46 protein-coding genes and 1 pseudogene (2 of these 47 running past the window's edge) are annotated in these 57,671 nt (G+C 68.6%); 26 read left to right on the top strand and 21 right to left on the bottom strand.

The window, feature by feature from the left end; genetic code table 11:
• Positions 1 to 836, top strand: the 3' portion of a protein-coding gene (locus tag AB0B64_RS13890; protein WP_358177288.1) for an ABC transporter substrate-binding protein. It extends 175 nt beyond the left edge of the window; 836 of the gene's 1,011 nt are visible here — the last part of the coding sequence; the start codon falls outside the window, past its left edge; its stop codon occupies positions 834 to 836.
• Here the strand turns inward: AB0B64_RS13890 and AB0B64_RS13885 are convergent.
• Positions 833 to 1,633 carry a transporter substrate-binding domain-containing protein gene (locus AB0B64_RS13885; RefSeq protein WP_358177285.1) on the bottom strand — a complete coding sequence of 267 codons (801 nt, stop codon included), beginning with the start codon at positions 1,631 to 1,633 and terminating at the stop codon, positions 833 to 835. The genes AB0B64_RS13890 and AB0B64_RS13885 overlap by 4 nt on opposite strands.
• Positions 1,630 to 2,958, bottom strand: coding sequence for a hypothetical protein (locus tag AB0B64_RS13880; RefSeq protein ID WP_358177282.1), 1,329 nt, complete (start codon positions 2,956 to 2,958; stop codon positions 1,630 to 1,632). The genes AB0B64_RS13885 and AB0B64_RS13880 overlap by 4 nt, the downstream gene beginning before the upstream one ends.
• 142 nt (positions 2,959 to 3,100) lie before the next feature.
• On the opposite strand from AB0B64_RS13880, the gene AB0B64_RS13875 reads away from it, so the two are divergent.
• Together AB0B64_RS13875 and AB0B64_RS13870 are read left to right on the top strand one after the other, a co-directional pair.
• The gene (locus tag AB0B64_RS13875) at positions 3,101 to 3,934 is read left to right on the top strand and encodes an FAD-binding oxidoreductase (RefSeq protein WP_358177279.1); all 834 of its coding nucleotides are present in this window, start codon (positions 3,101 to 3,103) and stop codon (positions 3,932 to 3,934) included.
• A 127-nt stretch (positions 3,935 to 4,061) separates the two neighbouring features.
• Positions 4,062 to 5,324 (top strand): hypothetical protein, encoded by a 1,263-nt coding sequence (locus AB0B64_RS13870; RefSeq protein ID WP_358177277.1) that lies wholly within the window; start codon positions 4,062 to 4,064, stop codon positions 5,322 to 5,324.
• An 80-nt stretch (positions 5,325 to 5,404) separates the two neighbouring features.
• On the opposite strand, the gene AB0B64_RS13865 is transcribed toward AB0B64_RS13870, so the two are convergent.
• From AB0B64_RS13865 to AB0B64_RS13845, 5 genes are all read right to left on the bottom strand, one after another.
• On the bottom strand, positions 5,405 to 7,078 hold the full coding sequence (locus AB0B64_RS13865) for a DUF4434 domain-containing protein (RefSeq protein ID WP_358177275.1): 1,674 nt from the start codon (positions 7,076 to 7,078) through the stop codon (positions 5,405 to 5,407).
• Positions 7,079 to 7,204: 126 nt separating this feature from the next.
• Positions 7,205 to 9,787 carry a glycoside hydrolase family 78 protein gene (locus AB0B64_RS13860; RefSeq protein WP_358177272.1) on the bottom strand — a complete coding sequence of 861 codons (2,583 nt, stop codon included), beginning with the start codon at positions 9,785 to 9,787 and terminating at the stop codon, positions 7,205 to 7,207.
• A 16-nt stretch (positions 9,788 to 9,803) separates the two neighbouring features.
• Positions 9,804 to 10,631 (bottom strand): carbohydrate ABC transporter permease, encoded by an 828-nt coding sequence (locus tag AB0B64_RS13855; RefSeq protein WP_357941970.1) that lies wholly within the window; start codon positions 10,629 to 10,631, stop codon positions 9,804 to 9,806.
• Complete coding sequence (locus AB0B64_RS13850; protein WP_357941968.1) at positions 10,628 to 11,578, bottom strand: sugar ABC transporter permease; 951 nt, start codon at positions 11,576 to 11,578, stop codon at positions 10,628 to 10,630. The genes AB0B64_RS13855 and AB0B64_RS13850 overlap by 4 nt, the downstream gene beginning before the upstream one ends.
• Positions 11,575 to 12,882 carry an extracellular solute-binding protein gene (locus AB0B64_RS13845; RefSeq protein WP_357941966.1) on the bottom strand — a complete coding sequence of 436 codons (1,308 nt, stop codon included), beginning with the start codon at positions 12,880 to 12,882 and terminating at the stop codon, positions 11,575 to 11,577. The genes AB0B64_RS13850 and AB0B64_RS13845 overlap by 4 nt, the downstream gene beginning before the upstream one ends.
• 249 nt (positions 12,883 to 13,131) lie before the next feature.
• Between AB0B64_RS13845 and AB0B64_RS13840 the strand changes: the two genes are divergently transcribed.
• Positions 13,132 to 14,022 (top strand): NAD(P)-dependent oxidoreductase, encoded by an 891-nt coding sequence (locus AB0B64_RS13840; protein WP_358177269.1) that lies wholly within the window; start codon positions 13,132 to 13,134, stop codon positions 14,020 to 14,022.
• Here AB0B64_RS13840 and AB0B64_RS13835 read toward each other — a convergent pair.
• On the bottom strand, positions 14,012 to 15,979 hold the full coding sequence (locus AB0B64_RS13835) for a family 10 glycosylhydrolase (RefSeq protein ID WP_358177266.1): 1,968 nt from the start codon (positions 15,977 to 15,979) through the stop codon (positions 14,012 to 14,014). The two genes, AB0B64_RS13840 and AB0B64_RS13835, sit on opposite strands and share 11 nt — an antisense overlap.
• A gap of 189 nt (positions 15,980 to 16,168) precedes the next feature.
• Here AB0B64_RS13835 and AB0B64_RS13830 point away from each other — a divergent pair, with 189 nt between their 5' ends.
• The 9 genes from AB0B64_RS13830 to AB0B64_RS13790 all read left to right on the top strand — a co-directional run bounded on the left by AB0B64_RS13830 (position 16,169) and on the right by AB0B64_RS13790 (position 27,513).
• Positions 16,169 to 17,680 carry an N-acetylmuramoyl-L-alanine amidase gene (locus AB0B64_RS13830; protein WP_358177263.1) on the top strand — a complete coding sequence of 504 codons (1,512 nt, stop codon included), beginning with the start codon at positions 16,169 to 16,171 and terminating at the stop codon, positions 17,678 to 17,680.
• 216 nt (positions 17,681 to 17,896) lie between these two features.
• Entirely contained in the window at positions 17,897 to 18,988 is a 1,092-nt protein-coding gene (locus AB0B64_RS13825) for an ABC transporter ATP-binding protein (RefSeq protein WP_358177260.1), read from the top strand.
• On the top strand, positions 18,981 to 20,135 hold the full coding sequence (locus AB0B64_RS13820) for an ABC transporter ATP-binding protein (RefSeq protein WP_358177258.1): 1,155 nt from the start codon (positions 18,981 to 18,983) through the stop codon (positions 20,133 to 20,135). The genes AB0B64_RS13825 and AB0B64_RS13820 overlap by 8 nt, the downstream gene beginning before the upstream one ends.
• A complete protein-coding gene (locus AB0B64_RS13815) occupies positions 20,132 to 21,091 on the top strand; it encodes a sugar ABC transporter permease (RefSeq protein WP_358177255.1) in 960 nt (319 codons plus the stop codon). The genes AB0B64_RS13820 and AB0B64_RS13815 overlap by 4 nt, the downstream gene beginning before the upstream one ends.
• 95 nt (positions 21,092 to 21,186) lie before the next feature.
• Positions 21,187 to 21,939, top strand: coding sequence for a carbohydrate ABC transporter permease (locus AB0B64_RS13810; RefSeq protein WP_357647321.1), 753 nt, complete (start codon positions 21,187 to 21,189; stop codon positions 21,937 to 21,939).
• A gap of 2 nt (positions 21,940 to 21,941) precedes the next feature.
• Positions 21,942 to 22,214, top strand: coding sequence for a DUF2160 family membrane protein (locus AB0B64_RS13805; RefSeq protein WP_214639318.1), 273 nt, complete (start codon positions 21,942 to 21,944; stop codon positions 22,212 to 22,214).
• A 19-nt stretch (positions 22,215 to 22,233) separates the two neighbouring features.
• Positions 22,234 to 23,997, top strand: coding sequence for an ABC transporter substrate-binding protein (locus tag AB0B64_RS13800; protein WP_358177252.1), 1,764 nt, complete (start codon positions 22,234 to 22,236; stop codon positions 23,995 to 23,997).
• Positions 23,998 to 24,087: 90 nt separating this feature from the next.
• Positions 24,088 to 26,202 (top strand): ATP-dependent RecD-like DNA helicase, encoded by a 2,115-nt coding sequence (locus tag AB0B64_RS13795; protein ID WP_358177249.1) that lies wholly within the window; start codon positions 24,088 to 24,090, stop codon positions 26,200 to 26,202.
• Between the two features lie 87 nt (positions 26,203 to 26,289).
• Positions 26,290 to 27,513 carry an acyl-CoA dehydrogenase family protein gene (locus AB0B64_RS13790; protein ID WP_357941937.1) on the top strand — a complete coding sequence of 408 codons (1,224 nt, stop codon included), beginning with the start codon at positions 26,290 to 26,292 and terminating at the stop codon, positions 27,511 to 27,513.
• Between the two features lie 231 nt (positions 27,514 to 27,744).
• On the opposite strand, the gene AB0B64_RS13785 is transcribed toward AB0B64_RS13790, so the two are convergent.
• Both AB0B64_RS13785 and AB0B64_RS13780 read right to left on the bottom strand, forming a co-directional pair.
• Positions 27,745 to 28,170 (bottom strand): hypothetical protein, encoded by a 426-nt coding sequence (locus AB0B64_RS13785; protein WP_358177246.1) that lies wholly within the window; start codon positions 28,168 to 28,170, stop codon positions 27,745 to 27,747.
• Positions 28,171 to 28,734: 564 nt separating this feature from the next.
• The gene (locus tag AB0B64_RS13780) at positions 28,735 to 29,478 is read right to left on the bottom strand and encodes a helix-turn-helix domain-containing protein (protein WP_357941932.1); all 744 of its coding nucleotides are present in this window, start codon (positions 29,476 to 29,478) and stop codon (positions 28,735 to 28,737) included.
• A 119-nt stretch (positions 29,479 to 29,597) separates the two neighbouring features.
• Here AB0B64_RS13780 and AB0B64_RS13775 point away from each other — a divergent pair, with 119 nt between their 5' ends.
• Positions 29,598 to 30,119 (top strand): DUF2231 domain-containing protein, encoded by a 522-nt coding sequence (locus AB0B64_RS13775; protein ID WP_357941929.1) that lies wholly within the window; start codon positions 29,598 to 29,600, stop codon positions 30,117 to 30,119.
• Positions 30,120 to 30,176: 57 nt separating this feature from the next.
• The gene (locus tag AB0B64_RS13770; RefSeq protein WP_358177243.1) at positions 30,177 to 30,602 is read left to right on the top strand and encodes a hypothetical protein; all 426 of its coding nucleotides are present in this window, start codon (positions 30,177 to 30,179) and stop codon (positions 30,600 to 30,602) included.
• A gap of 153 nt (positions 30,603 to 30,755) precedes the next feature.
• Here the strand turns inward: AB0B64_RS13770 and AB0B64_RS13765 are convergent, their stop codons facing one another.
• Entirely contained in the window at positions 30,756 to 32,306 is a 1,551-nt protein-coding gene (locus AB0B64_RS13765) for a carboxylesterase family protein (protein ID WP_358177241.1), read from the bottom strand.
• A gap of 405 nt (positions 32,307 to 32,711) precedes the next feature.
• Between AB0B64_RS13765 and AB0B64_RS13760 the strand changes: the two genes are divergently transcribed.
• Positions 32,712 to 33,158 carry a DUF2690 domain-containing protein gene (locus AB0B64_RS13760; RefSeq protein ID WP_357941923.1) on the top strand — a complete coding sequence of 149 codons (447 nt, stop codon included), beginning with the start codon at positions 32,712 to 32,714 and terminating at the stop codon, positions 33,156 to 33,158.
• A gap of 258 nt (positions 33,159 to 33,416) precedes the next feature.
• Here the strand turns inward: AB0B64_RS13760 and AB0B64_RS13755 are convergent, their stop codons facing one another.
• Both AB0B64_RS13755 and AB0B64_RS13750 read right to left on the bottom strand, forming a co-directional pair.
• On the bottom strand, positions 33,417 to 33,950 hold the full coding sequence (locus AB0B64_RS13755) for a hypothetical protein (protein ID WP_357941921.1): 534 nt from the start codon (positions 33,948 to 33,950) through the stop codon (positions 33,417 to 33,419).
• 319 nt (positions 33,951 to 34,269) lie between these two features.
• Entirely contained in the window at positions 34,270 to 34,734 is a 465-nt protein-coding gene (locus AB0B64_RS13750) for a hypothetical protein (RefSeq protein ID WP_357941919.1), read from the bottom strand.
• 361 nt (positions 34,735 to 35,095) lie between these two features.
• On the opposite strand from AB0B64_RS13750, the gene AB0B64_RS13745 reads away from it, so the two are divergent.
• From AB0B64_RS13745 to AB0B64_RS13735, 3 genes are read left to right on the top strand one after another with little or no spacing between them, the layout of a single operon-like run.
• Positions 35,096 to 36,337 carry a helix-turn-helix transcriptional regulator gene (locus AB0B64_RS13745; protein ID WP_357941917.1) on the top strand — a complete coding sequence of 414 codons (1,242 nt, stop codon included), beginning with the start codon at positions 35,096 to 35,098 and terminating at the stop codon, positions 36,335 to 36,337.
• Complete coding sequence (locus AB0B64_RS13740; protein WP_357941915.1) at positions 36,334 to 36,882, top strand: NUDIX hydrolase; 549 nt, start codon at positions 36,334 to 36,336, stop codon at positions 36,880 to 36,882. Before AB0B64_RS13745 ends, AB0B64_RS13740 begins: the two co-directional genes overlap by 4 nt.
• Positions 36,879 to 37,823: a Shedu anti-phage system protein SduA domain-containing protein gene (locus tag AB0B64_RS13735; protein ID WP_357941914.1), complete on the top strand. Its 945-nt coding sequence runs from the start codon at positions 36,879 to 36,881 to the stop codon at positions 37,821 to 37,823. The genes AB0B64_RS13740 and AB0B64_RS13735 overlap by 4 nt, the downstream gene beginning before the upstream one ends.
• Positions 37,824 to 37,906: 83 nt before the next feature.
• Here the strand turns inward: AB0B64_RS13735 and AB0B64_RS13730 are convergent.
• A pseudogene (locus AB0B64_RS13730) lies at positions 37,907 to 38,105 on the bottom strand (IS5/IS1182 family transposase); the annotation flags it as partial.
• A gap of 22 nt (positions 38,106 to 38,127) precedes the next feature.
• The gene (locus tag AB0B64_RS13725) at positions 38,128 to 38,706 is read right to left on the bottom strand and encodes a hypothetical protein (RefSeq protein WP_357941912.1); all 579 of its coding nucleotides are present in this window, start codon (positions 38,704 to 38,706) and stop codon (positions 38,128 to 38,130) included.
• 455 nt (positions 38,707 to 39,161) lie between these two features.
• Here AB0B64_RS13725 and AB0B64_RS13720 point away from each other — a divergent pair, with 455 nt between their 5' ends.
• Positions 39,162 to 40,823 carry a hypothetical protein gene (locus AB0B64_RS13720; RefSeq protein WP_358177238.1) on the top strand — a complete coding sequence of 554 codons (1,662 nt, stop codon included), beginning with the start codon at positions 39,162 to 39,164 and terminating at the stop codon, positions 40,821 to 40,823.
• Positions 40,824 to 41,079: 256 nt separating this feature from the next.
• Here the strand turns inward: AB0B64_RS13720 and AB0B64_RS13715 are convergent, their stop codons facing one another.
• The 5 genes from AB0B64_RS13715 to AB0B64_RS13695 are packed head-to-tail and all read right to left on the bottom strand — an operon-like array spanning position 41,080 to position 45,806.
• Complete coding sequence (locus tag AB0B64_RS13715; protein ID WP_358177235.1) at positions 41,080 to 42,345, bottom strand: ABC transporter substrate-binding protein; 1,266 nt, start codon at positions 42,343 to 42,345, stop codon at positions 41,080 to 41,082.
• Between the two features lie 5 nt (positions 42,346 to 42,350).
• Positions 42,351 to 43,454 carry a branched-chain amino acid ABC transporter permease gene (locus tag AB0B64_RS13710; protein ID WP_358177232.1) on the bottom strand — a complete coding sequence of 368 codons (1,104 nt, stop codon included), beginning with the start codon at positions 43,452 to 43,454 and terminating at the stop codon, positions 42,351 to 42,353.
• A complete protein-coding gene (locus tag AB0B64_RS13705; RefSeq protein ID WP_358177229.1) occupies positions 43,451 to 44,332 on the bottom strand; it encodes a branched-chain amino acid ABC transporter permease in 882 nt (293 codons plus the stop codon). The genes AB0B64_RS13710 and AB0B64_RS13705 overlap by 4 nt, the downstream gene beginning before the upstream one ends.
• Before the next feature lie 2 nt (positions 44,333 to 44,334).
• A complete protein-coding gene (locus tag AB0B64_RS13700) occupies positions 44,335 to 45,051 on the bottom strand; it encodes an ABC transporter ATP-binding protein (RefSeq protein WP_357941900.1) in 717 nt (238 codons plus the stop codon).
• Positions 45,048 to 45,806, bottom strand: a complete 759-nt coding sequence (locus tag AB0B64_RS13695) for an ABC transporter ATP-binding protein (RefSeq protein ID WP_358177226.1) — start codon at positions 45,804 to 45,806, stop codon at positions 45,048 to 45,050. The genes AB0B64_RS13700 and AB0B64_RS13695 overlap by 4 nt, the downstream gene beginning before the upstream one ends.
• A 183-nt stretch (positions 45,807 to 45,989) precedes the next feature.
• Between AB0B64_RS13695 and AB0B64_RS13690 the strand changes: the two genes are divergently transcribed.
• Genes AB0B64_RS13690 through AB0B64_RS13675 form a run of 4 tightly spaced genes read left to right on the top strand, consistent with a single transcriptional unit; the run spans position 45,990 to position 50,530 of the window.
• On the top strand, positions 45,990 to 47,399 hold the full coding sequence (locus AB0B64_RS13690) for a helix-turn-helix domain-containing protein (RefSeq protein WP_358177223.1): 1,410 nt from the start codon (positions 45,990 to 45,992) through the stop codon (positions 47,397 to 47,399).
• Entirely contained in the window at positions 47,386 to 48,867 is a 1,482-nt protein-coding gene (locus tag AB0B64_RS13685; RefSeq protein ID WP_358177220.1) for a long-chain fatty acid--CoA ligase, read from the top strand. The genes AB0B64_RS13690 and AB0B64_RS13685 overlap by 14 nt, the downstream gene beginning before the upstream one ends.
• A gap of 47 nt (positions 48,868 to 48,914) precedes the next feature.
• A complete protein-coding gene (locus AB0B64_RS13680) occupies positions 48,915 to 49,694 on the top strand; it encodes an SDR family oxidoreductase (RefSeq protein ID WP_357941891.1) in 780 nt (259 codons plus the stop codon).
• 14 nt (positions 49,695 to 49,708) lie between these two features.
• Entirely contained in the window at positions 49,709 to 50,530 is an 822-nt protein-coding gene (locus AB0B64_RS13675; RefSeq protein WP_357941889.1) for a hypothetical protein, read from the top strand.
• 18 nt (positions 50,531 to 50,548) lie between these two features.
• On the opposite strand, the gene AB0B64_RS13670 is transcribed toward AB0B64_RS13675, so the two are convergent.
• On the bottom strand, positions 50,549 to 52,681 hold the full coding sequence (locus tag AB0B64_RS13670; protein ID WP_358177217.1) for an alpha/beta hydrolase-fold protein: 2,133 nt from the start codon (positions 52,679 to 52,681) through the stop codon (positions 50,549 to 50,551).
• A gap of 187 nt (positions 52,682 to 52,868) precedes the next feature.
• Between AB0B64_RS13670 and AB0B64_RS13665 the strand changes: the two genes are divergently transcribed.
• The gene (locus AB0B64_RS13665; protein ID WP_358177214.1) at positions 52,869 to 53,681 is read left to right on the top strand and encodes an SAM-dependent methyltransferase; all 813 of its coding nucleotides are present in this window, start codon (positions 52,869 to 52,871) and stop codon (positions 53,679 to 53,681) included.
• Between the two features lie 124 nt (positions 53,682 to 53,805).
• On the top strand, positions 53,806 to 57,671 hold the 5' portion of the coding sequence (locus AB0B64_RS13660; protein ID WP_358177211.1) for a HAMP domain-containing protein. Its footprint extends 397 nt past the window's final position; 3,866 of the gene's 4,263 nt are visible here — the first part of the coding sequence; it begins with the start codon at positions 53,806 to 53,808; the stop codon falls past the right edge of the window.

Below are 57,671 nucleotides of genomic sequence, written 5' to 3'. Positions count from 1 at the left end.
GGGAGGCGCTGGAGCGGATCAAGGCGGCCAGGGCGCGGCAGGAGTTCGACGTCTGGCATGGCGGTCCGGCCGACTCCTACGTGGCCGCCAAGAGTCAGGGACTGCTGGCGCCGTACAAATCCGAAAAAGCCAGTGAAATCCGGCACGGGTGGGCCGATCCGGAGTATGCCTGGAGCGGGATCTACGCCGGTGTGCTCGCCTTCTGCAACAACACCAAGGAGCTGGCCAAGCGCGGCATGCAGCCGATCCACTCCTGGCGGGAACTGCTGGACGTGCGACTGCGCGGCAGCGTCGCCATCGCCCACCCGGCCACCTCCGGAACCGCCTACACCGCCCTGTGGACACAGGTGGAACTCAACGGCCGCGACCAGGACAAGGCACTGGGCTACATGCGCGGCCTCCACCCGAACGTACTGAGGTACAACTCCTCCGGCAGCGCGGCCGCCTTGCAGGCCGCCAAGGAGGAGGCGGCGGTCGGCGTGGTCTTCTCCCACGATTGCGTCGCCGCCCAGGAGCAGGGCTATCCGAACCTGCAGGTGACCTTCCCGCAGGAGGGCACCGGCTACGAGCTCGGCGGCCTGGCCGTACTGGCCGGGGCCCACAACCCCGACAGCGCACGCAAGTACGTCGACTGGGCGCTGAGCGGAGAGTCACAGCGGCTGGGGCCGCTGGTGAACTTCTACGCCCTGCCCACCAACACCACGGTGCCGGCGCACTCCAAGGCGGCCGACCCGGCGACGGTCAAGCTGGTCTCGTACGACGTGGAGGTCGCCGGCCGCGCCAAACAGTCACTCGTCGACAGGTTCAGCGCGGAGATAGCCCGGCCACCCGTCTAGGAGCAGCCCTCGAACTGCGGGACGGAGACCACCGACAGGTCGATGCCCGACTTGCCGAACCACTTGTCCAGCAGCATGTTCGCCGTGCCGTCCTGGTACATCTCGGTGATGGCCCGGTTGAGCTCCTCGCAACCGTCGACATCACCCTTGCGAATGCCGATCGCCGTACGTTGCTCGTTGAAGGTCGCGCCGACCAGGTGCAGGTCGACGCCCGGTTTGGTGAGCAGCCCCGCCAGGATCTGGCTGTTGGTGGAGATGGCGTCGATCCTGCCGTCCTTGATCATCTGCAGGCAGACGTTGTAGTCGGGCGCGGGGACGGCGATCGCCTTCACCCGGCGCTCGTCGATGATCCGCTGCGCGATGTTCGTGCCGCGCACCCAGCAGATCTTGCGGCCCGCCAGGTCGCGGACGTCGCGGATGACGTCCTTGTCGGCCGGCCGCACCGCGATGTCCTGGAAGTCGACGTGGTACGGCCCGGCGAAGTCGATCACCTTCTTCCGCTCCGGGGTCACCGACATGTGGGCGAAGACCAGGTCGGCACGCCCCTGCGTGAGCACGGTGAGCTGGTCTCCGGCGGTGATCTCCAGCCAGTGGATCTTCTTGCCCAGCCGGGAGATCAGATATTTGGCCACGTCGATGTTGAAGCCGTCGTATCCACCGTTCTGCCCCTTGAAACTGATCAGCGGGACGTCGGAGCGGATGGCGACGATCAGCTCGTCCTTGTCCACAAGGGACTCCGGCCGCCCCGCGCCGCAGGCGGTGAGCAGCAGCATCAGGCAGATCAGCAGCTTTCTCACCGGTACTCCCTGAGTCGTGGCCAGATCCCGACCAGGATGAGCAGGGCGCCGGCGGCCAGCCCGGCGGGGATCAACCGCCACAGCGTCTCCAGGGCCCCGTCGCCGCTGTCGATGGCGCGCTCGAAGTCGGACTCGTGCCGCCGGACCAGCTCCTCCAGCATCTTGTCGTAGCTTTCGTAGGTCTGGGTGAGCTCGCCGTCCCAGTATTTGATCGCCGCTTCGGCCGTCATGGTCCGCATTCGCGCGTCCGCCTGCTGGAACTTCTGGTAGACGGCGAAGAGGCGTTCCCGGTCCTGGCCCGTCAGGCTGCCGAGCAGGCCCTGGAAGTTGCCCCGCAGCTTGCTCTGGTAGTCGGGCAGGCTGGTGGAGTCGACGGCCGCGATCGTCTGTGACTTGTCCAGGAAGTTGTGTTCGTAGGTGTCCTTGCGGAAGCGGTCGAGCAGGTAGCGGTTCTGGTCTCCGTGCATGCTGTTGCTGATCGCCCGTGCCCTGGTCAAGGTGAGCACGGCGTCGAAACCGCCGCGCTTGGCCTCGTCCAGCGCCTGGCCCTGCCGGTTGAGCAGGACCGTGCCCGTCACCAGACCGGCCGCGGTGAGCACGGTGGCGACCACCAGGGCCGGCGCGAAGACCCGGCGGAACCTGCGGGTCAGGTACATCTGCAGGCCCAGCAGGCAGGCCAGCGCGAGCAGCCCGGCGACGATGACGGCGACGCGGGCCAACGAGGTGGTCGAGCGCTCGGCCACGTGCGCGCGCCGGACGATCGTCCCGGTTTCCAAGGTCAGGTTGTAGGCCTGGGGAAGCAGTTCGCGGTGCATGAGGTCGGTGGCCTTCTGATAGGCCTGGACCACATTGTCGGGCGGCTGTCCCGCGGTGTGCTTGGACTGCACGTCCAGCAACCGGGCCTGGGTCGCCAGCCGCTCGTAGCGGCCCAGCCCCTCGATCAGCGACTCGACCGTGCGTTGCTCGGCGGGATTGTCCAGGGCCAGCCGGTACGCCTTGAGCAGGCTCTCGGAGATCTCCAGCCGCCGCTGGTCATAGTTGGTCAGGTCGGCCTGCTGCTGGGGGCCGTACTCGCTGCCCAGCAGCAGGGTCTCGGCCACCAGCGCGTCCATCTCCGACATCTGCCGATACAGGCCGGTGGTGGCGAGCACCTGGGGCCCGGCGTCATGTCCGATGGTGCGTAAGCCGGCGCCCGTACTCGCCGCGCCGGCCAGGATCGCGGCCAGCAGGAGCGCCAGCGTCAGAAGGGACAGCCCGGCCAGCGTACGCAGCCGCCCGGAGACCGACTTCTCGCGCCGGGCCGGAGGCGCCGCTGTCACCGTCATGGCCCGCTCCGGCGGGAGACGCAGGGATCGTCGGTGTGCAACGCGCCTCCCGAGATCGACTCGTGCTGGGAAATTCGAGCATGGCCGCGGAAGTGACAGATCCGCAAGAGGGACTGCCGGTCGCACCGCCGAAGAGACAGGTTTGCCCCCGTTCGGCCGCCGGAAGCTAACGTGCTGGCTGCGCTTCGACGGCGGCCTGTGGTGGACGACCCCCGACGGGGCCGAGGCGACCCGCGCACGGCACGCGCACGAGGTCGCGCGCGGCTACGAGTCGCACCTCATCGGCCGCGCGGACACCAGCGACCGGGTCAGCGGGGTCCAGGTGGGGGCGGGCCTCGCGATCCACAATCCGGGTGACGGCTGGGTCTCCCTCCCCCACCTGATCCGCGAGCTCGCGGACGAGCTGGTCCGTCGTGGGGGACGGCTCGTCACCGGCGCGGGCCGCTGCTCGGTGCTCGTGGAGGACGGCCGGGCACGGGGAGTGCGCGGCGCCGACGGCACGTCATGGCGTGGCGACGCCGTCGTGGCCGCCTGCGGTGCGCAGACCCCGGCGGTGCTCGCGGAGCTCGGCGTGGACCTGCCGGACGCGTCCCCCCTGTCCATGCTCGTCATCACCGAGCCGGTCGAGACCGAGGTCGTGACCGTGCTGAACACGCCGCGCGCGGCGATGCGCCCCAACCCCGGATCGACGTTCGCGATCGACCAGGAGCTCATCGCCGAGGCGTCCGCCCTGCTCCAGGGTGATGTCACTCTCCGGGCGGCGTCGTGGCGGCTCGGCCGCAAACCGATACCGGCGGACGGGGAGCCGGTCTTCGGCGAGTTGGAGTCGGTGCCCGGCTGCCATGTGGCGTTCACCCACTCGGGTGCGACGCTGGGGCTCATCGCCGGGGAGCTCACCGCGTACGAGGTGCTCACCGGCACCGGGCATCCGCTCTTGGCGGACTTCCGCCCGGAGCGCTTCTCCCGAACGGGGTGACCCCGGGCACCCGCGAAACCGCGAAACTGGACGGTCTTGGTGCTGCAACTCGCTACTGATCGCGTATCAAGCGACTGGCGTTCAAATTGCCGTGACATTTGCACTCAGATCGCGAGCGGAAGAAGTGATGTCAGCAAACAAGCAACGTCCTGACGACCAGCCGGAGTTATCCGACGGCGGCAACAGCGGCAGACAATTCCCAGCAGACGTCGTCGTGCCGGAGCTCTCTCGCAGAACCTTTCTGGGGAGCAGCCTCGGAGCCATGGCTGTGGCCTCGCTGCCCTGGGCCGGCGCCCCCATCCCGACGTCATGGCGCTGGGCTCTTCACGGCAAGCCCGGCCCTGGGGTGACGTACGGGATCGGCGCGGTGGCGGTCCAGGACACGACAGTCTCGATGGCCTCCCGTCCTTTCGTATTCGTGCGAGGGGATGACAGTCATCTGTACATTCTCTGGGAAACCCCCGCCGGCATATGGGAATGGGTCGACCAAGGGGGAAAGGTCGACCGACCCGTTGGTGTCATCGCCCTCGGCGACGATCCGAATGGGAATCGACCCTACGCGTTCGTCGTGCGAGATGGACATCTCTGGGTGCGCTGGTGGAACGGCACAACTTGGATCTGGTCCGATCAGGGCCAGCCGGCGAGCGTCGACGTTCTCGATGGCCTCGGCGCGGTGACGGTCGCGCTGAAGCGGACGCTGGGTCTCGCCCCCTTCGCCGTCGTAACCGGCAGCGACGGCAATGCGTGGGTGAACTGGTGGAACGTGTCGTCCTGGAACTGGTACAACATGGGTTCGCCCGGCGTCGCGATCGCCTCCTCGATGGGAGTTCTCGCCGTCCCGGACGAGAGAACCGGCGGGGAGAGCCTGCAGGTCTATGTGTGGGGCGGCGACAGGCAGCTGTGGCTCGGTGTCACGGACATGGTGTCCACGCGATGGACCGCCCTTGGTGGGCCCCCCGCGGTGATCAGTGGATCGGCCGGTGCGGCGATCATCATAGGCGCCTCGGAGCTGCTCTCGCAGCCCTGCTGCTTCGTTCTGAGCGCATCACACGGCGACCTCTGGGCCTGTCAGGACGGCACCTGGCTCAACATGGGCGCCCCGCCGAGTGACCACTACGCCAAGATCGGTTTGGGTGCGAGAAGCGTCCTGGACATGAACAACGGCTCCCAATACGCACTGGTCTTCGTGACCGACGGCAACAACTCCGTCTGGGCCTGTCGGTGGGACGGCACCCATCCGGTCTGGGAGGATCACGGGAATCCGACTGGCTATACCATCGACGCGGGCATCGGCATCACCAACACACAGACCTCGCCTGCGGCAGCTTGGCTGCCCCATGCCTTCATGCGAACCACAGACGGGCTCGTATGCGAGAACTGGCAGCAATAGGCCCCATCTGAGCGACGTCGCCGGATATCGCTCAGGTCTTCAAAGCAAGGCGGCCCGCCTCAGAAGCTGGGGCGCGTCCGCTACGAGGGAATGACGTACGCGTTGGTGCTCGACCGGCCGGTGCCGTTCACGGCGGTGATGTAGAGGAACGGGCGGCGGGGATCGACGTCGGTGGGCGTGGGGAAGGGGATCCAGCCGGCACCGGCCTCGTCCGGTCCCTGGGCGACGGTCACCGTCTTCATCCCCGCCCCGGCGCGGGCGTACTGGACCTTGATCGTCCCGCCCGCGAGGTTGCGGCCGGTGATCGCGATCCCGGCCGCGTTCCTGGTCGCGCCGACGATGAGCGGCGCGTTCCAGGAAGCGTGGAGGTCGTCGCTCAACGACGGGGTCATCCAGTTGAGGCGGCAGGTCAGGAACGGGTCCCAGCCGTAGGAGATCACCTTGGTCACGGCCTCCCCGGCCGCCATGACCTGCGCGTCGAGCCGCTTCTTGGTCGTCCGGCCGCGCAGCGGCAGCGGGTCGGCCCGGCCGCACTCGCCGGCCACCGGGGCGGGCTCGAAGGCCTCCGCGTTCATCCACAGCTCCACCCCCGGCGGCCGGGACCGCGCCGCCGCCTGGAGGTAGTCGTAGGTCGAGCCGTAGTACGCCTTCCGGTTGGTGACGTCTCCCACCATCGGCACCAGCCGGCGATCGACTTTGGCGTCCACCTCGTCGCGGCCGTACACGGGCACCTTGCCCGTCCCGCGCCCGTCCTGCACGGCGACGATCATGGGCGCGCCGTGCGCGGTGGCGGCGATGGCGAGCAGCCCCGGCCCCACCCGCTCGGGCGGGAAGCCCTTGTCCCTGCGCGCGTCGAAGTAGGGACTGACCAGGATCTTCTTCCCCGGCAGCGTGGCGGCCACGACGGTGTGCTGGGCCTGGTACAGGTCGATGGTCGGATCGACGCTGGGCCGCGACTTCACCGCCAGCTCGAACGACTGGTACACCCCGGCGAACGCCGCCGACGGCCCGTACCTGCCCCGATAGTCCGTCACCACCCGCTCGGTGAACGCGGTCACGGCGCCGAGGTGCGTGAGGTCGGGCAGCCACGGCCGCTTGACGTCCTGCGGCGCGGCGGGCAGCCCGGGGAACACCTTCATCCCGTACCCGGCCGCCTCCGTCATCAGGTTGCCCAGCCCGTCGCCGTCGGTGGCGATCAGCACGAGGTCGTACGGGCCGCGTGAGCAGGATCTGCCCAGCAGCAGCCGGTAGTAGACCCGCTCGCCGCTCTCGATCCGCCGGTCCAGGCCCGGACACCGCAGCAGGCCGTCGCCGAACAGCTCGTTCGCCGCATAGCCGTAGACCCGGCGGATGCGCGGAACCGCCTCCCGAGCGGCCCGGTAGCACGTCTTTCCGTTCTCGACGCAGCCGGTGAAGTCGGGGTCGGGCGCGCCCTCCTTCAGCAGCCGCCCCGCCCGGTCGACCCGGCTGGGCACCAGACGCGGGCCGAACGTGATGAGCGTGTCACCGCCGACCCCGTGGATCGCCTCCACGGTCCGCCGCGTGACACACGGGTCCGAGCGAGGCACCAGCCAGTAACCGGTGATCGCGTACGGCGCGTCGACCCGGGTGTCCCGCGCCGGACAGCCCTCGCCGACCGGCGTCACAACAGGAGTGGGAGAGGGCGTCGTGGCCTCGGCCCGCGTCCCAGGAACGACGGTGGCCGCCAGCACCGCCACGGCCGCGAACCCGCGCAGGATCCACCCGGATACCACATGACCTCCTCGCGCGAGTGTCCGCTCGCGGCCAGAACGGTCGTACCCGTTAGATCACCCCATGCACCTTATCGTGGCCCGGCCGGACCCCCAGGAAACAAACCTGGGGGCCACGACACGGACTGCTCAGGCCACCGGGTCGTCCGCCGGATCGCGGTACGGCGTGGTGAAGGTGTGCATCCCCGACCCGACCTCCACCAGCTCCCCAGACGGCAGGTCGACCTCGGCGGTCGTCCCCGACGGTACGGAGACGGTGACCGTGAGGTTGCCGCCCGTCCGGGACCAGGCCACCGCCGCCGGGCCGTACGGCGTCTCGTGCTCGGCGGAGGCGTGGGTGAGACCGGCGCCGGGCCGCGGCGCGACGCGGATGCGACGGTAGCCGGGCGCGGCGGGGGCCAGGCCGGCGAGCGTGCCGTGCAGGAAGTCGGCGACCGCGCCCAGCGCGTAGTGGTTGAACGAGGTCATCTCACCGGGGTTGACCGAGCCGTCGGGCAGCATGCTGTCCCAGCGCTCCCAGATCGTGGTCGCGCCCATGGTCACCGGGTACAGCCACGAGGGGCATTCGCGCTGCGTCAGCAGCCGGTAGGCCGTGTCGTGCTCCCCCGCCGCGGCCAGGGCGGCGCAGACCAGCGGCGTGCCGACGAAGCCGGTGCCGATGCGGTAGTCGTCCTGGTCCACCAGCTCGGCCAGCCGCTTGCCGGCCCGCGCCCGCTGCTCCGGCGTCTCCGCCAGGCCGAGGTGCAGGGACAGCGCGTAGGCGGTCTGGGTGTCGCTGACCAGACGGCCCGACGGCGAGAGGTATTCGCGGCGGAAGGCCGCCCGGACCTCGGCGGCCAGCTCACCGTACTTCTTCGCGTCCTCGCCCCGGCCCAGCAGCTCGGCGGTGTCGGCCACGAGTTGCGCGGTCCACGCGTGGTAGGCGGTGGCGATGAGGTACGGGTCAGTCCGGGCCTTGCCGGGCCGGTCCGGCGGCGCGGCGGGGTCGAGCCAGTCGCCGAACTGGAAGCCCTCGTCCCACAGGTGGTCGTCCCCGGCGATGCCGGCGATGTGGTCGACCCAGCCCTTCATGCTGTCGTACTGCGTCTCCAGCACCCCGAGGTCCCCGAAGCGCTCGTAGAGCACCCAGGGCACGATCACCGCCGCGTCGCCCCACGCCGCCGTCGGCATGGCGGGGAACTCGAGGCCGACCCACGGGATGTAGTAGGGCACCATGCCCGACTCGTCCTGTTCGGCGGCCAGGTCGGCGAGCCAGGAGCCGAGTGTGCCCGCGCAGTCGTAGAGGAAGGCCGCGGTGGGGGCGAAGACCTGGATGTCGCCGGTCCAGCCGAGGCGCTCGTCGCGCTGGGGGCAGTCGGTCGGCAGGTCGACGAAGTTGCCGCGCATGCTCCACACCACGTTGTCGTGCAGGCGCTGGAGCTGCGGGTCCGAGCAGGTGAACCAGCCGGTACGGCGCATGTCGGTGTGGCAGACGACGGCCTGGACGCTGTCGGGGCGCAGCTCGCCCGGCCAGTCGATCACCTCGGCGTAGCGGAAGCCGTGCATGGTGAAGCGCGGCTCCCACTCCTCCTCCGCGCCGCCGGCCAGGGTGTACTCGTCCCGGGCGGCCGCGTTGCGCAGCGGGCGGCGGGACAGGGCGCCGTTCTCCAGGACCTCGGCGTGGAGGAGGGTGACGGTGTGGCCCGCCGGTCCCTGGACGCGGATGCGCAGGCGGCCGGAGATGTTCTGGCCGAAGTCGAGGATGGTCTCGCCGGCCGGCCCCTTGATGACCTCGACGGGGCGCAGTGTCTCGAAGCGGCGCACCGGCGGGCCGGTGGGGGCGACGAGCAGGCCGCGGTCGTGGTCCACGACGTCGGCGGGCAGCCAGGCGCCGTCGTCGAAGCCGGGTGCGGACCAGCCGGCGGGCAGCAGGCGGGCGTCGTACTTCTCGCCGTCGTACAGGCTCGCCGCGAGGATCGGGCCGCGCGCGCAGCGCCAGGAGCCGTCGGTGGTCACGACGTCGGTCGAGCCGTCGGCATAGACGACTTCGAGCTGGGCGATGAGCGCGGTGCGCGAACCGTACGTCTCGACCCTGCCGTCCTTGAAGCCGACGCGGCCGCGGTACCACCCGTCGGCGAGCATCGCGCCGATGGCGTTGTCACCCTCCGCCAGCAGCGCGGTGACGTCGTGCGTGCGGTAGCGCAGGCGGTGGTCGTAGCTCGACCAACCGGGCGCGAGTACGTCATCGCCCACGACCTGCCCGTTGATCTCCACCTCGTACAGGCCGTGGCCGGTCACGTACAGGCGGGCCCGCTCGACCGGCCCGCGGAGGGCGAAACCGCGCCTGAGCATGGTCGCGGGCCCGTCCGGCGCGCCGAGCAGTTCGGCGGGCGGCGCCGCCGCCTCCGCGCGCCACTCCTCCGCCTCCAGCAGACCGGCCTCCACCGAGGTCCACTCGCTCCACTCGCTCGCCTCGCCGTCCTGACCGCGGACCCGCACGCGTACAGCCCGGCGCTCCCGCGAGCGCAGGTCGTCACCCGGCCACGGGACCAGCACGGAGTCGGAGCGCCCGGTCGAGGAGACGACCTTGCCCTCCGAGTCGCGGATCTCGACGTCGTAGCCGTGCTGTTGCCAGCCTGGACGGTCGTTGCGGACCGTCCAGGACAGCCGTGGCCTGGGTTCTCCGATGCCGAGCGGCTCTCGGTGGTGCTCGAAACGCAGGTCGATGGTCATGCGGCTCCTCTGAGCGTCAGCCCTTGATCGCGCCGGCGGTCATCCCCGCCACGATCTTGCGGTTGAAGAAGATGAAAGCGAGCAGTGGCGGGATCGTGATGAGCACGATGTCCATGAACAGCAGGTTCCACTGCGTGCTGTATTGGCTTTGGAAGTTGTACAGGGTGAGCTGAACGGTGGCGTTCTCGTCACCGGGCAGGAAGTAGAGCGGGTTGACGAAGTCGTTGAAGACGGCGACCGACGTGGTCAGGATGACGGTGATCGTCACCGGCCGGAGCAGCGGGAAGATCACCTTGAAGAACAGCCGGAACCCGGTGCATCCGTCGATCATCGCCGCCTCGTCCAGCTCGCGCGGCACCGCCGCCACAAAAGCGCGATAAAGCAGCACCGAGTACGACATGTGGAAGGCGACTTCGACGAAGATGAGCCCCGGCAGCGTCTTGAACAGGCCGAGCGTCTGGAGCACCCAGATGGTCGGCACGATCGCCGGCGGGATGATCAGCCCGGACAGCACCAGGAAATTGACCACCGACCGCATGCGGCCCGCCCGGCGCTGCAGCACGAACCCGGCCATGGAGCAGAAGACGACCAGCAGCGTGACCGCCACGACCGTGAGGATCGTGCTGTTGAGGAAGGCGCGCAGCAGCACGTAGTCGCGCGCCTCGATCACCTCGACGAAGTTCTGGACTATGGGCCAGCTCGTCGGCCAGCCGAAGTCCAGCTCCGCCGACTGGACCTCGTCCTTGACCGCCGTGAGCACCATGAACGAGAACGGCACGACGAAGATGACGACGGCCAGGAGGACCACGATGAGTTCGGGCCCGGATCTGCGCAGCGCCCTCATGCGGCGACCTCCCTGGCGCTCAGGAAGCGGGTGAGCGGCACGACCAGCGCGGTGACCACGATGAACAGGATCACGTTCCCGGCGGTCGACAGGCCGAAGAACCCCGCCTGATACTGCTTGTAGATGATCGAGGCGATGACGTCGCTGGTGAAGCCGGGTCCGCCGCGGGTCATCGTCCAGATGAGGTCGAAGGACCGCAGCCCGCCGATGAAGGACAGGATGATCACTGAGTTGGTGGCGGGCCAGCTCAGCGGAAGCGTCACGAACCTGAACCGGTGCCAGGCGCCGCCGCCGTCGACCGCGACCGCCTGGTAGTAGTCACGCGGGATCGACATCATGCCGGCGATGTAGATGACGGTGGCCAGGCCGACGCCCTTCCAGACGTCCACGAGCGCCACCGACAGCAGCGCGGTGTTGGCGTCGCCGAGCCAGTCGGGGCCCGAGATGCCCACCAGGGCCAGCGCCTTGTTCACCAGCCCGGTGTCGGGCTTGAGCAGCACGCTGAACGTGATGCCGACCGCGACCGTGCTCACCAGCACCGGGAAGAACACCACCGAGCGCAGGAAGCCGCGCAGCTTGATCCGCGAGGTGAGCAGCACGCCGAGCGCCATCCCCAGCACGACCTTCAGCCCGCTGGTGGTCACCGCGTAGATCAGCGTGTTCTGGAAGCCGATCCGCAGGTTCTGCTCGGCGAAGAAGTCGGTGAAGTTCTCCAGCCCCACGAAGGTGCTGTCGAACAGCGTCCACCTGGTCATCGAGAAGTAGAAGGCCATGATCGTCGGAACCAGGAAGACGATCGTGTAGACGACCCCCGCGGGCACGTAGAACAGGTAGGGGTACGGGTTGCCGCCGCGCCCGCCCTTCCCCTTGCGCGCGCGGGCACGCCGCCCGGCCGCCGCGGTGGGCGGCTCGGGCGACGTGGCCGTGCTCGGCCTCGACGAGGTCACCACCCCGCGAGCCCCAGTTGCTTGGCCTGCTTCTCCACGTCCTTGTCGTACTGGGCCGCCCCCTCGGCCGCCGTGGTCAGGCCGGAGCCGACCGCGACGGTGATCTGCTCAAGGGACGGGCCCTTGACCGGGGAGACGAACTCCAGCGCGGGCGCGGACGCCTTGTTGTCGAGGTAGACCTGCAGGTCCTTCGCCACCTGGACCGCGTCGTCCGGCAGCTTGGCCCCCTTGATCCGGTACGGTCCGGCCGGCGGGGTGCCCTTGCCAAGGGCGGCCGTACCTTCCGGGGAGGCTATGAAGGCCAGGAACTTCTTGGCGGCGTCGAGATGCTTGGTCGTCTTGGGGATGTAGGCGGCGCTCGGCTCCCAGACCGTGGCGCCGTTCTTGGCGGCGTCGTCACCCGGCAGGCCGAAGAAGCCGACGTCGGTGCCCACCTGCGGGAACTTCTTGATGAAGCCGGGCACCACCCCGGTGAGCAGGGGATAGTGCACGCCCTGGCCCTCGGCCAGCAGCTTGATCCCCGCGTCGAGGTTGGCCGAGCCGAAGCCCTTGTTGAGGTACCCCTTGGCGTGCACCTCTTCCAGGCGCTTGAAGCCGGTCAGCGCGGCCGGGGTGGTGGCGTACTTGGCCTTGTTGGCCGTGTAGTCCTGCGCGAAGGTCGGCGAGGCGGCCTGCACGTTGAAGAAGTCCGCGAGCACGAACAGCTGCGAGGTCCAGGTGTCCTTGAACGTGGAGATCACCGGCGTCAGCCCGGCGGCCTTGATCTTGTCGTTGTTGGCCGTGAACTCGGCCCAGCTCTTGGGCACCTGCAGCCCGAGCTTCTCGTAGACCTTGCGGTTGTAGAGGATGCCGCCTCCGGTGGCGGTTCCGGTCGGCACGCCGTACGCCTTCCCGCCCTGGGTGACAACGGGTAGGTACGACTCCTCCACGTTCTTCATGACCGGGTCGCCGGTGAGGTCGACGAGGGTCTGACCGGGGTTCAGGGCCTGGAGCAGGGACCCGGAGTTGTACCAGAAGACGTCGCTCATCTCGCCCGTGGACAGCCGGGTCTTGATGATGTTGTCGCCCTCGGTGCCCGCCGGGCGGGTCTCCGACTCGATCTTGATCTTCGGGTTGGCCGCCTCGAAAGCTTGGACGACTGCTTTGGCCCCGTTGACCGTGGCTTCGTTGTTGTCGTAGAGGAAGGAGATCGTGACGCTGCCGTCGGCGGCCGTCGTGCTGCCGGACGAGCCGCATGCCGCCAGGGAAAGGAGGGGGAGGGCGGCGGAGAAGGCCACCCCGAGTCTGTGAAGCGTGGTCTTCATAACACCCCTTGGGGCTCGAAGCTTAAATCGTTTCAATGGCCTCGTTAGGGCGTTAACATAGGCTTTACGTTCCGGGGCCGTCAAGGCTCTCCTGCGGTAACGAAACGGAAACGTATCAGCGACTCAAGGCGTGTCATCCGCCCAGATACCCGCAAACTTCCGCTCTGAAGCGAAACGATTCAAGCCTTCAACGCCGACGACCCGTCCCCTTATCCTGGACGTCCGACCCCTGGCGCCTAAGGAGTTCCCATGCACGTCGTCGTCACCGGTGCCCACGGAAAGGTCGGACGTGCGGCCACCCAGGCGCTGCTCGACGCCGGTCACGAGGTGACGGCCGTCGACCTCACCCGCCCGGTCTGGGAGCGGACGGAGCCCGGCGCCCCCCGCTACCAGCAGGCCGACCTGACCGACGCCGGAGCGGCGTACGCGGTGGTGCGCGGCGCCGACGTGGTCGTCCACGCCGCCGCCATCCCCGAGCCCAGCACCAACCCGCCGCACGTGGTCTTCCAGAACAACCTGATGTCCACCTTCAACATGCTGGAGGCGGCGATCAGGTTCGGCGTGACCCGCTTCGTGAACATCTCCAGCGAGACCGTGCCCGGCTTCTTCTTCCCCGAGCGGCCGTTCCTGCCCGACTACGCGCCCGTGGACGAAGAGCACCCGATCCGGCCGCAAGACCCCTACGCCACCGCCAAGCACTTCGGCGAGCAGCTCATGGACGCGGCCGTGCGCCGGTCAGACATCCGATGCGTCTCCATCCGGCCGAGCTGGGTGCAGCACGAGGGCAACTACGAGCGCAACCTGGGCCCGCAGATCCGCGACGGACAGCCCGGAGCCGGGCTGTGGAGCTACATCGACGTCTACGACCTGGCCGACGCCATCGTGCTGGCGACCGAGTCCGACCTGCCGGGACACGAGGTGTTCTACATCGCCTCGCCCGACAACGTCGGTGGCCACGACTTCGCGACGGCCCTGCGGGAGCACTACGGCGACGCCATCGCGCTGCGGCCGCTCAGCCGTCCGGACGCCTCCGGCATCTCCTGCGCCAAGGCGGTGCGCATGCTCGGCTGGGCGCCCAAGCGCTCGTGGCGCGACTACCTGGACGAGGACGGCCGGGCGCTCAAGGCTCCTATGAAGTGATCTTGGTGATGCGTACGGCGTCCGCGATGACGTACCCGGTCGTGGAGGTCCAGCGGCTCACCCCGACCACGTTGTAGGTGCCCGCGTCGAGGGTGTAGGTGCCGAGGGTCCGCCACTGCCCGCCACCCGTGCGCTGGTCCACGACCACGGTCTGGTTCCCGCCCGACGCCGCCACAAGGTACGGCGTGGCGCTGTTGTAGCCCGCGTTGGCGGCGTACCAGACCTCCACCCGGTAGTTCCCGGCGCTCGGGATGGCCGCCTTGAACCACGCCGGGTCGCTGGCCGCGACGGGGTCGGCGAAGCGGTAGTCGGCGCCGTAGAGCTGCGCCGAGAACGACGAGGTGCCCCAGGAGGAGCTCGCGGCGAACCCGGCGTCGGAGTTGTCGACCACGACGCTGAACGCCGCCGTGCCCGTCACCACCGCGCCGGCGCTCGGCGCGCTCTCCTGGTGCGTCCGGTTCAGTGCGGTCACGTAGTAGGTGTAGCCGCCGGTGGCCGTCGCCGTGGCGTCGGTGAAGGTGGTCTTCCTGGTCGTGCCGAGCAGGTTGCGGGCGTCGGCGTACGCGCACGGATCGGCCGCCGGTCGGGAGCCGTCGACCCGGTAGATCGCGTAGGCCGTGGCGCCGGCGCCCTGCCACGACAGCGCCACGCCGCCCGAGCCCCTGGTCGCCGCCGCGCTCGTGGGGGCCGCCGGTGCGGCGGCGGTGCCGCGGGCGGGCGGCAGGGCGGGCTTGGCGTAGTGGGCGTTGACCAGCGCGGCGATGGCGCCGATCCGGTTCGCCTTGACGTCCTTGGCGCTGAAGTAGATGTCGCCGGCCACCTCGGGGTGCTTCCTGTTGTCGTAGAGGTGGTCGCTGAGCTCGGCGGGATCCTGCCAGGCCGCGTCCTGGCCGCTGGCGCCCGCGCGGTAGGCGGCCTGGCCGACGACCAGCTGGGCCCCGGTGCCGCGCACCACGCTCGACCACCAGGCGGTCAGCACCGCGTAGTCCGCCGGGGAGTATCCGATGTTCCAGTAGATCTGCGGCGCGAGGTAGTCGACCCAGCCCTGCTTGACCCAGAGCCTGCTGTCGGCGTAGATCGCGTCGTAGGACTGCAGGCCAGAGGTGCTCGACCCGAGCGGGTCGGTGCTCGCGTTGCGCCAGATGCCGAACGGGCTGACGCCGAAGGAGACCCAGGACTTGGCGGCGTGGATGCGCTGGTCCATCTCGCGCATCAGCTGGTTGACGTTGTCGCGCCGCCAGTCGGCGATGTTGCCGAACCCGCCGCCGTACTGGGCGTATGTCGCGGCGTCCGGGATGGTCTCACCGCTGACCGGATAGGGGTAGAAGTAGTCGTCGAGGTGCACGCCGTCGAGGTCGTAGCGGGTGACGGCGTCCATGATGGCGTCCTCGATGAAGTCGCGGACCTCCGGGATGCCGGGGTTGTAGTAGAGCTTGCCGCCGTAGGCGAACCGCCAGGCCGGGTGCGTACGGGCCGGGTGGGTCGCCACCAGCTTGCTCGGGTCGGCGTTGTTGGCGATCCGGTACGGGTTGAACCAGGCGTGAAACTCCAGGTTGCGGGCGTGTGCCTCGGCGACCATGAAGGCCATCGGGTCGTAGCCGGGATCCTTGCCCTGGGTGCCGGTGAGCCACTGTGACCACGGCTCGTACGACGAGGGCCAGAACGCGTCCGCTGTCGGCCTGACCTGCACGAACACGGCGTTCATCCGCTTGGACACGGCCAGGTCCAGCCACGCCCTGAACTCCGCCTGCTGGGCCGCCACGCTCAGCCCCGCGCTGCTCGGCCAGTCGATGTTGGCGACCGAGGAGACCCACATGCCCCGTAACTGCCGCTTGGGCGTCGCGGGATCGGTCACGCACGCCGCCGCCGAGACGGCGGGGGTCGTGGAGGGGACGACGAGAGCGGTGAGCACAAGGGCGACCGTGGCCAGGATGGTGCGCAGGGGGTGCGTGGTCACGAAAAGAAGTTTCATCTTCTCCCGAACTGAGCGCAATAGTCTTCAGCCAATCCGGGGGACCCAACTTTCCGTCCCAGATGTCCGAGTACGGGCGAAAAGTTTCTTCTAACTCGTCAGTAATGTCAATTATCGACATCTGTCAGGAACCGGCTTACTGTGCAGCCGTCGACCCTTAACGAGGGAGCTCCCATGTCACTCTCCCCCAAGCGATTAACGGCTCTCGTCTCCACGGTCCTCGCCGCCCTCCTGGTCTTCGCCGGCCAGCCCGCCGTCGCGGCCAAGGACACGCCGCTTTCGGACGCCTTCGCCCGCGCCGCCGCGGCCCAGGACGTCCCGCGCGACCTGCTCGTCGCGCTCGCCTACGCCGAGACCCACCTCGACGGCCACAACGGCGAGCCCAGCGCCAGCGGCGGATACGGCGTGATGCACCTGGTCAGCAACCCCACCACGAAGGCGCTGGAGAAGGCGTCCGGGCTCACGGGGCTGCCGGTCAAGAAGCTGCGCGCCGACACCGCGGCCAACATCCTCGGCGGCGCCGCGCTGCTGCGCGCCAACGCCGACGAGCTCGGCCTCGACGAGGCCGCCAGGAAGGACCCCGGCCGCTGGTACGAGGCCGTGGCCAAGTACGGCAACACCGCCTCGCCCCAGCTCGCCCGCCTCTACGCCGACGCCGTCTACGAGCTGCTCGGCCTCGGAATCCAGGCCAAGGACGTACGCGTGGCGCCGCAGGAGGTGACGGCCGATCGCGGCCAGTACGCCGAGACGCGCTCGTTCGGCGCCGCCGAGGCGGCCAGCCCCGACTACCCGGACGCCACCTGGGCGGCCGCCAGCTCCAGCAACTACACCGCCTCCAGCCGCGAGTCGAGCTACGCCATCGACCGGGTGATCATCCACGTGACGCAGGGCTCCTACGCCGGGACGATCTCCTGGTTCCAGAACCCCAGCGCCCAGGTCTCGGCCCACTACGTGGTCAAGTCGTCCAACGGCGCGATCACCCAGATGGTCCGGGACAAGGACATCGCCTGGCACGCCGGCAACTGGACGTACAACACCAGGTCCATCGGCATCGAGCACGAGGGCTACGTCAGTGAGGCCTCGTGGTTCACCGACGCGATGTACCGCTCCTCGGCCGCGCTGACCAAGTACATCTGCGACAAGTACGGCATCCCGAAGGACCGCAGCCACATCATCGGCCACGTCGAGGTGCCCGGCTCCGACCACACCGACCCGGGACCGTACTGGAACTGGACCACGTACATGAACTACGTGACCGGTGGCGGCGGCACCCCGACGTGGACCACCACGGTCGACAACACCACCTCCGGCCAGTTCACCGCCAGCGCGAACTGGGGCACCTCCACCTACTCCACCCAGCGCTACGGCGCCGACTACCGGTTCGCCGACCCCGTGGCCGCCAGCGACCCGGCCTGGTACCAGGCGACCATCCCCAGCGCGGGCACCTACCGCGTGGAGGTCTGGTATCCGGACGATCCCGGCTACAACAGCTCCGCGCCGTACATCGTGGCCGCCTCCGGCGGCAACCAGACGGTGTACGTGGACCAACGCTCCGGCGGCGGCAGCTGGAAGAGCCTCGGCACCTTCTCCCTCGCGGCGGGCACCGCCAACGTCGTGGGAGTCAGCCGGTGGACCTCCGGCACCGGCCTCGTCATCGCGGACGCCGTCCGCATCAGCAAGGTCTGAGATCTGGTACGGCCCGTGCCCGATCGCACGGGCCGTACTTGTTCACCGCGGCCAAATAAACGTCGATAAATATATGCCCATTCGCTAATAAGTGGACCGATGGAAACTTCCCCCTTTGCACGTCCTGGCAAAGGATGTTAGATGGAGGGGTCTTGACCGGCCACGCTTCGGGGCGGCGCGGCAGTCGATCGCACTCCGGCAAGGAGGCTCGTGCACATGGCGCTGGTTCTTGACGGCGTCCGCGTACGGCAGCGCGGGGAAACCTGGCTGCACGACATCCACCTGGAATTATCCCATGGAATGACCACGCTCGTCGGGCCGATGGCAGCGGGGAAGACGACCCTGATGCGGGTCGTCGGAGGACTGCTTCCACCCGACGCGGGGCGGGTCGTGGTGAACGGAAAAGACGTAACGGCTATTTCCGTGCGCAAACGCTCGGTCGCCTTCGTCTATCAGCAATTCATCAATTATCCCTCGCTCTCGGTCTACGAGAACATCGCCTCACCGCTGCGCATGGCGCGCTCCTTTCCCAAGAAAGACATCGATCGGCGGGTGCGCGAGGTCGCCGAAATCATGGGCATCGGCGACCTGCTCGACCGCCGGCCCGCCGAGCTGTCGGGCGGCCAGCAACAGCGCACCGCGATCGCCCGCGCGCTGGCCCGGCCGGTCGACGTACTGCTGCTCGACGAGCCGCTGGCCAACCTCGACTTCAAGCTCCGCGAGCAGTTGCGGGGCGATCTGAAGAACATGTTCCGCGACTCGCCGAGCGTGGTCCTCTATTCGACGGCCGACCCGGCCGAGGCGCTGACCTTCGCCTCGCCGACGCTGGTCCTGGGCGAGGGCCGGGTGCTGGACGTGGGCGACGTGGCGGACATGTACGCCCAGCCGCCGACGCTGGCCGTCGCCGCGACGCTCAGCGATCCGCCGCTCAACCTGCTGCCCGGCGTCGTGCGCGAGGGCCGGATCGAGTGCCTGGGCAGCTCGTTCCCCTCCCCCGGCGCGCATGCCTCGGGACGGAACGTGGTGCTCGCGGTACGCCCCCACCAGGTGACGATCCAACGAAGTGGAGCCGGCGTGCTGGAGTTCCCGGCGGAGATCAGGCTCGCGGAGGTGACGGGCAGCTCGACCTTCCTGCACCTGCAGCTGATCGACGGGCGGCACCTGGTCGCCCAGCTGCCGGGCCCCCAGCTCTTCACCCCCGGCGAGCGGGCCATGGCCTACGTGGACCCGGCGCACATCTTCGTCTTCGACGAGGCCGGCGGGCGCCTGCTCGCCACCTCCGCCGCGGAGGTCGACCTGCATGGCTGACATCCGGCTCGAAGGCGTGGGACACAGCTACGACGGCGGCCGGACCTGGGCGCTGCGGCCGATGACGTGGACCTGGCGGAGCTCACGGGCGTACGCGCTCCTCGGCCCGAGCGGGTGCGGCAAGACGACGCTGCTGAACATCATCTCGGGGCTGCTCTCCCCCACCGTGGGACGGATCTTCTTCGACGACCGCGAGGTGACCGCCGTGCCGACGGCGGGCCGCAACATCGCGCAGGTCTTCCAGTTCCCGGTGCTGTACGAGGAGATGTCGGTCTACGACAACCTGGCCTTCCCGCTGCGCAACCGGAAGTATTCCAAGGCGGAGATCGACCAGCGGGTACGCCGGGTCTCGCAGCTCCTCGGCCTGGACGACCACCTCAAGCGCAGGTCGCGGCGGCTGGATCCGGGCCGGCAGCAGATCGTCAGCCTGGGGCGCGGGCTGGTCCGCTCCGAGGTGGCCGCCGTACTCCTCGACGAGCCGCTCACCGTCGTGGACCCCGCGCTCAAGTGGACGCTGCGCAGCAAGCTCAAGGAGATCCACCGCGACACCGGGCACACGCTCATCTACGTCACCCACGACCAGACCGAGGCGCTGACCTTCGCCGACGAGGTGGTCGTGCTCAACGAGGGCGCGATCGTGCAGGCGGGCGAGCCGACGGAGCTGTTCCTGTCGCCCGCACACGAGTTCGTCGGCCACTTCATCGGCTCGCCCGGCATGAACGTCGTGCCCGCCGAAATCGCCGACGGGGTGGTCAGAGTGGCGGAGACGGACGTCGGGCAGGCGGTCAGCGACCAGGAGGGCGAGCTGGAGCCGGGGCCGGTGCGCATCGGGGTGCGGCCGGAGTTCGCCCGGCTCGGCGGTGAGGGAGCCTCGCCCGGACTGCCCGTACGGGTGACGGGGGTGGACCGGATGGGCGCCTACAACCTCGTGCACGTCGAGGCCGGTGGCCACCCGGTGATCGCCAAGACGGAGGCGGACGCCCGGTTCGCGCCGGACGCCGTGGAGTTCCTGCGCTTCGCACCGGATCGCGCGTTCCTGTTCAGGGACTCGGTCAGGTGCGGGTCCATCGCACCACTCAACGGGCTCGATGGAAAGGGCGCGCCGCTCGACGGGCTCGACGAACTCGACGGAGAGGGCGCATCGTGACCGAGCAGAGCGTCACCGTCGCGGGCAGCCAGGTGGGCGGCGAGATCGTCACCGGCGCCGCGCCACAGGACGGCACGCCCGACACCCGGATGAGCCTCAAGCCGAAGAACAACCGCGCCTGGCTCCTCGTACTGCCGGTCGTCGTGTCGGTGGCCTTCACCGCCGTGATCCCGCTGATGACGGTCGTGAACTTCTCCGTCCAGGACATCTTCAGCCCCGACGACCGGATCTTCGTGGGGCTGGAATGGTTCAGGTCCGTCGCCCGCGACCCCGAGATCCGCGCCGCGTTCGTCCGGACCCTGCTGTTCTCGGCCCAGGTGCTGCTGCTGGAGATCCCGCTCGGGGTGGCGCTCGCGGTGGCGATGCCGCGCCGCGGGGTCTGGGTGTCGGTGGCCCTGGTCATCGTCGCGCTGCCGCTGCTCATCCCGTGGAACGTGGTGGGCACCATCTGGCAGATCTTCGCCCGCGCCGACATCGGGCTGGGCGGCTGGACGATCAACAACGTCCTGGGCATCGACTTCAACTACACGCTGGATTCCACCGACGCCTGGATCACGGTCCTGATCATGGACGTCTGGCACTGGACCCCGCTGGTGGCACTGCTGGCCTACGCGGGCCTGCGGTCGATCCCCGACCCCTACTTCCAGGCCGCGCAGATCGACGGCGCCTCGGCCTGGGCGACGTTCCGCCACATCCAGCTGCCGCGCCTGCGCGGGGTGCTGACGATCGCGATCCTGCTCCGGTTCATGGACAGCTTCATGATCTACACCGAGCCGTTCGTGGTGACGGGGGGCGGACCGGGCAACGCCACCTCGTTCCTGAGCATCCTGCTGTCGAAGGTCGCCGTCGGGCAGTTCGACCTGGGGCCGGCGGGCGCTTTCTCGCTGCTGTACTTCCTCGTCGTACAGATCGTCTCGTACGTCTTCTTCACCGTGCTGACCAGGTCAGGGAGGTAACCGCGATGGCCGAGGGGCAGGTCGCCGTGGCGCGGCGGGCCGGGCGGCAGCTGCCATGGGCGCGGGCGGTGTTCTGGTTGTACGCCGCCACCCTGATGCTGCCGCTGTTGTGGATGTTCGGCATGTCCATCCGCCCGAACGAGGACATTCTCGGCAGTTTCTCGCTCATTCCGCAGCGGACCACGCTCGACAATTACCGGACCTTCTTCACCGACCCGGTCTGGTATTCGAGCTATCTGAACTCCATCATCTACACGTCGCTGAACGCGGTGATGTCGCTCATCGTGGCGCTGCCGGCCGCCTATGCCTTCTCCCGGTTCAGGTTCGCCGGGGACAAGCACCTGTTCTTCTGGTTGCTGACGAATCGCATGGCGCCGCCGGCCGTGTTCCTGCTGCCCTTTTTCCAGATTTATCAGAGCGTGGGGTTGTTCGATACGCACCTGGGCGTGGCCATCGCGCATATGCTGTTCAACGTCCCGCTCGCCGTCTGGATCCTCGAAGGATTCATGTCCGGGATACCGCGCGAGATAGACGAGACGGCGGCGATCGACGGCTATTCCCTGCCACGATTCTTCCTGCGCATCTTCCTGCCGATGATCCGCTCCGCGGTGGGCGTCACCGCTTTCTTCTGCTTCATGTTCAGCTGGGTCGAACTGCTCATCGCCAGGACCATCACCTCGGTCAACGCCAAGCCGATCGCCGCCACGATGACGCGGACGGTGAGCGCGGCCGGAGTGGACTGGGGCCTCCTGGCCACGGCGGGCGTGCTGACCATCATCCCCGGAGCCATCGTCATCTGGTTCGTGCGCAACTACGTGGCTAAGGGCTTCGCTCTTGGAAGGGTCTGACGATGCAGTGGATGGTGTGGACCCTCCCCACGGCCCTGGTCTTCATCGGCCTGGCGCTGCTGCTGTGCGGCATGGCGATCTGGGGCCACTTCTCACCCCCGGTGGCCCGGCGCGGCTTCCTGCGCATCGAGACCGACCGTGGCGACCGCTTGTACATCGGCCTGATCAGCGCGGCCGTCGTACTCGCCGGCTGGATCGCCGTCACCGACCTGTCCATGTGGCTGGCTCTGGCGTGCGCGCTCCTGGTGACCATCGTGATCGGGATTTGGGGCTGACCGAAGGAGGCATGAGGCGATGAGACGTCCAAGAGGCAGGACCACGGCCGTTGGCCTGGCCGTGCTCGTCTTGCTGGGGGCCGGGTGCTCAGCGGGCGAGCAGAAGCCCAAGAGCGATTTCACCGAGGCCCAGGGGAAGGCGGCGGCACAGAAGTGGGTGTCGAGCGAGTTCACGCCGAGCACCCTGTCCAAGGATCAGCAGCTCGCGGAGATGGACTGGTTCACCAAGGCCGCCGCGCCGTACCGCGGCATGGAGATCAACGTCGTCTCCGAGACGATCACCACCCACGAGTACGAGTCGCAGAAACTCGCCAAGGCGTTCACCGACATCACCGGGATCAAGGTCAAGCATGACCTGATCCAGGAAGGTGACGTGATCGAGAAGCTGCAGACGCAGATCCAGGGCAACCAGAACATTTACGACGCCTACGTGAACGACTCCGACCTCATCGGCACCCACTTCCGCGGCAACTACGTCTTCCCGCTGTCCGACTACATGGCGGGCGAGGGCAAGGCGGTCACCTCGCCCACCCTCGACCTGAACGACTTCATCGGCACCAGCTTCACCACCGGGCCGGACAAGAAGCTGTACCAGCTCCCCGACCAGCAGTTCGCCAACCTCTACTGGTTCCGCTACGACTGGTTCACCAATCCGACGTTCAAGAAGCAATTCAAAGACGCCTACGGCTACGACCTCGGCGTGCCCGTCAACTGGGCGGCCTACGAGGACATCGCCGACTTCTTCACCAACAAGGTCAACGGCAACGGGACCATCGACGGCAAGAAGGTCTACGGCCACATGGACTACGGCCGCAAGGACCCCTCGCTCGGCTGGCGCTTCACCGACGCGTGGCTGTCCATGGCCGGCAACGGCGACCCGGGCATCCCGAACGGCCTGCCGGTGGACGAGTGGGGCATCAGGGTGGAGAACTGCCGCCCGGTCGGCTCCTCGATGACCCGCGGCGGCGACACCAACGGGCCCGCCTCGGTGTACGCGCTGACCAAGTACGTCGACTGGCTGAAGAAGTACGCGCCGAAGGAAGCGGCGGGCATGAACTTCAGCGAGGCCGGACCGGTGCCGGCGCAGGGCAACATCGCCCAGCAGGTCTTCTGGTACACCACGTTCACCGCCGACATGACCAAGCCGGGCCTCCCGGTCGTCAACGCCGACGGGACGCCGAAGTGGCGCGTCGCGCCCAGCCCGCACGGCGTCTATTGGAAGGAAGGCAACAAGCTGGGCTACCAGGACGCCGGCTCCTGGATCCTGCTCAAGAACACGCCCAAGGAGCGCAGGGCGGCGGCCTGGCTGTACGCCCAGTTCGTCACGTCGAAGACGGTCTCGCTGAAGAAGTCGATCACCGGCCTGACCTTCATCCGCGACTCCGACATCAAGAGCGACTACTTCAAGGACAACTCCGCGAAGTACGGCGGCCTGATCGAGTTCTACAACTCCCCCGCCCGCAAGCAGTGGACGCCGACCGGGACCAACGTCCCCGACTACCCGAAGCTCGCCCAGCTCTGGTGGCAGAACGTCGCCACCGCCGTCACCGGTGAGACCACCGCCCAGCAGTCGATGGACAACCTGGCCAAGCAGCAGGATGACATCCTGTCGCGGCTGGAGCGCCGCGGCGGCAACTGCGCGCCCAAGCTGAACCCGGAGCGCGACGCCCAATACTGGCTGGACCAGCCCGGCGCCCCCGCGCCGAAGCTGGCCGACGAGCGCGGCAAGCCGGCGACGCTGGACTACGACAAGCTCATCGCCCAGTGGAAGACCGGAGGCTGATCAGTCGCGGCGGGACCGGCGGGTAATCTGTCGGTCCCCTCTCTTAGTGTGCCTACGCGGCCGGTAAGCGCGAATGATTGGATCGGTGCCGTGGAGGCCTCTGTCGAGCAGCTCGTGTACGTCCGTGAGGACGAATACACGGTTGCCCGGATGAGCGCGGAGACCACCCCCTCCTTCGTCGCCGCCGGCCGCGCGCTGGCCGGGGTACAACCGGGCGAGACGCTCGCGCTCACCGGCGAGTGGGGCGAGCACCCCCGCCACGGCAGGCGCTTCACAGTGACGGCGTGCGAGCGAATCGTGCCGTCCACCACTCGGGCCATCCAGCTCTACCTGGGCTCCGGCCTGATCCGCGGCATCGGCCCGCGGCTCGCCCAGGCCATCGTCGGCCACTTCGGCGAGGCGACGCTGACCGTCATCGACACCGAGCCCGAGCGGCTGAGGGAGGTCGTCAACATCGGCCCCGCCCGGCAGGGCCAGATCCTGGAGGCGTGGCGGGAGCAGAAGGAGATCGCCGCGCTGATGGTGGTCCTTCAAGGCTTCGGAGTCAGCCCGCTGCTCGCGGCCAAGATCTTCCAGGTCTTCGGCCGCGACTCGGCCGAGCTCGTCACCTCCGACCCGTACCAGCTCATCGGCCGGGTGCGGGGCATCGCGTTCGGCACGGCCGACAAGATCGCCCTCCAGTCGGGGGTGCCCGAGCACAGCCCGCAGCGGATCAAGGCGGCGCTGCTCGACCGGCTGGAGACGGCCGCCGCCAGGGGCGGCCACTGCTACCTGTCACTCACCGCCCTGCTCACGCAGACCGCCGAGCTCGTCGAGCAGGATCAGGACGTGGTGCGGCCGATGATCGACGCCCTCACCGCCGAGCGGCGGGTGGTCGTCGAGGCGACTGCCGACAAGATCATGGTCTACGGCAAGGAGCTGCACAGCCGCGAGCTCAAGCTGGCCGAGCACCTGGGCAGGCTCTGGCAGGCCCGCTCGACGCTGCCCATGCGCGACTTCCGTGAGGACCCGGAGCTGCACGACGACCAGCGCGCGGCCGTGACCATGGCGCTGACCAGCACCGTCTCCGTCCTCACCGGCGGTCCGGGCTGCGGCAAGAGCCACACCGTGCGAGTCATCGCGGCCACCGCGCGGGCGATGGGCGGCCGCGTGACACTCGCCGCGCCCACCGGGAAGGCGGCCAAGCGCCTGTCGGAGCTCACCGGGCTGCCGGCCATGACCGTCCACCGGATGCTGGCCTACGAGCCCGACCCCGACGCGCTGTTCGACCAGACGCCCGCGCAGGCCGACCTGATCGTGGTCGACGAGGCGTCCATGCTCGACCTGCACCTGGCCACCCGGCTCACCTCGGCCATCCCGTCGGGCAGCCACCTGCTGCTCGTCGGCGACAGCGACCAGCTGCCCAGCATCGGGCCCGGCAGCGTGCTGGCCGACCTGCTGCGGGTCGAGGAGATCCCGCGCGTACGGCTCACGCATGTCTTCCGCCAGGCCGACGGCAGCGGCATCATCCACAACGCCCACCGCATCCGGGCCGGGCAGCTGCCCGGGATCCCGGGCGGTGGCGGCTTCTGGTTCGAGGAGCTCGACGACCCCGAGGCCGTCGCCGAGCGGGTCGTCCACCTGGCGACGGTGGCGATCCCCCGCAAGCAGGGCGTCGAGCCGGGCCAGGTGCAGGTGCTGTGCCCGATGCGCAAGGGCGCGGCGGGCACCGCCGAGCTCGGCCGCCGACTCCAGGAGCGGCTCAACCCCGCCCAGGAAGGACGGGCCGAGCACTGGTCGGGCGCCTCGGCCTTCCGGGTCGGCGACCGGGTCATGCCGATCCGCAACAACTACGACAAGGGCGTCTTCAACGGCGAGACGGGCACGATCACCGGCATCGTCCAGGAGCAGCGGCTCGTGGAGATCGCCATCGACGACGGCGAGACGGTGACCTACGGCTTCGACGAGCTCGACGACCTGACCCACGCCTACGCGATCAGCGTGCACCGCTCGCAGGGCAGCGAATACCCGTTCGTGGTCGCGCCGCTCGTCGCCGAGTCCGGCGGCATCATGCTGCGCCGCCGGCTCCTCTACACCCTGGTCACGCGGGCCCGGTCGTGGGTGGTGCTGGTCGGCGAGCGCAAGGCCCTGGAGCTGGCGGTCGCCCGGCTCGGCGACCGCCGCAACACCGGCCTCACCCGGCGTCTGACCCATCTGCTGGCCTGACACCACCCGGCGTCCGGCCCATCCGCTGGCCTGACACCACCCGGCGTCCGGCCCATCCGCTGGCCGGACATCCCCCGAAGGAGCACTATGGCCATCGACTTCACCCTCGCCCCCGAGCACGAGAAGATCCGCGACCGGGTCCGAGCCTTCATCCAGGGCACGGTCATCCCGGCCGTCGACGAGGTGCCGGAGAGCGACCGCGCCGCCTATCTCCGGACGATCTTCCGGCTGCGCGAGAAGGCCAAGGCTGAAGGGCTGTGGCTGCCGCACATGCCGAAGGAGTGGGGCGGCATGGGGCTCGGCCACGTCGAGCTGGCCATGGTGCAGTCCGAGGCGGCCAAGACCCGGCTCGGGCCGTGGGTGCTCAACTGCATGGCGCCCGACGAGGGCAACATGCACACGCTGCTGCACTGGGCGAGCGACGCGCAGAAGGAGAAATACCTGCGCCCTCTGCTTGAGGGGAGCAAGATGTCGTGCTTCGCGATGACCGAGCCGGAGGTCGCCGGCTCCGACCCCACGCTCATCCGCACCCGGGCGGTCAAGGACGGCGACGAGTGGGTGATCAACGGCCACAAGTGGTTCATCTCCAACGCCCGCCGGGCGGGCTTCGCCATCCTCATCGCCAGGACCGAACTCGACCTGCCAGAAGGGGCGCGGGGCGCCAACACGGCCTTCCTCGTCGACCTGCCCTCGCCGGGCTGGAACGACATCCGCGAGGTCGAGACCATGCACGGCTCGACGGGCCACAGCGAGATCGTCATCACCGACCTGCGGGTGCCCGACGACCAGGTGCTCGGCGGCCGGGGCAACGGCCACCGGCTCGGCCAATACCGCCTGGGCCCGGCGCGGCTGGCCCACTGCATGCGCTGGATCTCCCAGGCGGAGACGGCACTCGACATGATGGTCGACCGCGCGCTCAGCAGATACAGCCACGGCTCCGTCCTCGCCGACAAACAAGGGGTGCAGTGGCTCATCGCCGACTCGGCCATGGAGCTCTACCAGTGCAAACTGATGGTCCTGCACGCCGCATACAAGATCGACAAGGGCGAGGACTTCCGTACGGAGGTATCGATGGCCAAGCACTTCGTGGCCAACAGCCTCAACCGCATCATCGACCGGGCGATCCAGGTGCACGGCGCGCTCGGCTACTCCACCGACACCCCGCTGGCCAGTATGTTCCAGCACGCCCGCTGGGCCAGGTTCGCCGACGGGGCCGACGAGATCCACCAGATGCGCATCGCCGAACGGACCATCGCCGCCTACCGCGACTCAGGCTCCACCACCGCAGCCACCGGCGGTCTCCCCCTGTGACCCGCAGATCTCAGCGGGCTCGGCGCGTACCCATCCTGCGCCGAGCCCGGTGCTTCTTCCACGGCTTGGGGAACGGACCTCCGCCGGATCTACGGTCTGCACGCCGGCAAGGGCCAGCCCGGTGCTGCCATCCGCTACTCCGGTGGCCAGCCATACACCCCGCCCACCGCCACCAAGCTCACCATCCGAGCGGGGCCTGCCCGAGGCCGGCGGCCTGAGGGCGGCTTCGTCTTAGAAGGTGCGGGTGGTGACCCAGTTTGCCTGACTCGACGGATTATTCAGGTCGAACGTGGTCCCGGACAGGCGCCTGTCCGGGCCCAGCGAGCCGGTGTATCGGCCTCTGGCTCCGTTCGACCACCCAACGGTGAAGAAGATATTCCGGCCTTCCACCGCGCCTTCTTCGATCGTCCCCACGCCGCCGGACCAGGAGGCGGTCCCGAAGAGCCTCCCGCTGCTGTCCTGTGTCACGTTCATCGTGACTGTGATCCCGCCGCTCTGAATGAACTGCCACGTGCCATTGACGGAGAACTCGGGCGCCGTGACGGCCGCCGTCCGCGAAGCGGAGGACACGCTGGCGGCGCTGGCGGCAGGGGCCAGAGCGAGACCAACGCCGCCTAGAACAAGAGCGAGGCCGGCCGTGGCAAGCTTGGTGCGCATGGGAGATCCCTTCGTTGATGTTCGGTCGATCCGCTGAGCGGACCTGAGCGCTCCTCGGCGTCTTTTCTCGGTCGGGTGGCCTGACGCCTCGTGAGGGCACATCTGATGGTGCGCTTACGGCCAGCGCACCCGGCATCCCATGCTTTCGGGGGGTTGACCTGGGCAATCGTCGCCGACTGCACCGGTATTGGCTGGTTAAGGTGCCCCGAACCTTCCGGGCATTGGCCCAACCTGGCACCTTCTGCATACTGTTGCGGTTCTCCGGATGGTCGCACCAATGAAGGTCCCGTGAAGGTCCCGCGTGATCACGTCCGCCCGCTGGGGCAGGCCGGGTTCCCGCGGCCCGCCTGCCCCTCCCCGTAACGCGAGAGGGATGGTGAACAGCGTCGCCCGCAACACCGACAGCGGATCCGCGCTGGGTGTCAGCAAACGCAGAACCTCCGGCACCAGCGCGATTCCGGCGATGGTGCCACCATCATGCGGCTGATCGGGGAAAGCCGGGGCTGTTTCACACCTTCCGACGTTCCCCAGGCGCGCAGGACAGGCAAGAGCCCTTCTCTGGTGTCAGCCGGCCTTGGGCGGGTCCTGTGGCTGCGCGTGCTGCAGTTGGACGCAGCATTCACCGGGGTGTGGGGCCAGGACCGCCTGAACGGCCGTGGCTTGCAGTCCTTGCAGGTACCCGGTGAGGAAGGCGTGGTTCATGCCGCAGACGAGGTCGGGGGCCTGGGCGGAGAGGGGGTGAAAGGGGCAGTTGCGCAGCCGTAGCCGGTCGGGGGCCTGCCGGGTGGGTTCGAAACCGTGCTGGTCGAGCATGTGCTCGCACAGGGTCAGGCCGCGTTCGGCGCCGAGCCGGCCGGGGCGCAGGCGTGCGCGATCCTGCCCGCCGAGTTCGTGGCCGTGCTGCCTGGCGGTGCGTACGGCGGCGGTCGCGGCGCTCTCGTCGTCGCCTTCGGTCAGGACGGCTTGGAGGAGGAGGCCGGCCAGCAGTTCGTGGCGGCGTTCGGGGATGCTGACCTGGATGGGGCTGTCGGTCGGCTCGTAGACCTTGGGCTGCCGGCCGACTTTGCGCCCTCCGGCGGGGGACACGTACCGAGTGCGGAGCAGGCCGACGTCGACCAGCTTGTCCAGGTGGAACGCGGCGAGTTTGCGGGAGATGCCGACGCCGGCGGCTGCCTCCTCGCGTGTGACGGGCTGGCGGGCACGGCGGATGAAGGCGAAGATCTGCCGCCGGGTGCCCTCGCCGAGCACGCTGAGGGAATCGAGCGCGGCATCCGCCGGAGACGCCGGCTGGCTCATGTCGGAGGTCACGCCTTCATGATAACGCCAGCATGCATTGCCAGACGATGGGTAGCAGCCTATTGAACGGCCCTACTTGACCGCCATCCCTAATAAGACCAAAATCCATTGGTGAAAAGGAGGTGGCCGTGATGACCCAGCCGCATCAAGCCAAGCAGCCGGTCAGCGCCGCGCTCGCCGGCCCGTACGGGCACCCGTTCCATCCCATGCTGGTCACGATCCCGATCGGCGCCTGGGCGGCCAGCCTGGTCTTCGACATCGCCTCACAGCTCGTGGCGGATCCACGCTTCCTGTCCCAGGGGGCGATGTGGCTGATCGCGGTCGGCGTGATCGGCGCTCTGGGCGCGGCCATGGCAGGATTCCTGGACCTGTTCGCCATCCCCGCAGGCACGCGCGCGTTCCGGCTGGCGCTCACCCACATGACCCTGAACCTGCTGGTGACCGCCGCCTACCTCGGCAATTTCCTGTGGCGGCACTCCGAGACCGTCACCGGCAGCGTCCCCGCCGGGCCGCTCACGCTCAACGCCGCCGCCTTCCTGACCTTGGCCGTGTCGGGATGGCTGGGCGGCAAGCTCTCCTACCGCTACGGCGTCCGCGTGGCCGACGAGACGACGCAGGCCGAAGGGTTCATATCCGCCGGCCGTACCCACTGACACCCCGCACCGGCTGCCGCACCGTCCCGGTGCGGCCATGATCAATCTGGAGTTCCCATGAACATCGCCGCACTGATCACCTGGCTGATCACCGCTCTTGGCGGTTTCTACATGCTCGGCACCTGGCTTTCGCGCGGCGGCGCCCGCGGCGGCAGCCACCTCCCGGTCCCGGTAATCTTCGGCCATTTCGCGCTGGCCGCCATCGGCCTCATCGTCTGGATCGTCTATCTCATCGCCGACCTGGATGTGCTGGCCTGGATCGCCCTCGTCCTGCTGGTGCCCGTCGCCCTGCTCGGGTTCGTCATGCTGAGCCGGTGGATCCCGGTATACCGGGCCCGCGCCACCACCGCCCCGGCGGCAGGCGAGCAGACCGCCCCCGCCGAGCGGCATTTCCCGGTCGCCGTGGTCGGCGCACACGGGCTGTTCGCTGTCGTGACCGTAGTCCTGGTCCTGCTCTCCGCCCTGGGCGTCGGCGGCAGCTGACATTCCCCAGCGTTCCACGCCCTCCCCCAGTCGACGCCATCGGCCTCGCGGGTGGTCTCCTCGATCCAGCGGGAGGTCTCGCGCGGCTGCCCAGGTCACCCGCACGCCTCCGGCGCGCAGCGCGCACGCCGGAGGCCGGGACTGTGCTGGCGGTCAACTCGGGTTGAGATCGTTCTTCCAGATTTCCCGTTCGTCGCGGCGCGGGTCGTGGACGATGACGTTGTCCGGCTGGTTGTCGCGGTAGAAGGTCATCACCGGCCGTTCGGTGGTGTTGTAGGGGGGCCACTGGTCGAGGTCGCCGGTCTTGACGAACTCGACCCAGCGCCCGTGCAGGGCGTCCGCCAGTCCCTGCGGCGGGTTCGGGCCGGTGAACTCCGCGCTGTCAGGATTGTCGAGCGTGTCCCACACGAAGGGGAGCGGAAGGCTGTGACAGGCACCGAGCTTGACCCGGAGGGTGTTGGGCGTGGCGGGTGACCGCCAGCCGAACTCGAAGACGTGGGTGGTGGCAGGCGCGTCGCCGCGAGCCTCGGCGACGCGGTAGGTGGGGATGCGGAACATGCGGTCGGTCAGCGTCGCGCAGGCGATGCCGGAGGGGGCGTTGCGGACGTACGGCTCGACGCTGGTATCGGCGTAGCGGTCGTAGAAGCCGGCCGGGGCACCGTAGACCTCGGTCCTGGTCCTGAACGGCGCCGCTCCGGGCCAGCCCACCATGGCGGTGGGAACGACGAAGGTCCTGAACTCCTCGACCGTGGTGCCGATCAGCAGCGGCACGTCAGCGCCGCGGCCGTCGGCGATGGCGTCGATCGGCAGTCGCGGAACCACCTCGCCGTCGATCACCGGCATGAACGACATGCCGCACGAGGCGATGGTGCTCGCCCCGTACCGAACGGGGTCGGCGCCGGAAGTGACATCATCGCTCACCTCGGCCTGCGCCGTCATCAGGGCGGCGGTGTCCACTGCGGCGAGTGCCTGGGCGGTCGGCTCCACACCCAGCCGGGTGGCGACGGCGGCGGTGACAAGGGCGGCGTCCTGGAGGGTCTGGCCGATGTGCGCGGTGCCGCTTTCGACAATGGCCTGGTGGAACAGCTCCCGGTCGAGGGAGAGCAGGGTCAGCACGCTCATCGCGCCGGCGGACTCGCCTGCCACGGTGACGTTGCCGGGGTCGCCGCCGAAGCCGGCGATGTTGTCCCGCACCCACTCCAACGCGAAGATCTGGTCGAGCAGGCCGCGGTTGGCCGGGACGGCAGCGTCTTCGATGTAGGCGAAGCCGTCCACCCCGAGGCGATAGTTGATGGTGACGCAGACGACGCCGTCGCGGGCGAAGGTGGCGCCGTCGTAGGTCGTCACCGCGGAGGAGCCGGTGGTGAACGCGCCCCCGTGGATCCACACCAGCACCGGCATCGCGGCGTCGGAGCCGGCGGCGCTGGTCCACACGTTCAGGTTGAGGTAACCGTCCCCGGGGATGACCGGGTTGTGGAACAGCTCGCCGAGCTTGCCCTTGAGCGGCGGCTGCGGCGGGGTCGGTCCGAACTCGTGAGCGGGCAACGGCGCACTCCACGTATCGGGCGGCACGGGCGCGCCGAACCTGTTCGGCCCGACGGGAGCGGCGGCATAGGGGATCCCGCGGAAGGACGCGATCCCGTTTTCGATCAGCCCCGATACCGGGCCATAGGCGGTCGAGACCTCAACGGTGGTGGGTGACATGACACTCCTCGGCCGGGACAAGGCGGTGCACACTCGCACAGGGCCGGCCGTCCCCCGGAGCACCGTCCAGGCCTCCAGCTGCGGCCCGTCACCATATCGTTACCCTAAGTGATGTCCTTTCATCTCATTGCCGGGTGACGGAGACCTCGTCGCTGCGGGCGGCGCCCTGTGGCCACCCCTCATCGGCCTGGGCTATTTGTCCAAATCGGACGTCTGGACAATGTTTGGACGGCTATCCGGCGGATGTCCGTTGCCGCCGTTCGAGGCGCCCGGCATAGTCGGAGCTGCTCTCGCCTCCCCCGCCTATCGGGAAGTCTCCCTCCTTCCAGAGATCATTTCTCGCGGAGAGATAAGGGCGAGAAATTGAGTTCATACCCCGGGCCTCTCACAAAGGAGTCGACCAATATGAAGATCCACGTAGCAGCGGCTGCGGTGTCCGTAGCGACGATTGGCACGCTCTTGCTGACCACGGGCCCAGCGAGTGCCCACACGTACGACGGAAAGGACCCTTACAGAAGCGGGTGCGCCAACAGCAAGGTCTACACCGGGAAGAAGGCCTCGCTGAGCAACGAGATCGATGACACCCTGGGCACGATCCGGCTGTATTACTCCCGTCGTTGCGGCACCAACTGGGGCGAGGTGACGGTGCCCAAGAACGCGACCGGCCACATCACCGTCTTCACCAGCCGCAAGAGCATCTCCTTCACCTACCGCGCCGGGAACGGCGGGCACCACTGGGGCGACATGGTCTACGCGCCAAGCGGCGTCTGCGCCCAGGCCACGGGCAGCGTGACGGCCGGGGTCGGCCGCGTCAACAAGGGCAGCGGCACCACTGCGAAGGCCTGCGGCTGATTTGTGATCGCCCCATCAGCCGCCTGCACCCTGGCGCAACGGCCGAGCTAGCTTGGGCGGCTTGGCATCCTACTCCCGAGCCGCGGCCAGGGTCGCTTGGTCCCGTCACCGCCCCACTCGCGCTCCATCGTGCCGCATGCCGCTCAGCACCTGACCACTCCCGCGCCGCCCAACGCCAACGACGCTGACCAGCACTCCGTCCCGGTGTTCGTCGGTGCGGAGAGACGAACCTAGTAAAGCCTCCGCTTTCGGTGGGGGTTATGCGGCGTGGCATGGGCACGCATCGGCGCTGGGATCGGGGCGCGGCGTGAGATGGTCAGAACCGCCAGGCTGCGCCAGCCCGGCAGGTGAGTGATCGTCTGCGCCTATCTCGGCCCACATGACCTTCCCGCCACACGGGGAGAGGTAGGTGCCCCAGCGGCGCGCCAGGGCGCCTACGGCGCTCATGTGGGGGTCCGGTGGGGTGGTGTCTGGCGGGGTGGGGTCGGTATCCCACACGTCGATGATCAGGGCGTCTGCGCGGCGGTGGACCCGGATACTCACGGCGGCGATGGTGGCGGGGTTGATGTCGGAGTATCGGGGATTGGGGTTGGGGTGGCCAGTGTTCTCGACGGCGCGGGCGAGCAGGTGGCCAGCGGTCCGTTCGGCAGGGCGTTCGAAGTAGGGCAGGCCCCACACTCGGGCGCTGATGCGGGCGACTTGCGCGCCGATGGTGATCGCGGTGTGCAGCGCCAACAGGGTGACCTCGGAGGCGCGCACGGTGGGCGGCACGGGCGCGAACCGGTCGCTCATGAGGCCCCGTGATCCTCGGTGGGCAATAGGAACGGTTCGGCGTCGCGGAGGTAGTGCGCGAGCGTCGGTTGGACAGTGCAGGCTCGCCGCGCCCCCCGGGGCCACCATCGCCGCAGGAATCCGGGGCGGCACAACCGGCACCTCCCGCGCGGGTCGACGCGGTGCCGGGCGTTGATCCCCAGCAAGGCACCGGCCAGCCGTAGGAGCCACCGTTCGGCGGTGGCTTGGTCCACAACGATCGCGGGAACCTCCGCCGCGATCACCTGACCGAGCAACTCTTTCAGCCGCCGGTCATGGACCTCATGGACAGGCGCCGGGGTCATTGCGTGGCCTCGGTGGTGTGGGACATCACCAAGACATCAGCGCCGGTCTCTATCTCGATCAGGGCGCGCATGGCCTGATAGATGCCGTCGAACTCCGACAGATGCTCCGGAGCGGGGATCACCACGGTGCTGATGTCGGGGCGGCACAGCGCTTGGAGAAGCTCACCAAACGCCGATCGCCGGTACGGGTGCGGGTGCTCGGTGTAGATGTCGACCAGGTCCAGCCCTGACCGCGCCGCGAACCCGCGCAGGCGCGCGGTGATCTGCTCGCTGGCGGCGGTGTCGGTGTCGGGTCGAAGCCGCACGTACCCCACCGCCCGGCGTCGTGCTGTTGGTGGGAGGGCCGATCCGGGCAGCGGTCCCGGATGCGTGACCGGACCGGCCCAGACGATGGGGCGGCCCGAGACCGCCAGGTAGTTCCAACCGATCACCGGCTCTGGTGCTGCGTGTTGTGTGGTCACGGTGTGCCTTTCGCGCTGGTCGGCTGGGGGTGCTCCCACAGTGACCAGCAGCCCGCACATGCGGCCATGACCAATAACGCATATGGATATGCGCCCCAGCGAATACCTGGATTCGCAACGTGATCGCGTGGTTACATTCGGGGTGCAGGGATCTCCGATGTGGCGGTGAGTCCAGATGACCGACACGCAGGCGCGGCGCTGCCGCTGCGGGACACGCCTAGCGCGCGACAACACCAGCGGCCGGTGCGCAGCATGCACCACGGGCGCACGTGAGGCGACTGGTACGCCCGCCGGGCCGCCGAGGGTGCCGCCGGAGTTCTGGACCCATCCCAGCATGCGCTCAGCGCTCGACCAGTGGCACATGGGCAAGGTCATCGCGGCCTATCGCGCCCACCCGCACCACGGCCGCCCCCTACGACAGGAAACGGTGGCGGCGTGGGTGGGCATCACCCAACCCCAGCTGTCCAGGATTGAGAACGGCCCGCCGATAACCGACTTGGGCAGGCTCACACAGTGGGCGCGACTGCTGCACATCCCGGCTGACCGGTTGTGGTTTCAGGTACCGCAGCAGCGCGCAGCGCGCCCACCAGTGCATGCCTCAGCCCCGGCCGCGGAACCGCCCCCGGTCCCTGTTCCGGTTTCGGCGCGGGCCACCGTCTCGGGGCAGGGTGAGGATGCGGCGGCGGCAGTGGCGGCGTGGCGGGCGGTGGACGCCCAAATTGGCGGCGCTCACCTGTACGCGACCGTCACCACCTACCTACGCGACCACCTCAGTCCCCGCATGTTCTGCGGTGAGGGGACGCAGGTGTTCACCGCGGCCGCAGCACTCACAGAAATGGCCGGGTGGATGGCGCATGACGCCGGAGACGACGACCGCGCCGGGCGGCATTTCGCGCGGGCGCGAGACCTGTCCGGCGTGGGCGACGACCCCCATTTGAGGGTTCACGTGCTCGCGAGCCTGGCCCACCTCGCGCACCATCGCGCCCACCCCGATGACGCTATCGGCTACGCCGCTCAGGGACAGCGCGAGTTGACGGCGGGACCGGCTCACCCCGAACTGGCGGCGCGGCTGTGGGCGTTGCAGGCTCGCGGGCACGCCGCCGCAGGACGATCACGGGAAACGCGCGCACTGTTGGGCCGCGCTGAGACCGTCCTGCAGGGCAGCCACAGCGCAGCCCCGTCGCCCTGGGTATCACCGTTTGATGCTGCGTCCCTCGCCGGAGACGCGGCCCGGTGCATGCGGCAGCTCGGCGACCTACTCGCAGCCCAGCGCCACGCCCAGCGAGTTCTAGAGCTGCGGCCAGCCGGCCGCACCCGCTCCCGCGCGTTCGGGCACCTCACCCTGGCCGGTGTGCTCATCGAACGCGGCGCGTTGGACCAGGCGTGTGCAGTCGCGACCGATGTTCTTCATACCACCGGGTCGCTAGGCTCGTATCTGGTGATTCAGCAACTACGCGATCTGCGCGACCAGCTCCAGCCGCACCGCGCCACCGCATGCGCGCGGGGCTTCCTCGACCACCTGGCTGAGGCGCTGCGGCAGCGTGAATGGCTCTACCAGCTCACCACCGACACCACACAGCCAAGGACCAGCCCAACCCCATGACCGAGCCCGACACCCGGCCGCTCTACGAACGCGATCCCGCCGCCTACCGCGCGCATCTGACCGAGGGCAACGCCCGCCAGGCCCGCAAGCGCGTGGGAGTAGACGCCCTCATTTGTGATGATCACGGCCGTGTGCTGCTCGTCGACCCCACCTACAAACCCAATTGGGATCTCCCCGGTGGCATGGCCGAAGCCAACGAACCACCGCTTGATGCCCTCCGCCGAGAACTGACCGAAGAACTCGGCCTCCACCTCCCGGAGGACATGGCGTTGGTGTGTGTGGACTGGGTGCCACCACACGGCCCATGGGACGACTCGGTGATGTTCATCTTCAACGCCGGAGTCCTCACCCCCGACCAAACCGCCGCGCTACGCCTTGCCGATACCGAGTTGGGCGCGTTCGAGTTCTGCACTCCCAACCAAGCGCGGAAGCGGCTCCGGCCGTACGTGTGGGCACGCCTACAGGCCGCGATCACCGCCGCTGACGCTGGCACCGTCGCGTACCTGCACAACGGCCACCCCGTCAGGCGTACGCTGCCCTCGTGACAGATGCGATTATTCCTGCTGTGGCTGAAGATTTTCGGTTGCCCTTTATTGGGCATTTGCCGGGTTATTTGGCGGAGAGTGAGGAGACAGCGCCAGGGCGGCCAGTGCAAGAGATCTACGACGCCGCTGTGATGGAGCAGTGGCGTTTGCTACTCGATAGCCCGGAGTCGCAGGATGAACGTTTGGTGCACGCTTTTTTGGAACGTCACCCGTCACTGTTGCCTGGCGCTTACAGCGTCGATGGGGATTCGGGTCATTCCGCATTCCCTTCGGCTGTGATCACCCGGCCGAAGTTGCCCGGTTTGAGCGATCGGGAACCCGACTTTATGTGGATCGCCACCGATAGCGGGTCGCTGTATCCGATCTTGATTGAAATTGAGACTCCTCACAAGAAGTGGTTCCATGGTGACCGCGCCGAGATTCACAGCGCTTTCACCCACGCCCAAGGGCAGCTCGCCGAATGGCGCCACTGGTTCAACATCGGACACAATCAGTCAGCGTTCTTGGAGCACTACGAGATACCGCCCGACCTGGCAAGACGGCGCCTTGAGCCCCGATACGTGCTGATCTATGGGCGGCGAGAGAACTACGCAAGATCTCGACGTCGACAGGGGAAGCGGGCTGAACTCGCCCGCGACGGCGAACGGCTCATGTCGTTTGACCGGCTCACCCCAGCCAAAAACAGTGTTCTGTTCTCGTGCGTGCGTAAGGAACAGGACGGATATCGGGTTGTGGCGGTCCCGCCCTGCTTGACGATTATCAACAACGGCGAGCGCTACCAACCCGTTTCCGGGTGGGATGAGGCGCTAGATGACTGCCATGACATGCCCCCCGCCCGGCGACAGTATCTCAAAGAACAACTCCACCTGCTGACCACCAACCCAGATGCCTACGTTCGCACCGATCGTGGGATGCGGGTTCGTAGACCGCAGTGGCTGTAACTCCAACGTCGACGCTCCTCCAGGGTTTCCGGTAGCGGACGCTTCTCGGCGAACAGAGTGTCGATCTTGGTGTGAATACCGCGTTTGCCGCTGTAGTACGGGCGGTCGTCGGCAAGGCGGTCCATGGGGATGAGGGTGCCATCGAGGATGGTGTAGGCCGATGGGATGCGCGCTCGGCGGCGGCGTGTACTCGTCGGCCAGGGCGGCCAGCAGGTCCACGGCTTCGCGGATGTAGCGCCAGGCGGTGGTGGTGCCGATGGCGAAGCCGGCGGCCAGGCGGGCCGTTCGACCGACCATCCCAAGATCACGAATGATCGAGGCTAGGAGGCAGATCGGCTGTCGGCAGGATGGGCCTGGGGTGACGCTCCAGAGACCGCGGCAGGAAAACGCCAGGGATCTTAAGCTCCTGTCTGATGCCCTCGTGAAGGGCGTTGAGCGCTCGGACATACGCCTGGTTGCATGCCTCCCACATCTCGTTGTTCGGCTGAAGCAGACCGCGAGCAATCCATTCGAGTCGCCAGACCTCCCGATTCAGATCCCTGACGGCTCCGACAACCGTCGCGTCCCCGACGAGAGCCACCATCTCGCTGGCAGTGGCCCTGCTATTCTCCGCATCGTCCAAAAGCGCGTGCGCTTTCTCTCGGCCCAACTTCAGGGCACGCCCATCACCGATGCCACGACTCGCGGCTATCCTACGAGATAACTGATTCATGTGCTTGATAGCGTTGAGGTATGCGCCATATACTTCTAGCTTCTTGTCAGTCCAGTGCCGTGCCTGCTCACGGCGAAATCGGGAGCGGTCACTTAAGGTCGTTACCGTGAACGACGTAATCGCGCCCACAATCACCGCAAGCAGGGTCGCAAGCTGATCGGCAAGAACCATCTGAACGGCGCCTCTTCCGTACCGCCTTGCCTTATCCTTCTCATTATGACGGACAACAATCCTCTGTCAAGGATCGAACGGTTGATCGATTACTTTCAGCCGTGCGTCGTGAATGTCGCGACGACATCCCTTCTCTCTATCCCGGCCGTCTCAGGCCGTGTCAGCCAATCGGGGGGCGTGTCATGGGTTCAAGGGAGCCGAACGAGGCGTGGGATGCCATTCCAAGGGAGGAGTTGGTCGCGTTTGACAGATATCTAGATCGCCTCCCTCGGAAAGTTTCCTTTCTGCGATTGCTGGCAGATGGGCACAGCGGAGCGTCCGTAATGGTTGTACGCGATCAATTGGATCGAGCCCCGCATCGACAGGTAATCCTAAAATTCTGTATAGATCCAAGCGAGCCAAGCAGAATATCAACTGCGTACAATGCGACTCCGCAGGAATACCGAATCAAACACATGGCCAAGTCCGGCGACACCGAAAGGCTAAAGAATTGGGCAGTAATCTTTATGGAGATCGCTGGCGGAGATATCGAAAACTATAGACCGATGGACGACTATGTACGTAATCCCGTCCTTGCTAATATCTGCGAGACAGTCACAGGATCCCTCCTGAACGACTGGAACAGGGATATCCTTGATTTCCGGTCCAACGTCAGCATCTCCGAGTTCCTCAGAGACTCCATTGGTGAGAAGCGATTGTGCGAGGACAGTCCCTTGATCCGCTACGCGAAAGATGCAGACATCAGCGTGCAGGACGTATGGCTTCGCCGCGAGGGTTGGGATCAGAAATTGGTCAACCCGCTCGCTCTTATGTCTTCTGATTCATACCTGGGGGCGCACCGCTTTGACGCGTTTATCGGCCGGGTGCATAGCGACTTCAACGTACGCAACATTCTTATACCGACCTATCTCAAAGTCTCGCCAGAAGACTACATATTTATCGATTATGGCGGGTTTAATGCAAACGGGCTGCTGACGTGGGATCAAATGTACTTGCTGGTGTCGCTAGCCACGCGATGGCTCCGTGACATCGATCTCAGTTCATCCAAGGCCAGATCACTCATTCGGTGTCTGGCCAATCACCAGGCTGACAATGAAGACCCTGATTTCGAGAAAGAACATGAAGTTATCAGATCTGTCTTCCACGCTGGATATAAGTGGGCGGCGAGTAAGAGCTACGGAGACCGCTGGGTTCCCCAATGCCACCTCTCGCTCGCTGCAGCAGCATTGGTCTTCCTCGGCAGGGATATCCCTAACTTGCATGGGCCCATTGATGGCTGGCTCTTCGACCTTGCCGCTGTTGCGCTGACCGAGTATCTCCAGATCACCAACCTCGAATCGAATAAAGTATCAGATTTGAGCAATACCTTGGCAAAGGCGAGTCATGCTCAGCGTCGCCAAGAGTTGGAGGGGTCGATGCCTGTCGCGGGCGTGGGCATCGCTTCACAGACAGCGTCGCCGCCCTCGCTGGAACGACCCCCGGCTCCCACGTCTAGACCGTCAACCCACCTCATCTGGACCTGGACATCGCGAGCCTCTGCGCTTTGCCGTCATGCTGCGCTGCGTCTAGTTATTTTTTGCGGGATAGTTTTTCTACTAATTATAGTCAGTGGCGATTATTATCGCCCATCAACAGAGCATTTCATCCCGAACTCTAGAGGCTCGCTCGTGGCGACACCTTCCTCGCCTCCGCCTGAGACAATAAGTCATGCCACAGAATGTAGCGACCACCCGAGTGGTATGAGTTGCGATAACCAGGATCCAGTTGCTCAAGGCTGCACCGAAGATGCTGTCGTTGTTCCTGGGGGCGGCAACAGCGGGATGGCAAGCCAGGTACATCTTGAAGTCAAGCTGTGGTGGAGTTCACGCTGCCAAAGTTTCTGGGCAGCTGCACGCCCCAGAGAAAAGGTCTATTTCCAGTCCTATGTGGAACCAGACCGCCACAATGCCCAGCGTTTCTTTTCCACTCAACGGCTTCAAGCTGACTGGCTTGTCTCGCCGATGGCGCATAGTGACAGCTACAGGATCGGAGCTAAGGCGTGTGCTTTACTTTCAGGCAGTGTGCCGAAGTGGGTATGCACTCAGATGCTCTTGCCGGACGGGAAAACTCCAAGCTAGCAAATTCGGCAGAATATGGGAGAAAGGCTCACTGAGCTCTTTCCATCGTGACGGTCCTGGTCAGGATGGAAAGAGCTCCCTGTTGGAGCTGAGTGGGCTCGCTCCGGTTAGGGGACCGTTTGCGTCTGGAAGGCGCCCGAGCGATTAGCGAGGACCACGCTTGTGAAGGTGGGGGCGTGGGGGGCACTGCCCCGCACTGGGCGCAGCCCGGAGCCGACAGCGCGAAAGCGCCCTCAAAGCGAAGGCCCATGCTTGTTCAGCCGGTCAGCGGCCCGAACTCCTTGCGGGTGTCGATCACATGCCCGAACAGCTCCCACCTCTCGCCCTTGAACTTCATGAGTTGCATCGACTCGATCGGGAAGCCGTCATCGGCGGCGGTGTTCATCGTCACCCCGGGGAGCAGCATGTTGATCTGCACGTTGCTCAGGCTGCGCATCGCGTCGCGCAGCCCCTCGCGGGTCGGGCACTTCGCGGCCGACATCGTCTTGTTGAAGGAGTCGGCCACCGCCCAGCCGAAGGTGAAGAACGGCACGTTCGGGTCGGCGCCCGGCGCGTACTGCGCCATCTTCGCCTTGTAGAGCTTCATCTCCGCGTCGTCGTTCCACGTCGCGTCCCTGGGGTCCTTGTAGTAGGTGGAGGACACGACGCCTTGTACGTTCTCGAAGCCGACCGGCTTGAGCACGGTGATCGAGGCGGAGACGTTGTTGAGGATGTGCAGCGGGTTCCAGGTGGTGTTCTTGGCGTCGGCGGCCAGCGCCTGTGAGCCGAACTTGGGCGTGGTGATGTTGAGGAACACGTCGGCCTTGGACCCGGCGAGGTTGCGCATCTGCGGGTCGACGCTCGGGTCGGTGACCTCGTAGCTCTGCTCGCCGACGACGGTGATCCCGCTGCCCTCGATGGCCCGCTTGAAGCCGCCGAACAGGTCCTTGCCGAAGTCGTCGTTCTGGTAGAGCACCGCGACCTTGGCGTTGGGTTTCTCCTTCTTGAGGTATTGGGCGTAGACGCGCGCCTCGGAGATGTAGTTGGGCTGCCAGCCGATGGTCCACGGGTGCTTGGTGTCGGTGCCCCACTTGGAAGCGCCGGTCGCGACGAAGATCTGCGGCACCTTCTGCTGGTTGGTGTAGTCCCAGGTCGCCGTCGTCGAGGGGGTGCCCAGCGTCTGGAACAGCGCGAACACCTGCTCCTGCTCGACGAGCCGGCGGGCCTCCTCGACCGCCTTGGGCGGCTGGTAGCCGTCGTCGCGGACCACGAACTCGACCTTGCGCCCGCCGATGCCGTTCTTCTCGGCGTTGATGTAGTCGAAGTACGCCTTGATGCCCTTGGGGATGTCACCGTAGGCGGAGGCGGGTCCCGACAGTGGGTAGATGCCGCCGAGCTTGATGCTCTTGTCGGTGATGCCGGTCGTCTGCTGGCCCTGGCACGGCCCCGACGCCGTGGTGCCCGGCTCGGTCCCGCCCCGCCCCCCGCAGGCCGCCACCGCGGCCAGGAGCATCGCCGTACAGCCGATAACGGATACGCGCATGCCTGTTACTCCTTCCGGAGGGTCTTCTTGATCGAGTACGCCGCGCGGCCCGCCAGCCCGGCCAGGCCGGTCGGGGCGACGTACATCACCGCGATGATCAGCAGGCCGAAGACGACGCCGGGCGCGGCGTCGTTCACGCTCTGGGAGATGCTCGGTACGAACATGACGAACAGCCCGCCCAGCAGCGGCCCCCAGTACGAGCCGAGGCCGCCCACGACGAGGCCCGCCAGCAGCGTGATCGAGAGCGTGACGACGAACGAGTCCGGCGAGACGTACCCGATCACCCACGTGTAGAGGCAGCCCGCGATCCCGGCGAGCATCGCGCTCCAGGCGAAGGAGAGCGTCTTGTAGAACGACAGCCGCACGCCCATGACCTCGGCCGCCGCCTCGTTGTCCCGGATGGCGTGCAGCGCCCGGCCGACCCGCGAGCGCAGCACACTGCGGGTCACCAGGAACGCCACGACTGCCACGGCCAGCGTGAGGAAGTACAGCCATTGGTCCTCGGCCAGTCCCGTCCACGCGAGCGGCGCCGGCTTGGCCAGCGTCAGCCCCATGGAGCCGCCGGTGACCGACTCGAACCGTTTGAGCAGCGGCACCAGGAAGATCGCGATGGTCAGGGTCACCAGGGCCAGGTAGAGGCCGCGCAGCCGGACGGCGGGCACGCCGAGCGCCAGTCCCAGCGTGAACGCCACCACGGCGGCGGCCGGCAGCGTGGCCGGGTACGGCACGTCCCAGCTGTGCAGCAGGATCGCCGTGGTGTAGGCGCCGACGGCGAAGAAGGCGCCGTGCCCGAGCGAGATCTGGCCCGCGTGCCCGACGAGCAGGTTCAGCCCGAGCAGCGCCACCGCGTAGATCAGCACCATGGTGAACTGGAAGACCCGGAACGGCACCAGCTGGAAGGGCGCGTAGCAGGCCAGTACGAGCAGCAGCGCCACGACGATCCAGCGCCAGTTCGCGGGCACCCGCCACCGCCGGGCGACCCGCCCTCCGGGCCCCTCCGCGACCGGAGAGTCGGGCCCCTCCGCGACCGAAGAATCGGGCTCCGCCGCGACCGGCGAACCGGGCCCCTTCGCGACCGGCGAACCGGTCGCCTCCGCCGACTCGCTCATACCCGCTCCACCACCGCTCGCCCGAACAGCCCTTGAGGCCGCAGCAGCAGGACGCCGAGGATGACGACCAGCGGCACCCCGATCTTGAGATCCGATCCGATGAAGCCGACGTACGCCCCGGCCAGCGTCTCGGCCACGCCGACGATCAGGCCGCCCACGACCGCGCCCAGCGGGCTGTCGAACCCGCCGAGCGTCGCCGCCGCGAACGCGTAGATGAGCACCCCGCCCATCAGGTTGGGGTCCAGGAAGAGCAGCGGCGCCACCAGCACGCCCGACACCGCGCCGACCGTGGCGGCCAGGCCCCAGCCGAGCGCGAGCGTCCAGCCCACCCGGATGCCGACGAGCCGGGCGGACTGCGGGCTGGAGGCCACCGCGCGCATGCCCAGGCCGATCTTGGTGTGCTGGAAGAGCAGGTACAGCAGGCCCATCACCACGGCGACGACGCCGAGGATGCCCAGCGTCGAGTACCCCACGCTGACGCTCCCTGCCGTGAGCGCGCCCTCGGGGAACGGGTTGGGGAAGTCCTTGATGGTGAACGACCAGATCCACCCGGCGGCGGCGTTCACGAAGATGAACAGCCCCACGGTGACGATCACCACGGTCAGCTCGGGGGCGCCTTCGACCGGGCGGATGATCACCCGCTCGATGAGCATGCCGCCCGCGAACGACACCACGAGCGTGATGACCAGCGCCAGCCAGAACGGCAGCCCGGCGGCGGTGAACTGCCAGGCCAGGTAGGTGGAGAACATCGCCAGCTCGCCCTGGGCGAAGTTGACGATGCCGGTGAACTGGTAGATCAGCACCAGCGCGAGAGCCAGGCTGGCGTAGATGGCGCCCGCGCCGAGCCCCTCGACGACCTGCTGCAGGAAGCCGGCCATGGCTAGACCCGGTATCCGAGGTAGGACTGGGCGACCTGCTCGTCCGCCCTAATCCGCTCCGCCGTGCCCGACAGCACGATCCGGCCGGTCTCCAGGACATGCGCCTGCTGGGCGATGCCGAGGGCGAGATGGGCGTTCTGCTCGACGACGACCACGGTGGTCCGCTCCTGTTCGTTGATCGCCCGCACGATGCGGAACAGCTCCCGGGTGACCAGCGGCGCCAGGCCCAGCGACGGCTCGTCCAGCAGGAGCAGCCGGGGGCGCAGCATCAGCGCGCGGCCGATGGCCAGCATCTGCTGCTCGCCGCCGCTGAGGCTGCCCGCCGCCTGCCGCAGCCTGGGCTTCAGCGCCGGGAAGTAGGTGTAGATGCGGTCGAGGTCGGCGTCCACGCCTGTTCTGCCCCGGCGTACGTAGGCGCCCAGGCGCAGGTTCTCCTCGACGGTGAGCGGCATGAACGTGCCGCGGCCCTCGGGCACGTGGGCGACGCCGCGCCGGGCTATGGCGTCCGGCGAGCGGCCGGTCAGCTCGGTGCCGCCGAGCCGGACGCTGCCGCGCCCACGGACCATGCCGGACAGCGCCCGCAACAGGGTCGTCTTGCCGGCTCCGTTCGGCCCGAGTATCGCGCAGATCTCCCCCGGACCGACCGACAGGCTCAGCCCGTGCAGCACCTTCGCGTCACCGTATCCGGCGACCAGGTCCGTCACCACCAGCTCGCTCATACGGCGGTCCCCAGGTACGCCTCGATGACCCCGGGATCGCGCTGAACCTCGGCCGGAGCTCCCTCGGCGATCTTGCGGCCGAAGTCCAGGCAGACGATCCGGTCGCAGATTCCCATGACGAAGCCCATGTGGTGCTCGACCACGACCATGGTCAGGTCGTACTCGTCGCGGATGGCGCGCAGGACGCCGGCGAACTCCTCGACCTCCGCCGAGCTGAGCCCGTTCACCGGCTCGTCGAGCAGCAGCAGCGCGGGGCGGCCGACCAGCGCCCTGGCCAGTTCCACCCGCTTGAGCGTGCCGAACGGGAGCCCGGCGGCCGGGTGGTCGGCGACCTCGGTCAGCGCCAGCCGGTCGAGCACCGCGTCGGCCTCGGCGCGCAGCCCGGCCTCCTCGCGGCGCACGCCGGGCAGGCGCAGGCCCGCGGTGAGGAAGCCGGCCCGGCCGCGGTGGTGCGCGCCGACCAGCGTGTTGTCGCGGACCGACATGCGCGGGAACAGGCCGAGGTTCTGGAAGGTCCTGGCGATGCCCAAGGCCGCGATCGCGTGCGGAGGTACGGCGAGCAGGTCCCGCCCCTCGTACTCGACCCGGCCCGCGTCGGCGTCGTGGCGGCGGGTCAGGCAGTTGAACAGCGTGGTCTTGCCCGCGCCGTTCGGCCCGATGAGCCCCACCATCTCGCCGCGCCGCACCGAGAAGCCCACGCCGTCGAGCGCCGTGATGCCACCGAATCGGACCGTGAGCTCGCTTACCTCCAGCACTCCGGCCTCCCGCTGACGGTGAGCGGCGAACAACGTGCTGAAAGCGTAGAAGTCACCCGTCCGACACCACATTGGGCACGGTCACCCAAGATGCGTGCCGGCTGTTGTCCGCCGGGCACAGGGTCTGTCTCGGACCGGTTACGACCTGTTGACCGCCCGGCAAAGTGCATGGATCATCCCGGCATGTCCGGTGGTTTCAGCACGGAAACGCTCACCGGTTCGGCGACGGTCCGCGTCCAGCGCACGCGCATCCTCTCCGAGCTCCTCGATCATCTAGCCGACCTCGCCGACACGGCCGTTCAGACGATGCGGACCGAGATCCCCGCCTACGCGGCTCAGGACGAGAACTTCCTCGCCGACGTACGCGACCAGGTGGTCCGCCATTACCGCAGCAAGCTGGCCGTGATGCTCGAAGACCGCACGGTCACCGTCGACGACATCGCCTTCGCGCGCCGGGCCGCCATGCGGCGGGCCAGGGCCGGGCTCGCCCTGGCCGACTACATCAACGCCTTCCGCGTCGGCCAGCGGGTCTTCTGGGGGTCGGTGCTGGAGCGGGCCGGCCACTCGGCCGCCGGCCACGAGGCCGCCCTCTCTCTGGCGGGCCCGATCATGCGTTACTGCGACTTCGCCAGTACGCACGCGGCCAACGCGTACATGGAGTTCCAGCACTACGCCGCGGCGGAGGCCGTACACGAGAGCAGGGACCTGCTGGAGACCCTGCTGGCCGGCGGCGCGCCCACGCGCGGCGGGCAACTGGCCGCGGCCCAGGCGTACGGTCTGGGGTCCGACACCCGCTCGCCCCTGCTGGTGGTGATCGCGGTCCTGCTCGGGCCGCGCGCGCTCGTGATCGGCGGGAACCCGGACTCCGACCGCGGCGTGGACGCGCGGCACGCGGCCTGCGCGGCCCTGTCCAGGGCCGGGGCGAACGGCGCGCGGACGCTGTCGGTCGTGCGGCAGTCGGAGATCGTCGCCATCCCCGCGCTCGGCCCCGGCGGCGACCCCGAGGAGCTGTGCGAGCGGCTGCAGGCCGTGCGCGAGAGCCTCATGGGCGAGGGGATCGTGCTGGCGATGGGCATCAGCACGGTCGTCGCCGGGACGGCCGGGATCCCGCAGGCGTACGACGAGGCCCGTACGGTGCTGGAGTTCCTGCCGGAGGACGGCGGTGTGGCGGCGCTCCCCCGGCTCTCGCCGTTCCAGTACTTGGCGCTGAGGGCCGACGACACCGCCCGCCATCTGGTGGATCCGCGGATCACCGCGCTCCTGTCCGAGGACCGGGCGCGCGGCGGCGTGCTCACCGCCACGATCCGCGCCTTCGCCGCCGCCGACCTCAACCTGCGCGCCTCGGCCGAGCGGCTGCAGATCCACCCCAACACCGCTCAGTACCGCCTGCGCCGCATCCAGGAGCGCACCGGTCGCAGCCTGCGCCGGATCAGCGACCTGCTCGACCTGCTCGTGGCCATCGCCCTCCACGACTCCCTGCCACTCACCCCCAAGCAGCCGCCCAACACCAACCACGGGGGGCAAAGACTGGCCACCGTGACCGATGAGCGACGTGGGAGCGGGGACGTACGGTCGTTCCATGAATCTCGCTGACCGGCTCCACACCGTCGCCGATCGGCTCGGCGGGAGGACGGTTGTCACGCTCGACGACGAGGCGCTCACCTACGGCGCGCTCGACCTGATGAGCGCCCGCGTCGCCGCCCTGCTGCGGCTGCGCGGGATCGGCGCAGGCGACCGGGTGGCGATCATGCTGCCGAACGTTCCGGAGTTCGCCGTCGTCTACTACGGGGTGCTGCGGATCGGGGCAGTCGTCGTTCCGCTGGATCCGCTGCTGCGCAGGAGGGAGATCGCCGCGTACCTCGGTGACTGCGGGGCCTGCCTGCTGATCGCCTGGCACGCCTTCGCGGAGACCGCCGAGGCGGGCACCGCCGGCACCCTGACCGACTGCTTCTTCGTCGTGCCGGGCGAGTTCCAGCGGCTGCTGCGCGGCCTGGCCGCCGAGCACGACGTCACCGCGCGCGCGGACGGCGAGACGGCGGTCATCCACTACACCTCCGGCACGACCGGCCGGGCCAAGGGCGTCGAGCTGACCCACGGCAACCTCGGCGGCAACGCCGCGGCCGTCGCCCGCATGCACGCGCTCGGGGTGGACGACGTCGTGCTCGGGGCACTGCCGCTCTACCACTCCTTCGGGCAGACCTGCTCGCTCAACGCCACCGTCCAGGCCGGCGCGCGCCTCACGCTGCTACCTCGCTTCGAGGCGGGCCGGGCGCTGGAGGTCATCCGGCGGGACGGCGTCACGGTCTTCCAAGGCGTGCCGACCATGTACATCGCGCTGCTCGACCATCCGGGCGCCTCCGACATGTCACTGCTGCGCATCCTGGTCTCCGGCGGGGCGGCGCTGCCGCTGGACGTGCTGCGGGCGTACGAGACGCGGTTCGGCTGCTCGATCGTGGAGGGCTACGGGCTCAGCGAGACCTCGCCCGTCGCCTCGTCCAACCGGGGCCGCAACGGCACCCGGCCGGGGTCGATCGGCCGCCCGATCAAGGACGTCCAGATGAAGGTGGTCGACGAGGACGGCGGCGAGGTGCCGACCGGCCACATCGGCGAGATCGTCGTCCGGGGCCCCAACGTGATGAAGGGCTACTGGAACAATCCGGCCGCCACCGCTGAGGCGATCCGCGACGGCTGGTTCCACACCGGCGACCTCGGCCGGGTCGACGAGGACGGGTTCTTCTTCCTGGTCGACCGCCGCCGCGACGTGATCATCCGGGGCGGCTACACCGTCTACCCGCGCGAGGTGGAGGAGGTCCTGTACGAGCATCCCGCCGTACGGCAGGCGGCGGTCATCGGGGTCCCCCACCCGGAGCTCGGGGAGGAGATCGCGGCCGTGGTGACGCTGCGCGCGCCGGTCGAGGCCGACGAGCTGCGGGCCTTCGTCAGGGAGCGGGTGGCGGCGTACAAGTATCCCCGGCACGTCACCTTCGCCGACGAGCTGCCCATGAGCCCCACCGGCAAGGTCCTCAAGCGCGCCATCGAGACGTTGACTCGCCACCGGTAGTAGAACTACGTTCTGGATACCGGCTGGTCGGTTAGGAAGGTGGCTTCATGCGGGTGCGGGACAAGGTCGTCGTCGTCACGGGGGCGGCGAGCGGGATCGGCCGGGCCATGGCGCTCAGGTTCGCCGCCGAGGGGGCGGCCGGAGTGGTGGTCGCCGATCTCGACGAGGCGGGCGCGGGCGCGGTGGCGAAGGAGATCGGCGACCGGGCCCTGGCCGTACGGACCGACGTGTCGGTGGAGGCCGAGGTGGCCGCGCTGGCGGAGACGCCCTTCGGCCCGCCCGATCTGTTCTGTTCCAACGCGGGCGTCATCGCCGGGCACGGGCTGGAGGCCACCGACCAGGAGTGGGACAGCCTGTGGTCGGTCAACCTGCGGGCCCACGTGTACGCCGCGCGAGCGGTCGTGCCCGGCATGGTCGAGCGGGGCGGTGGCTACCTGCTCAACACCTGCTCGGCGGCCGGACTGATCAGCTGCCCCGGCGACGCGCCCTACGCGGTGACCAAGGCGGCGGCCATCTCCTTCGCCGAGTGGGTCTCGATCCACTACGCGACCAAGGGCGTCAAGGTCAGCGTGCTGTGCCCGCAGGGCGTACGGACCGCCATGCTGGAGCGCGGCGTCGCGGAGGACCACCTGACGGCCCGCGCGGTCGGCGCGTCCGGGGCGATCCTCGACCCGGCCGACGTGGCAGGGACGGTGGTCGAGGGGCTGGCGGCGGAGCGGTTCCACATCTTCCCGCACCCCGAGGTGGCCGACTTCGCCCGCCGCAAAGCCGACGATCCCGACCGGTGGCTGGCCGGGATGGCGCGGTTCGTGGACTCACTGTCATGAAGGGGGACGCTGACATGAGGGCAGCGCGACAGGCTTGGCGGCGGCTGGAGCCGGTGCACGGCATGATCTACTTCGTCCCCGAGGGCCGGAAGCGGTACGCCGCGCTGGGGCTGAACGCCCGCTCCGGTTACTTCGCCTCGCGCGGGGCGGCGCTCGGCCGCGCCTCCGCCGAGCTGGTCATCGCGACCTTCTACAACTTCCACCCCGACCTCGTACGGAAGGCGCTGCCCGCCGCCTGGGACCTGGCGACGCCCGAGCAGGTGCTGGCCGCGCGGTACGAGGCGGCCGACGAGGCCCTGCGCCGGGCGGGCATCCACGAGCAGCCCGAACTGGACACGGTCCTCGAGCTGGCCCGGCGCGCCGCCGAGGCCGCCTGCGAGCATCCGCAGGGCCGCCCGCTGTTCGCCGCGCACGCCGCGCTGGCCTGGCCGGACGACCCGCTGCTCCAGCTGTGGCACGCGCAGACGCTGCTGCGCGAGTTCCGTGGCGACGGGCACATCAGCATGCTGGTCGCCGAGGGCGTCGGGCCGCTGGACGCGCTCGTGCTGCACGCCGCCAGCGGGGAGGTCCCGGTGGACTTCCTCAAGCTGAGCCGGGCCTGGCCGGAGCCGGAGTGGGCAGCGGCCGGGGAACGCCTGCGCGAACGCGGTCTCCTCGACGGCCACACGCTCAGCGCCGAGGGCAAGACGCTGCGCCAGCACATCGAGGCCCGCACCGACGCGCTGGCCCTGCCCGCCTACTCGGCGCTGGGCGAGGAGGGCTGCGAACGCCTCGCCGAGCTGGCCCGCCCCTTCGGCCGGGCCATCGTCGACGCGGGCCTCCTCACCCCGGCCTGACCTCATCACCCCTTGGGATCACCCCTTGGGCAGGCCGGTGGCCGGGTCGATCGTGGTGGTGAAGACGTCGCCGTTGCCCGGCGCCTCGCCGCCGGTCGGCGTGCCGTAGGTCAGGCCGGAGACGGCCACCTGCCCCGACGGGGTGGCGGCGGCGTACAGGTTGACCTCGGAGAACGGGTCGACGCCGTCGTCACGGGCGGTGCCGAGCTGGGCGGCGGCCTGCTGCTTCCCCTTACCGTCCAGCCGGACCGTCAGGACGTCGGCCGCGCCCGCCACCACGCCCACCCGGCCCCGGGTGTATCCGGCCAGCGCGACCGCGCCCCCGGTCAGCGGCACCACGGCGGCGCCCTCGTCGGCGGCCGGGGTGGCGACGGTGGCCTGCCAGCGCTGCTTGCCCGCGCCCGTGTACGCCGCCGCGACCAGATCACCGCCGACGCCCCCGGTGGCGACCGCGAGGCCCGCCGTGGTGATGGCTACCGCGTTCAGCCGGTCGTCACCGGTGCCGCCCACCGCGGTGGCCCACTTCCGGGCCCCGTTCGGGTCGTAGGCGGCGAGCCAGCCGTCGAGCCCGCCGAGCGCGGTCGTCCCCGGCAAAGCCGAGGTCGCGCTGCCCGTCACGTACAGGTTCGTCCCGTCCGAAGCCACTCCGTACGCCTTGTCCTCGCCCACCCCACCGTACTGGCGGACCCAGGAGACCGCGCCGTCGGCGGACAGGCGGGCGACCAGCGCGTCCTTGTCCCCGCTGTTGGCCCCGTCGAGGGCGCCCTTGGTGTAGCCGGCCACGTAGGCGCCGCCGTCAGGGGCGGCGGCCAGGCCGTAGAGGCGGTCGGCCACGCCGGGCGCGCCGAACTGGGTGAGCCAGCGGACCGCGCCCTTCGCGTCGAGCCGGACCACGAACGCGTCGTCCGTGGCGTTGCCCGCGTGGTGACCGTCCAGGTCGCCCTTGGTGTAGCCGGCCGCGAGGACGCCGCCGTCGGGCAGCGCCGCGACTCCGTACAACCGCTCGTCGGCGGCGCTGCCGAGCTGCCTGGTCCAGCCGTCCGCGCCGCCGCGGACCAGCACCGCGTCGAGGCGGCCCGCGTACGGCTGGCCGCCGACGGGTCCGCTCGCCGCGAACCCGGTGGTCAGCGAGCCGTCGGCGTGGGCCGCGACGCCACCGGCCCAGTCCTGGGCGGCCGTGCCGTACAGCGGGGCGGGCAGCCCGGCCGGCGGCGTGACGCTCAGCCCCGGGCCGAGCTCGGCCATCGCCTGCTCGAACGCGGGCGCCCAGACGGTCCAGTCGTGGCCGCCGTCGAGCACGCGCAGCTGCGCCGAGATCGCGGGCGAGCGCCGGGCCGCGTTGTAGAGCGCGGCGGACTCGAAGTCGAGGTCGTGCTGGGCGTCGGCGGGGTCGGGGTTGGCGTACTCGTCGTCGCCGACGGCCACGAACAGCCGTACGGGCAGGTCCTGGTCGAGCTTGGGGAGCAGGGCGGGGTAGTTCGACTCCCGGTACACCGCGTCGGCGAACTTCTCGCCGCCCTGGCCGAAGGCGCCGTAGTCGCGTGTGGAGGAGTCGCCCGGCGGCAGCGGCGTATAAACGGCCGGGCTGAGCACGATGGCGCTGCCGAACAGGTCCTGGTGGGCCAGCGCGAAGCGCAGCGCGCCCGAGCCGCCCATGGAGTAGCCGCCGACCATGCGGGCCTGGCGGATCGGCGCCGTGCGGTACGTTGCGTCCACGTGGGCGACCAGGTCGCGGGTCAGCGCGGTCTCGACCGGCCGTCCTGGCAGGTCGGAGCCGGTGTAGCGGGAGTCCACGTACCAGCTGCCGCGCTCGCTCCACGGCGCGTCGGGCATGACGGCGATGAGCGGCGGTATCCGCCGGGTCCGGATCATCGCGTCGAGCGTGTCCTTGACCCGGGTCCACGCCTGCATCGTGTCGCCGCGCCCGTGCAGCAGGTACAGCACCGGGTAACGATCGGCGCCCTTGGCGTAGCCGTACGGCAGATACAGGTTGTAGGCGATGTTCTCCCCCAGCGCCGCCGAGGGCGCGGCGGCCGCGGTGATCGTCCCGGTCCGGTCGGCCCGCACGCGTGCCTCTCCCGGTACGGCCAGCAGGACGACGAGGGCGAGGGCAATGAGCGCACCGACACCGCTCCATCGAGATAAGGGCATCGGTCGCTCCCTGTAAACGTTTACCGAACAATCTGTCCGGTGGTGCAGGAGAGTTTCCTGGTGGCCTTTGATCCGTGTCAAGTATTCAAATGATCACATGTCGTAATTCTTGCGATTTGCCAGTGAAATGACCTCTAGGCTGAGCCGAGATAAGCCCTCCATTACCGCGACGACCTGGGGACCCCTGATGACCGAGGACGCGAACGACGACGTCATGGAACAGCTCAGCCGCATAGACACCTCGGTGGCTCATCCGGCGCGCGTCTTCGACTACTGGCTGGGCGGCAAGGACCACTACGCCGCCGACCGCGAGACGGGCGAGCAGATCCTCCAGGTCATGCCGGAGCTGGCCATCATCGCCCGCGCCGAGCGGGAGTTCCTGGCCCGCGTGGTGCGGCACCTGGTCGTGGAGGAGGGGGTGCGCCAGTTCCTCGACATCGGCACCGGCATCCCGTCGGCCGACAACACCCACGAGGTGGCCCAGGCCGCCGCGCCCGAGGCGCGCATCGTGTACGTCGACAACGACCCGATCGTCCTGGCCCACGCCCGCGCGCTGCTGCGCGGCACCGACGAGGGCCTGACCACGTACATCGACGCCGACCTGCGCGACCCGGAGACGATCCTGGAACACGCGGCCAAGGCCCTGGACTTCACGCAGCCCGTCGGCCTGATGCTGCTGGGCGTGGTGGAGTTCGTGCCGGACGACGAACAGGCGTACACGGTCGTCGCCGAGCTGATGCGGGCGCTCCCCTCGGGCAGCTATCTGACCGTCGCCTCCAGCGTGAGCAGCCCGGCCATGGACCGCGCCGCGGCCATCTGGAACGACAGCGGCGCCACGCCCATCACGATCCGTACGATCGAGCAGCTCATGGAGTTCTACAAGGGGATGGAACTGGTCGAGCCGGGCATGGTGTCGCTGCCGAAGTGGCGCCCCGAGCCGACCACCCAATATCGCGGCCAGGAAGTGTCGCAATATGGCGCTGTCGGCCGCAAATCCTGACCTTCCACCAAGCCTTTCAGACAGTTGCTTGACCGACACTCGGCGATCAGCATGATGAGCTCGCACGCTTGACTATTCTCCTGGTGAAGCTTTGACAACTGCAGGATCAGAACCAGGGGTGAACATGAGTGACGCAGCGGGGGCCTCACGTTCGTCCGGACGTCCCAAGCGGACACGTGACGTCGGCGAGGTCGGCGAGCCGGAGCTCCGGCAACTGCTGGCCGGCCTGACCGCGGTCCGCGACGGCGACTTCGGCACCCGGCTGCCGGACGACGCCGACGGGCTGCTCGGGGAGATCGCCTCCGTCTTCAACGGCATGGTCGACCAGCTCTCGCTGTTCACCTCCGAGGTGACCCGCGTCTCCCGCGAGGTCGGCACCGAGGGGCGGCTCGGCGGGCAGGCCGAGGTGCCGGCCGTGTCCGGCACCTGGAAGGACCTCACGGAGTCCGTCAACGCCATGGCGGGCAACCTCACCGACCAGGTACGCAGCATCGCCCAGGTGACCACGGCCGTGGCCCGGGGCGACCTGTCGCAGAAGATCACCGTGGCGGCTCGCGGCGAGATCCTGGAGCTGAAGAACACCGTCAACACGATGGTCGACCAGCTGTCCTCCTTCGCCGACGAGGTCACCAGGGTGGCCCGCGAGGTCGGCACCGAGGGCGAGCTGGGCGGCCAGGCCGACGTCAAGGGCGTGGCGGGCACCTGGCGGGACCTGACCGACTCGGTGAACTTCATGGCCGGCAACCTCACCGCCCAGGTCCGCAACATCTCGCAGGTGGCCACCGCCGTGGCGCGCGGCGACCTGTCGCAGAAGATCACCGTCGCCGCCCGAGGCGAGATCCTGGAGCTCAAGAACACCCTCAACACCATGGTCGACCAGCTGTCCTCCTTCGCCGACGAGGTCACCAGGGTGGCCCGCGAGGTCGGCACCGACGGACGGCTCGGCGGGCAGGCCGACGTCAAGGGCGTCTCCGGCACCTGGAAAGACCTCACGGAGTCGGTCAACGTCATGGCCGACAACCTCACCGCCCAGGTACGCAGCATCGCCGAGGTCACCACCGCCGTGGCCAAGGGCGACCTGTCGCAGAAGATCCGGGTGGACGCCCGAGGCGAGATCCTGGAGCTGAAGGAGACCATCAACACGATGGTCGACCAGCTCTCCGCGTTCGCCGACGAGGTCACCAGGGTGGCCCGCGAGGTCGGCACCGAGGGCAACCTGGGCGGCCAGGGCACGGTTCGTGGCGTGTCGGGCACCTGGAAGGACCTGACCGACAACGTCAACGTCATGGCCTCCAACCTGACCAACCAGGTACGCAGCATCGCCCAGGTCGCCACCGCCGTGGCCAAGGGCGACCTGTCGCAGAAGATCACCGTCGAGGCCAAGGGCGAGGTCGCCGCGCTCGCCGAGACCATCAACACGATGGTGGACACCCTGTCCGCCTTCGCCGACGAGGTCACGCGCGTCGCCCGCGAGGTCGGCACCGAAGGCCAGCTCGGCGGCCAGGCCCGGGTCCCGAACGTGGCGGGCACCTGGAAGAACCTCACCGACAACGTCAACTCGATGGCCGACAACCTGACCAACCAGGTACGCAGCATCGCCCAGGTGACCACGGCGGTGGCCAAGGGCGACCTGACCCGCAAGATCGACGTCGACGCCCGCGGCGAGATCCTGGAGCTCAAGACCACCATCAACACGATGGTCGACCAGCTGTCCTCCTTCGCCGCGGAGGTCACCAGGGTGGCCCGCGAGGTCGGCAGCGAAGGGCGATTGGGCGGCCAGGCCGAGGTCGAAGGGGTCTCCGGCACCTGGAAGCGGCTGACGGAGAACGTCAACGAGCTGGCCGGCAACCTCACCCGCCAGGTCCGCGCCATCGCCGCGGTGACCAGCGCGGTCACCTCGGGCGACCTGACGCGCTCCATCACCGTCGACGCGGAAGGCGAGCTCGCCGACCTCAAGGACAACATCAACTCGATGGTGGAGTCGCTGCGCGAGACCACCCGGGCCAACGAGGAGCAGGACTGGCTCAAGTCCAACCTGGCCCGCATGTCCGGGCTGATGCAGGGCCATCGCGACCTGGCCACGGTCGCCGAGCTGGTGATGGACGAGCTGGCACCTCTGGTCTCGGCTCAATACGGCGCCTTCTTCCTGGCCGAGGAGACCGAGCTGCAGCTCATCAGCGCGTACGGCTTCGCCGCCGACCCCGAGCGGCCGATCCGGTTCCGCATCGGTGAGGCGCTGGTCGGCCAGGCGGCGCGCACCCACAAGACCATCGCCATGACCGACATCCCGGCCGACTACATCACCGTCTCCTCCGGGCTCGGCCGCACGGCCCCCGTCTCGGTGATCGTGCTGCCGATCGTGGCCGAGGAGCAGGTGCTCGGCGTCATCGAGCTGGCCTCGGTCTACACCTTCACCCCGGTCCACCGGGCGTTCCTCGACCAGCTGATGGAGACCATCGGCGTCAACCTCAACACCATCGTCGCCAACGCCCGCACCGACGAGCTGCTGGTGGAGTCGCAGCGGCTCACCGTCGAGCTGCAGACCCGCTCGGCGGAGCTGCAGAACCAGCAGGAGGAGCTCCAGCGCTCCAACGCGGAGCTGGAGGAGAAGGCGACGCTGCTGGCCACCCAGAACCGCGACATCGAGACCAAGAACCTGGAGATCGAGCAGGCCAGGCAGGAGCTGGAGGAGCGGGCCCAGCAGCTCTCGCTGGCCTCCAAGTACAAGAGTGAGTTCCTGGCCAACATGAGCCACGAGCTGCGCACCCCGCTCAACTCCCTGCTCATCCTGGCCCAGCTGCTCGCCCAGAACCACACCCGCAACCTCACGGCCAAGCAGGTCGAATACGCGGGCATCATCCATTCGGCCGGCTCCGACCTGCTGCAGCTGATCAACGACATCCTCGACCTGTCCAAGGTCGAGGCCGGCAAGATGGACATCAACCCCGAACGCGTGTCGCTGCGCCAGCTGCTCGACTACGTCGAGGCCACCTTCCGGCCGATGACCACGCAGAAGAGCCTGGACTTCCTGATCACCACCATGCCGGGCGTGCCGACCGAGCTGCTCACCGACGACTCGCGGCTGCGCCAGGTGCTGCGCAACCTGCTCTCCAACGCGGTCAAGTTCACCGAGACGGGCAGCGTCGAGCTACGGATCGAACCGGCCAGCCCGGCCGAGCTGCCCGTTCCCGCGCGCCCGCACGGCGCGGCCGTGGCCCTGCGGGTCATCGACACCGGCATCGGCATCCCCGAGCAGCAGCTGGAGGTGATCTTCGGCGCGTTCCAGCAGGCCGACGGCACCACCAGCCGCAAGTACGGCGGCACCGGGCTGGGCCTGTCGATCAGCCGCGAGATCGCCTACCTGCTCGGCGGCGGCATCACCGCGCAGAGCACCCCTGGACAGGGCAGCGTCTTCACGCTCTACCTGCCGATCGCGCGCCCCGACTTCGAGGACTACTCCGCCCCCGAGGCCAAGCCGCTGCCGTCCGCCGCCAAGCAGAGCCTGCCCGCCGCGCCCGTGGTGCCGCAGCAACGGCGGCTCTTGATCATCGAGGAGCGGCAGCGCGGGCTGCTGTCCCTGGTCGCCGAGAGCGTCGTGACCGACCTGGCCAACACCCGCGACCTGGCCCACCTCCACGGGACCGTCGAGGTGGTCACCGCCGCGGGTGCGGAGGAGGCCGCCGCCACGCTCGCCGCCGAGCCGTGCCACTGCATCGTCCTCGACATCGACATGCCCGATATGGCGGCGTACGGCCTGCTGGAGGCCATGGACGGCGACCCCGCGCTCCAGCAGGTGCCGGTCCTGGCCTACAACAACTGGCGCACCAACCCGCAGCAGGAGGCGACTCTTCAGGCCCGCGCCAGCAACCGGCCGCTGGAGCTGCTCTCCAGCCTCGACGAGCTGCGCGAGCGCATCGCCCTGCACCTGACCGCCGACCAGCCGAGCGACGTGCTCCCCCTGGTCCGCCCGGCCAACGTGGGCGTGCCCGC

This window comes from Nonomuraea sp. NPDC049129 (assembly GCF_040648495.1).
Taxonomy (GTDB): domain Bacteria; phylum Actinomycetota; class Actinomycetes; order Streptosporangiales; family Streptosporangiaceae; genus Nonomuraea.
This window is presented reverse-complemented; position numbering and strand designations above follow the sequence as displayed.

Excerpts from the sequence above, each read along its gene's own strand:
- AB0B64_RS13880 (WP_358177282.1), bottom strand. The coding sequence starts at position 2,958 with ATGACGGTGACAGCGGCGCCTCCGGCCCGGCGCGAGAAGTCGGTCTCC.
- AB0B64_RS13870 (WP_358177277.1), top strand. The coding sequence starts at position 4,062 with ATGTCAGCAAACAAGCAACGTCCTGACGACCAGCCGGAGTTATCCGAC.
- AB0B64_RS13860 (WP_358177272.1), bottom strand. The coding sequence starts at position 9,787 with ATGACCATCGACCTGCGTTTCGAGCACCACCGAGAGCCGCTCGGCATC.
- AB0B64_RS13855 (WP_357941970.1), bottom strand. The coding sequence starts at position 10,631 with ATGAGGGCGCTGCGCAGATCCGGGCCCGAACTCATCGTGGTCCTCCTG.
- AB0B64_RS13845 (WP_357941966.1), bottom strand. The coding sequence starts at position 12,882 with ATGAAGACCACGCTTCACAGACTCGGGGTGGCCTTCTCCGCCGCCCTC.
- AB0B64_RS13840 (WP_358177269.1), top strand. The coding sequence starts at position 13,132 with ATGCACGTCGTCGTCACCGGTGCCCACGGAAAGGTCGGACGTGCGGCC.
- AB0B64_RS13830 (WP_358177263.1), top strand. The coding sequence starts at position 16,169 with ATGTCACTCTCCCCCAAGCGATTAACGGCTCTCGTCTCCACGGTCCTC.
- AB0B64_RS13825 (WP_358177260.1), top strand. The coding sequence starts at position 17,897 with ATGGCGCTGGTTCTTGACGGCGTCCGCGTACGGCAGCGCGGGGAAACC.
- AB0B64_RS13820 (WP_358177258.1), top strand. The coding sequence starts at position 18,981 with ATGGCTGACATCCGGCTCGAAGGCGTGGGACACAGCTACGACGGCGGC.
- AB0B64_RS13810 (WP_357647321.1), top strand. The coding sequence starts at position 21,187 with ATGCTGCCGCTGTTGTGGATGTTCGGCATGTCCATCCGCCCGAACGAG.
- AB0B64_RS13805 (WP_214639318.1), top strand. The coding sequence starts at position 21,942 with ATGCAGTGGATGGTGTGGACCCTCCCCACGGCCCTGGTCTTCATCGGC.
- AB0B64_RS13800 (WP_358177252.1), top strand. The coding sequence starts at position 22,234 with ATGAGACGTCCAAGAGGCAGGACCACGGCCGTTGGCCTGGCCGTGCTC.
- AB0B64_RS13790 (WP_357941937.1), top strand. The coding sequence starts at position 26,290 with ATGGCCATCGACTTCACCCTCGCCCCCGAGCACGAGAAGATCCGCGAC.
- AB0B64_RS13785 (WP_358177246.1), bottom strand. The coding sequence starts at position 28,170 with ATGCGCACCAAGCTTGCCACGGCCGGCCTCGCTCTTGTTCTAGGCGGC.
- AB0B64_RS13775 (WP_357941929.1), top strand. The coding sequence starts at position 29,598 with ATGACCCAGCCGCATCAAGCCAAGCAGCCGGTCAGCGCCGCGCTCGCC.
- AB0B64_RS13770 (WP_358177243.1), top strand. The coding sequence starts at position 30,177 with ATGAACATCGCCGCACTGATCACCTGGCTGATCACCGCTCTTGGCGGT.
- AB0B64_RS13765 (WP_358177241.1), bottom strand. The coding sequence starts at position 32,306 with ATGTCACCCACCACCGTTGAGGTCTCGACCGCCTATGGCCCGGTATCG.
- AB0B64_RS13760 (WP_357941923.1), top strand. The coding sequence starts at position 32,712 with ATGAAGATCCACGTAGCAGCGGCTGCGGTGTCCGTAGCGACGATTGGC.
- AB0B64_RS13755 (WP_357941921.1), bottom strand. The coding sequence starts at position 33,950 with ATGAGCGACCGGTTCGCGCCCGTGCCGCCCACCGTGCGCGCCTCCGAG.
- AB0B64_RS13745 (WP_357941917.1), top strand. The coding sequence starts at position 35,096 with ATGGGCAAGGTCATCGCGGCCTATCGCGCCCACCCGCACCACGGCCGC.
- AB0B64_RS13740 (WP_357941915.1), top strand. The coding sequence starts at position 36,334 with ATGACCGAGCCCGACACCCGGCCGCTCTACGAACGCGATCCCGCCGCC.
- AB0B64_RS13725 (WP_357941912.1), bottom strand. The coding sequence starts at position 38,706 with ATGGTTCTTGCCGATCAGCTTGCGACCCTGCTTGCGGTGATTGTGGGC.
- AB0B64_RS13720 (WP_358177238.1), top strand. The coding sequence starts at position 39,162 with ATGGCCAAGTCCGGCGACACCGAAAGGCTAAAGAATTGGGCAGTAATC.
- AB0B64_RS13715 (WP_358177235.1), bottom strand. The coding sequence starts at position 42,345 with ATGCGCGTATCCGTTATCGGCTGTACGGCGATGCTCCTGGCCGCGGTG.
- AB0B64_RS13710 (WP_358177232.1), bottom strand. The coding sequence starts at position 43,454 with ATGAGCGAGTCGGCGGAGGCGACCGGTTCGCCGGTCGCGAAGGGGCCC.
- AB0B64_RS13705 (WP_358177229.1), bottom strand. The coding sequence starts at position 44,332 with ATGGCCGGCTTCCTGCAGCAGGTCGTCGAGGGGCTCGGCGCGGGCGCC.
- AB0B64_RS13700 (WP_357941900.1), bottom strand. The coding sequence starts at position 45,051 with ATGAGCGAGCTGGTGGTGACGGACCTGGTCGCCGGATACGGTGACGCG.
- AB0B64_RS13690 (WP_358177223.1), top strand. The coding sequence starts at position 45,990 with ATGTCCGGTGGTTTCAGCACGGAAACGCTCACCGGTTCGGCGACGGTC.
- AB0B64_RS13685 (WP_358177220.1), top strand. The coding sequence starts at position 47,386 with ATGAATCTCGCTGACCGGCTCCACACCGTCGCCGATCGGCTCGGCGGG.
- AB0B64_RS13680 (WP_357941891.1), top strand. The coding sequence starts at position 48,915 with ATGCGGGTGCGGGACAAGGTCGTCGTCGTCACGGGGGCGGCGAGCGGG.
- AB0B64_RS13675 (WP_357941889.1), top strand. The coding sequence starts at position 49,709 with ATGAGGGCAGCGCGACAGGCTTGGCGGCGGCTGGAGCCGGTGCACGGC.
- AB0B64_RS13670 (WP_358177217.1), bottom strand. The coding sequence starts at position 52,681 with ATGCCCTTATCTCGATGGAGCGGTGTCGGTGCGCTCATTGCCCTCGCC.
- AB0B64_RS13665 (WP_358177214.1), top strand. The coding sequence starts at position 52,869 with ATGACCGAGGACGCGAACGACGACGTCATGGAACAGCTCAGCCGCATA.